This is a genomic window from Chromobacterium sp. HL1, from assembly GCF_057418835.1.
Window position 1 is genome coordinate 1,397,275 of the sequence record NZ_CP162399.1, and the last position, 56,017, is coordinate 1,453,291.

The 56,017-nt window shown below is 66.4% G+C and carries 50 protein-coding genes and 2 tRNA genes (1 of these 52 cut by a window edge); 25 read left to right on the forward strand and 27 right to left on the reverse strand.

Going from position 1 to position 56,017, the window contains the following annotated elements:
- The 11 genes from AB1Z25_RS06555 to AB1Z25_RS06605 form a co-directional block, all read right to left on the reverse strand.
- Nucleotides 1-2,544, reverse strand: partial view of a nitrate reductase gene (locus AB1Z25_RS06555; RefSeq protein WP_486636855.1) — the 5' portion only. Its footprint begins 153 nt before the window's first position; 2,544 of the gene's 2,697 nt are visible here — the first part of the coding sequence; it begins with the start codon at nucleotides 2,542-2,544; its stop codon lies off the left edge, out of view.
- Between the two features lie 16 nt (nucleotides 2,545-2,560).
- On the reverse strand, nucleotides 2,561-2,890 hold the full coding sequence (nirD, locus tag AB1Z25_RS06560; protein ID WP_048409167.1) for a nitrite reductase small subunit NirD: 330 nt from the start codon (nucleotides 2,888-2,890) through the stop codon (nucleotides 2,561-2,563).
- Between the two features lie 7 nt (nucleotides 2,891-2,897).
- Entirely contained in the window at nucleotides 2,898-5,330 is a 2,433-nt protein-coding gene (gene nirB / locus AB1Z25_RS06565) for a nitrite reductase large subunit NirB (protein ID WP_486636856.1), read from the reverse strand.
- A 19-nt stretch (nucleotides 5,331-5,349) separates the two neighbouring features.
- Nucleotides 5,350-6,552, reverse strand: coding sequence for an MFS transporter (locus AB1Z25_RS06570; protein ID WP_048409169.1), 1,203 nt, complete (start codon nucleotides 6,550-6,552; stop codon nucleotides 5,350-5,352).
- Between the two features lie 302 nt (nucleotides 6,553-6,854).
- Nucleotides 6,855-7,952 carry a CmpA/NrtA family ABC transporter substrate-binding protein gene (locus tag AB1Z25_RS06575; protein ID WP_486636857.1) on the reverse strand — a complete coding sequence of 366 codons (1,098 nt, stop codon included), beginning with the start codon at nucleotides 7,950-7,952 and terminating at the stop codon, nucleotides 6,855-6,857.
- Nucleotides 7,953-7,968: 16 nt separating this feature from the next.
- Nucleotides 7,969-8,559: an ANTAR domain-containing response regulator gene (locus AB1Z25_RS06580; RefSeq protein ID WP_107800268.1), complete on the reverse strand. Its 591-nt coding sequence runs from the start codon at nucleotides 8,557-8,559 to the stop codon at nucleotides 7,969-7,971.
- Nucleotides 8,560-8,889: 330 nt separating this feature from the next.
- On the reverse strand, nucleotides 8,890-10,212 hold the full coding sequence (locus tag AB1Z25_RS06585; RefSeq protein ID WP_486636858.1) for a glycoside hydrolase family 19 protein: 1,323 nt from the start codon (nucleotides 10,210-10,212) through the stop codon (nucleotides 8,890-8,892).
- Nucleotides 10,213-10,651: 439 nt separating this feature from the next.
- Entirely contained in the window at nucleotides 10,652-10,837 is a 186-nt protein-coding gene (locus tag AB1Z25_RS06590; RefSeq protein ID WP_156187881.1) for a hypothetical protein, read from the reverse strand.
- Nucleotides 10,838-10,882: 45 nt separating this feature from the next.
- Complete coding sequence (gene infA, locus AB1Z25_RS06595; protein ID WP_019104365.1) at nucleotides 10,883-11,152, reverse strand: translation initiation factor IF-1; 270 nt, start codon at nucleotides 11,150-11,152, stop codon at nucleotides 10,883-10,885.
- A 413-nt stretch (nucleotides 11,153-11,565) separates the two neighbouring features.
- Nucleotides 11,566-14,844 (reverse strand): sensor domain-containing protein, encoded by a 3,279-nt coding sequence (locus AB1Z25_RS06600; protein ID WP_486636859.1) that lies wholly within the window; start codon nucleotides 14,842-14,844, stop codon nucleotides 11,566-11,568.
- A 202-nt stretch (nucleotides 14,845-15,046) separates the two neighbouring features.
- Nucleotides 15,047-16,495, reverse strand: a complete 1,449-nt coding sequence (locus tag AB1Z25_RS06605) for an aminotransferase-like domain-containing protein (protein WP_107800265.1) — start codon at nucleotides 16,493-16,495, stop codon at nucleotides 15,047-15,049.
- Nucleotides 16,496-16,725: 230 nt separating this feature from the next.
- Here AB1Z25_RS06605 and AB1Z25_RS06610 point away from each other — a divergent pair, with 230 nt between their 5' ends.
- The 7 genes from AB1Z25_RS06610 to AB1Z25_RS06640 all read left to right on the forward strand — a co-directional run bounded on the left by AB1Z25_RS06610 (nucleotide 16,726) and on the right by AB1Z25_RS06640 (nucleotide 22,206).
- Complete coding sequence (locus AB1Z25_RS06610; protein ID WP_486636860.1) at nucleotides 16,726-17,433, forward strand: LysE family translocator; 708 nt, start codon at nucleotides 16,726-16,728, stop codon at nucleotides 17,431-17,433.
- A 70-nt stretch (nucleotides 17,434-17,503) separates the two neighbouring features.
- Complete coding sequence (locus AB1Z25_RS06615; RefSeq protein WP_253314116.1) at nucleotides 17,504-18,055, forward strand: isochorismatase family protein; 552 nt, start codon at nucleotides 17,504-17,506, stop codon at nucleotides 18,053-18,055.
- A gap of 108 nt (nucleotides 18,056-18,163) precedes the next feature.
- The gene (locus tag AB1Z25_RS06620) at nucleotides 18,164-18,382 is read left to right on the forward strand and encodes a DUF1737 domain-containing protein (protein WP_449727709.1); all 219 of its coding nucleotides are present in this window, start codon (nucleotides 18,164-18,166) and stop codon (nucleotides 18,380-18,382) included.
- Nucleotides 18,369-19,277: an EamA family transporter gene (locus AB1Z25_RS06625; RefSeq protein WP_107800261.1), complete on the forward strand. Its 909-nt coding sequence runs from the start codon at nucleotides 18,369-18,371 to the stop codon at nucleotides 19,275-19,277. The genes AB1Z25_RS06620 and AB1Z25_RS06625 overlap by 14 nt, the downstream gene beginning before the upstream one ends.
- Nucleotides 19,267-20,184, forward strand: a complete 918-nt coding sequence (locus AB1Z25_RS06630; RefSeq protein ID WP_474456067.1) for a GlxA family transcriptional regulator — start codon at nucleotides 19,267-19,269, stop codon at nucleotides 20,182-20,184. The genes AB1Z25_RS06625 and AB1Z25_RS06630 overlap by 11 nt, the downstream gene beginning before the upstream one ends.
- 109 nt (nucleotides 20,185-20,293) lie before the next feature.
- Entirely contained in the window at nucleotides 20,294-20,935 is a 642-nt protein-coding gene (locus AB1Z25_RS06635) for an LPP20 family lipoprotein (protein WP_227107597.1), read from the forward strand.
- Nucleotides 20,932-22,206, forward strand: coding sequence for a flagellar assembly protein T N-terminal domain-containing protein (locus AB1Z25_RS06640; RefSeq protein WP_227107598.1), 1,275 nt, complete (start codon nucleotides 20,932-20,934; stop codon nucleotides 22,204-22,206). The genes AB1Z25_RS06635 and AB1Z25_RS06640 overlap by 4 nt, the downstream gene beginning before the upstream one ends.
- 69 nt (nucleotides 22,207-22,275) lie before the next feature.
- Here the strand turns inward: AB1Z25_RS06640 and AB1Z25_RS06645 are convergent, their stop codons facing one another.
- From AB1Z25_RS06645 to sgrR, 4 genes are all read right to left on the reverse strand, one after another.
- Nucleotides 22,276-22,692: a RidA family protein gene (locus tag AB1Z25_RS06645; protein WP_253314118.1), complete on the reverse strand. Its 417-nt coding sequence runs from the start codon at nucleotides 22,690-22,692 to the stop codon at nucleotides 22,276-22,278.
- Nucleotides 22,693-22,726: 34 nt separating this feature from the next.
- Nucleotides 22,727-23,938 carry a cyanate transporter gene (locus AB1Z25_RS06650; RefSeq protein WP_486636861.1) on the reverse strand — a complete coding sequence of 404 codons (1,212 nt, stop codon included), beginning with the start codon at nucleotides 23,936-23,938 and terminating at the stop codon, nucleotides 22,727-22,729.
- The gene (locus AB1Z25_RS06655; protein WP_107800256.1) at nucleotides 23,935-24,480 is read right to left on the reverse strand and encodes a MarR family winged helix-turn-helix transcriptional regulator; all 546 of its coding nucleotides are present in this window, start codon (nucleotides 24,478-24,480) and stop codon (nucleotides 23,935-23,937) included. Before AB1Z25_RS06655 ends, AB1Z25_RS06650 begins: the two co-directional genes overlap by 4 nt.
- Nucleotides 24,481-24,588: 108 nt before the next feature.
- Complete coding sequence (gene sgrR, locus AB1Z25_RS06660; RefSeq protein ID WP_253314120.1) at nucleotides 24,589-26,271, reverse strand: HTH-type transcriptional regulator SgrR; 1,683 nt, start codon at nucleotides 26,269-26,271, stop codon at nucleotides 24,589-24,591.
- 17 nt (nucleotides 26,272-26,288) lie between these two features.
- Here sgrR and AB1Z25_RS06665 point away from each other — a divergent pair, with 17 nt between their 5' ends.
- Nucleotides 26,289-26,594: a hypothetical protein gene (locus AB1Z25_RS06665; protein ID WP_146176695.1), complete on the forward strand. Its 306-nt coding sequence runs from the start codon at nucleotides 26,289-26,291 to the stop codon at nucleotides 26,592-26,594.
- Nucleotides 26,595-26,602: 8 nt separating this feature from the next.
- Here the strand turns inward: AB1Z25_RS06665 and AB1Z25_RS06670 are convergent, their stop codons facing one another.
- The 8 genes from AB1Z25_RS06670 to tgt form a co-directional block, all read right to left on the reverse strand.
- Nucleotides 26,603-28,984, reverse strand: coding sequence for a chitinase C-terminal domain-containing protein (locus AB1Z25_RS06670; RefSeq protein WP_319792928.1), 2,382 nt, complete (start codon nucleotides 28,982-28,984; stop codon nucleotides 26,603-26,605).
- Nucleotides 28,985-29,349: 365 nt separating this feature from the next.
- Complete coding sequence (locus tag AB1Z25_RS06675) at nucleotides 29,350-30,171, reverse strand: MBL fold metallo-hydrolase (RefSeq protein ID WP_235089427.1); 822 nt, start codon at nucleotides 30,169-30,171, stop codon at nucleotides 29,350-29,352.
- Nucleotides 30,172-30,174: 3 nt separating this feature from the next.
- Nucleotides 30,175-32,070: a DNA mismatch repair endonuclease MutL gene (gene mutL / locus AB1Z25_RS06680; RefSeq protein WP_486636862.1), complete on the reverse strand. Its 1,896-nt coding sequence runs from the start codon at nucleotides 32,068-32,070 to the stop codon at nucleotides 30,175-30,177.
- A gap of 69 nt (nucleotides 32,071-32,139) precedes the next feature.
- Nucleotides 32,140-32,784, reverse strand: a complete 645-nt coding sequence (locus AB1Z25_RS06685) for a DedA family protein (protein WP_107800251.1) — start codon at nucleotides 32,782-32,784, stop codon at nucleotides 32,140-32,142.
- Nucleotides 32,785-32,891: 107 nt separating this feature from the next.
- Nucleotides 32,892-33,827: a protein translocase subunit SecF gene (secF, locus tag AB1Z25_RS06690; protein WP_107800250.1), complete on the reverse strand. Its 936-nt coding sequence runs from the start codon at nucleotides 33,825-33,827 to the stop codon at nucleotides 32,892-32,894.
- Nucleotides 33,828-33,836: 9 nt separating this feature from the next.
- A complete protein-coding gene (gene secD / locus AB1Z25_RS06695; protein WP_107800249.1) occupies nucleotides 33,837-35,684 on the reverse strand; it encodes a protein translocase subunit SecD in 1,848 nt (615 codons plus the stop codon).
- 68 nt (nucleotides 35,685-35,752) lie between these two features.
- Nucleotides 35,753-36,079, reverse strand: coding sequence for a preprotein translocase subunit YajC (gene yajC, locus AB1Z25_RS06700; RefSeq protein ID WP_043633815.1), 327 nt, complete (start codon nucleotides 36,077-36,079; stop codon nucleotides 35,753-35,755).
- Between the two features lie 131 nt (nucleotides 36,080-36,210).
- Nucleotides 36,211-37,326 (reverse strand): tRNA guanosine(34) transglycosylase Tgt, encoded by a 1,116-nt coding sequence (gene tgt, locus AB1Z25_RS06705; RefSeq protein WP_486636863.1) that lies wholly within the window; start codon nucleotides 37,324-37,326, stop codon nucleotides 36,211-36,213.
- Nucleotides 37,327-37,486: 160 nt separating this feature from the next.
- On the opposite strand from tgt, the gene AB1Z25_RS06710 reads away from it, so the two are divergent.
- From AB1Z25_RS06710 to AB1Z25_RS06760, 11 genes are all read left to right on the forward strand, one after another.
- Nucleotides 37,487-37,563: transfer RNA gene (locus tag AB1Z25_RS06710), tRNA-Val, on the forward strand.
- A 175-nt stretch (nucleotides 37,564-37,738) separates the two neighbouring features.
- Complete coding sequence (gene thrS / locus AB1Z25_RS06715; protein WP_486636864.1) at nucleotides 37,739-39,640, forward strand: threonine--tRNA ligase; 1,902 nt, start codon at nucleotides 37,739-37,741, stop codon at nucleotides 39,638-39,640.
- Nucleotides 39,641-39,681: 41 nt separating this feature from the next.
- On the forward strand, nucleotides 39,682-40,206 hold the full coding sequence (gene infC / locus AB1Z25_RS06720; RefSeq protein ID WP_081556240.1) for a translation initiation factor IF-3: 525 nt from the start codon (nucleotides 39,682-39,684) through the stop codon (nucleotides 40,204-40,206).
- A 167-nt stretch (nucleotides 40,207-40,373) separates the two neighbouring features.
- On the forward strand, nucleotides 40,374-40,571 hold the full coding sequence (rpmI, locus tag AB1Z25_RS06725; protein ID WP_019103239.1) for a 50S ribosomal protein L35: 198 nt from the start codon (nucleotides 40,374-40,376) through the stop codon (nucleotides 40,569-40,571).
- Between the two features lie 12 nt (nucleotides 40,572-40,583).
- Entirely contained in the window at nucleotides 40,584-40,943 is a 360-nt protein-coding gene (gene rplT / locus AB1Z25_RS06730) for a 50S ribosomal protein L20 (protein ID WP_019103240.1), read from the forward strand.
- A 155-nt stretch (nucleotides 40,944-41,098) separates the two neighbouring features.
- A complete protein-coding gene (gene pheS, locus AB1Z25_RS06735) occupies nucleotides 41,099-42,082 on the forward strand; it encodes a phenylalanine--tRNA ligase subunit alpha (RefSeq protein ID WP_107800246.1) in 984 nt (327 codons plus the stop codon).
- Between the two features lie 21 nt (nucleotides 42,083-42,103).
- Entirely contained in the window at nucleotides 42,104-44,461 is a 2,358-nt protein-coding gene (pheT, locus tag AB1Z25_RS06740) for a phenylalanine--tRNA ligase subunit beta (protein ID WP_486636865.1), read from the forward strand.
- A 75-nt stretch (nucleotides 44,462-44,536) separates the two neighbouring features.
- Complete coding sequence (locus tag AB1Z25_RS06745; RefSeq protein WP_019103243.1) at nucleotides 44,537-44,839, forward strand: integration host factor subunit alpha; 303 nt, start codon at nucleotides 44,537-44,539, stop codon at nucleotides 44,837-44,839.
- Entirely contained in the window at nucleotides 44,820-45,185 is a 366-nt protein-coding gene (locus AB1Z25_RS06750) for a MerR family transcriptional regulator (protein WP_107800244.1), read from the forward strand. The genes AB1Z25_RS06745 and AB1Z25_RS06750 overlap by 20 nt, the downstream gene beginning before the upstream one ends.
- Nucleotides 45,186-45,203: 18 nt before the next feature.
- A tRNA-Pro gene (locus AB1Z25_RS06755) sits at nucleotides 45,204-45,280 on the forward strand.
- Nucleotides 45,281-45,515: 235 nt separating this feature from the next.
- Entirely contained in the window at nucleotides 45,516-45,815 is a 300-nt protein-coding gene (locus tag AB1Z25_RS06760) for a putative quinol monooxygenase (RefSeq protein ID WP_227107613.1), read from the forward strand.
- A gap of 175 nt (nucleotides 45,816-45,990) precedes the next feature.
- Here the strand turns inward: AB1Z25_RS06760 and AB1Z25_RS06765 are convergent, their stop codons facing one another.
- Nucleotides 45,991-47,580 (reverse strand): hypothetical protein, encoded by a 1,590-nt coding sequence (locus AB1Z25_RS06765; RefSeq protein WP_486636866.1) that lies wholly within the window; start codon nucleotides 47,578-47,580, stop codon nucleotides 45,991-45,993.
- Between the two features lie 79 nt (nucleotides 47,581-47,659).
- Entirely contained in the window at nucleotides 47,660-48,226 is a 567-nt protein-coding gene (locus tag AB1Z25_RS06770; protein WP_486636867.1) for a GNAT family N-acetyltransferase, read from the reverse strand.
- A 79-nt stretch (nucleotides 48,227-48,305) separates the two neighbouring features.
- On the opposite strand from AB1Z25_RS06770, the gene AB1Z25_RS06775 reads away from it, so the two are divergent.
- From AB1Z25_RS06775 to AB1Z25_RS06785, 3 genes are all read left to right on the forward strand, one after another.
- Complete coding sequence (locus tag AB1Z25_RS06775) at nucleotides 48,306-49,082, forward strand: helix-turn-helix domain-containing protein (RefSeq protein WP_107800240.1); 777 nt, start codon at nucleotides 48,306-48,308, stop codon at nucleotides 49,080-49,082.
- A gap of 86 nt (nucleotides 49,083-49,168) precedes the next feature.
- Nucleotides 49,169-50,572 (forward strand): NAD(P)/FAD-dependent oxidoreductase, encoded by a 1,404-nt coding sequence (locus AB1Z25_RS06780; RefSeq protein WP_486636868.1) that lies wholly within the window; start codon nucleotides 49,169-49,171, stop codon nucleotides 50,570-50,572.
- Between the two features lie 30 nt (nucleotides 50,573-50,602).
- On the forward strand, nucleotides 50,603-51,700 hold the full coding sequence (locus AB1Z25_RS06785) for a polyamine ABC transporter substrate-binding protein (RefSeq protein WP_227107621.1): 1,098 nt from the start codon (nucleotides 50,603-50,605) through the stop codon (nucleotides 51,698-51,700).
- Here AB1Z25_RS06785 and AB1Z25_RS06790 read toward each other — a convergent pair.
- Nucleotides 51,678-52,433 carry an AraC family transcriptional regulator gene (locus tag AB1Z25_RS06790; RefSeq protein WP_486636869.1) on the reverse strand — a complete coding sequence of 252 codons (756 nt, stop codon included), beginning with the start codon at nucleotides 52,431-52,433 and terminating at the stop codon, nucleotides 51,678-51,680. The two genes, AB1Z25_RS06785 and AB1Z25_RS06790, sit on opposite strands and share 23 nt — an antisense overlap.
- A 141-nt stretch (nucleotides 52,434-52,574) precedes the next feature.
- Between AB1Z25_RS06790 and AB1Z25_RS06795 the strand changes: the two genes are divergently transcribed.
- Nucleotides 52,575-52,970 carry a nuclear transport factor 2 family protein gene (locus tag AB1Z25_RS06795; protein WP_107800236.1) on the forward strand — a complete coding sequence of 132 codons (396 nt, stop codon included), beginning with the start codon at nucleotides 52,575-52,577 and terminating at the stop codon, nucleotides 52,968-52,970.
- A gap of 208 nt (nucleotides 52,971-53,178) precedes the next feature.
- On the opposite strand, the gene fabI is transcribed toward AB1Z25_RS06795, so the two are convergent.
- Nucleotides 53,179-53,967: an enoyl-ACP reductase FabI gene (gene fabI / locus AB1Z25_RS06800; RefSeq protein ID WP_043591772.1), complete on the reverse strand. Its 789-nt coding sequence runs from the start codon at nucleotides 53,965-53,967 to the stop codon at nucleotides 53,179-53,181.
- Nucleotides 53,968-54,192: 225 nt separating this feature from the next.
- Between fabI and trxA the strand changes: the two genes are divergently transcribed.
- On the forward strand, nucleotides 54,193-54,519 hold the full coding sequence (gene trxA / locus AB1Z25_RS06805) for a thioredoxin TrxA (protein WP_039755088.1): 327 nt from the start codon (nucleotides 54,193-54,195) through the stop codon (nucleotides 54,517-54,519).
- A 123-nt stretch (nucleotides 54,520-54,642) separates the two neighbouring features.
- A complete protein-coding gene (rho, locus tag AB1Z25_RS06810; protein WP_043591613.1) occupies nucleotides 54,643-55,899 on the forward strand; it encodes a transcription termination factor Rho in 1,257 nt (418 codons plus the stop codon).
- Nucleotides 55,900-56,017 lie beyond the last annotated feature (118 nt).

Sequence of the window (56,017 nt, forward strand, 5' to 3'; positions counted from 1 at the left end):
GCAGTTGCAGACGATGCGCGCGGCGGCGGCGGGCGCGGCCGCGGCGCCGGGAACCAGCGCGCTGAGCCGGCTGCCGGGCCAGGGCCGGCCGCTTTGCATCGCGGCCAGCAGCCGCGCGCCGTCGTCCTGGCCGCCGGCGAAGACGTAGGCCCAGGGCGCGTCGTCGCGCCAGGCGATGCGTTGTTCCAGGCCGCGGCGCGCGTCGCTGAAGGTTTGCAGCTGCGGGCCGCCGTCCAGGTCCAGCAGCCAAGTCAGCTCGGCCAGCCAGTCCGGCCGCGGCTGGGCGTGGGCGGCGTTCAGCACCAGGATGTCCGGCGGGCGCAGGCTGAGCGCGGCGTAGCCGCAGCCGGCCAGCAAGGGCTGCAGCCGCGCGCGCAGCGCCGGCAGGTCCGGGTGGCGGCTGGCGGCGCGCACCCGCCACGGCAGTTCGGCGCGTTCCACCCGCACCGCGGCGTGCTTGAGTTCGGGCTGGAACGATTGCGGGTCCACCGCCGGCGAGCAGGCCTGGTTGACGCCGCCGCTGTCCAGATGCTGGCCGCTCCAGTGCATGGCGGCGAACACGCTGCCGCCCGGCAGTTCCTCGCAAAGCGCCAGCGGCAGCACCAGGCCGCCGCGCCGGCTTTCCACCCTGACCAGTTCGCCGGCCTGTAGGCCGCGGCGGGCGGCGTCGGCCGGGTGCATGTCCAGCGTCGGTTCCGGCGCGTGGGAGAACAGCCGCGCCACCCGGCCGCTGCGGCTCATGCCGTGCCATTGGTCGCGCAGCCGGCCGGTGAGCAGGCGGAAGGGGTAATGGGCGTTGACCGCGTCCGCCGGCGGCCGGTAGGGCGTGGCGTGGAACAGCGCGCGGCCGTTGGCGGTGGCAAAGCGGCCGTCCTCGTAACGCCGAGCCTGGCCGGCGGCCGCGCCGGCCGGGAACGGCCATTGCTGCGGGCCGTCCCGCTCCAGCCGCGCGTGGCTGAGGCCGCTGAGATCCAGATCGCAGCCGGCGGTCAGCGCCGCGTGTTCGGCGAACACCGCCGCCGGTTCGCTGTGTTCGAACAGGCTGGGCGCGTCCGGGTAGAGCAGCCGTTCCAGCCGGCGGCCCACTTCGGCGGCGATCCAGCCGTCGGCGCGCGCCTCGCCCGGCGGCGGCACGGCGGCGCGCACCCGGCTGATGCGGCGTTCGGAGTTGGTGACCGTGCCTTCTTTTTCGCCCCAGCTGGCGGCGGGCAGCAGCGCGTCGGCGCAGGCGGCGGTGTCGGTGTCGGCGTAGGCGTCCTGGACGATGACGAATTCGGCCTGGGCCAGCGCCTGGCGCGCTTGCTCCAGGTCCGGCAAGGAGTGGGCGGGATTGGTGCAGACTATCCACACCGCCTTGACCCGGCCGGCCTTGAGCGCGTCGAACAGCGCGATGGCCGGCAGGCCGGGGCGGTCGGAGAGCCGCTCCGGCGGCACGCCCCAGTGGGCGGCCACTTCGGCGCGGTGTTGCGGGTTGGCGATATCGCGGTGGGCGGCCAGCATGGTGGCCATGCCGCCCACTTCGCGGCCGCCCATGGCGTTGGGCTGGCCGGTCAGCGAGAAGGGGCCGGCGCCGGGGCGGCCGATCTGGCCGGCGGCCAGATGCAGATTGATCAGCGCCAGGTTTTTGGCGGTGCCATGGCTGGACTGGTTCAAGCCCATGCAGTACAGCGACAGGCTGGCCGGGCTGCGGCCGAACCATTCGGCGGCGGTGGTCAGGTCGGCTTCGGCGATGCCGCACAGGCCGGCGGCCTGGCGCGGCGAATAGTCGCGCAGCAGGCGCTTGAGCGCGTCGAAGCCCTCGGTGTGGGCGGCGATGTAGCTCTCGTCTATCAGCCCTTCCCAGATCAGGTGGTGCAGCATGCCGTTGAACAGCGCCACGTCGCTGCCGGGCTGGATCTGCAAATGCAGGTCCGCCAGCGCCGCGGTGTCGGTGCGGCGCGGGTCCACCACGATCCACTTGCGGTCCGGCCGCGCCGCCTTGGCCGCCTCCAGCCGGCGGAACAGCACCGGGTGGGCGTAGGCCGTATTGCTGCCGGCCAGCAGCACGCAATCGGCCAGGTCCAGGTCCTGGTAGCAGGTGGGCGGGCCGTCGGCGCCCAGCGCCAGCTTGTAGCCGCTGACGGCGCTGGACATGCACAGCCGGGAGTTGGTGTCGATATTGTTGCTGCCGATCAGGCCCTTGGTCAGCTTGTTGAACAGATAGTAGTCCTCGGTCAGCAGCTGGCCGGAGGCGTAGACCGCCACCGCGTCCGGCCCGTGGCGGCGGATGACGCCGGCCAGCCGCTCGGCCACGGTGTCCAGCGCGCTGTCCCAGTCCACGCGCCGGCGCGCGGCGTCGCGGGTCAGCCGCAGTTCGGGGTGCAGCGCGCGGCCGGACAGGCTGGCGCAGCTGTCCGCCAGCGCCAGGCCCTTGGTGCACAGCCGGCCGTGGTTGGCCGGGTGGGCCGGATCGCCTTCCACGCCGGTGACGCGCGCGCCGTCGCTGTGGATCAGCACGCCGCAGCCGACGCCGCAGTAACAGCAGGTGGAGGGGGTGGTGGTCATGGCGCGGTCCCCGGGTTCACAGTTGCAGGTAGACGTCGCCGTCCCGCAGGCTGACCGGGAAGCGTCGCGCGCAGCCGCGGTCAGGCGCCTGGGCTTCGCCGTCGTCCAGATTGAGGGTCCAGCCGTGCAGCGGGCAGGTGACCGCCGCGCCGTGCACCAGGCCCTGGCTCAGCGGGCCGCCCTTGTGCGGGCAGCGGTCCAAGAGCGCGAACACTTGCTGCGGCTGCGGCCGGAACAGGGCGATGTCGCCGTCGTCGCGCGCCAGCACGCGGCTGCCCAGCAGCGGGATGTCGTCCAGCGCGCAGATGCGCAGCCAGCGGGAGGAGGGGGGCGGGGTGGGTTCCATGGCGGCCTCAGGCGATGACTTTCAAGGGGATGTATTCCTGGCGCTGCGCGCCGGCGATGCGGGCGGCCCAGGGGTCGGGCAGGCCTTCCAGCGCGAACAGCAGCCGCTGGTACAAGGCCTGGCGGTTGGCGGCGTCGTCCACCACCCGCGCCTTGACGTAATCCAGGCCGACGCGGGCGATGTAGCGGACGGTGCGGTCCAGGTAATAGCCCTCCTCGCGGTAGAGCTGCAGGAAGGCGCCGCTGTATTCCTTCACTTCCTCGGCGGTCTTCAGCTTGCACAGGAATTGCGCCACCTCGGTCTTGATGCCGCCGTTGCCGCCCACGTACAGCTCCCAGCCGGAGTCCACCGCGATCACGCCCACGTCCTTGATGCCGGCTTCGGCGCAGTTGCGCGGGCAGCCGGACACCGCCAGCTTGACCTTGTGCGGCGCCCACATATTGGCCAGCATGGTTTCCAGGTCTATGCCCATCTGGGTGCTGTTCTGGGTGCCGAAGCGGCAGAATTCGCTGCCGACGCAGGTTTTCACGGTGCGGATGGATTTGCCGTAGGCGTGGCCGGATTGCATGCCCAGGTCTTTCCAGACATCGATCAGGTCTTCCTTGCGGATGCCCAGCAGGTCGATGCGCTGGCCGCCGGTGACCTTGAGCATGGGCACCCGGTATTTGTCGGCCACGTCGGCGATGCGGCGCAGCTCGGCGGCGTTGGTGACGCCGCCCTTCATCTGCGGGATCACCGAGAAGGTGCCATCCTTCTGGATATTGGCGTGCACCCGCTCGTTGACGAAGCGGCTTTGCGGATCGTCCACCGCCTCGCGCGGCCAGGTGGACAGTAGGTAGTAGTTGATCGCCGGGCGGCAGCTGGCGCAGCCGTTGGGGGTGCGCCATTCCAGGAAGTGGTAGACCGCGGCGTGGTCCAGCAGGCGGTGGTCGCGGATGGCCTTGCGCACCTCGGCGTGGCTGTGATCGGTGCAGCCGCAGACGGCCTTGGTCTTGGGCGCTTCCTGGAAGCTGGAGCCCACGGTGTTCATCAGGATCTGTTCCACCAGGCCGCTGCAGGAGCCGCAGGAGCTGCCGGCCTTGGTGCATTGCTTGACCTCGTCCAGGGTGAACAGGCCGTTTTCCTTGATCGCCTTGACGATGGCGCCCTTGCTGACGCCGTTGCAGCCGCAGACTTCGTCGCCGTCCCGCATGCCGGCGGCGCGGCTCTGGCCTTGGACGCCGACGTCGCCGATGGCGGTTTCGCCGAAGATCAGCCGCTCGCGCAGATCGCCTATCGCGCGCTGTTCGCGCAGCAGCTTGAAGTACCAGGCGCCGTCGGCGGTGTCGCCGTACAGGCAGACGCCGATCAGCTTGTCCTCGCGCAGCACCAGTTTCTTGTACAAGCCGCCGGCCGGGTCGGACAGCACGATCTCTTCGCAATCGCCGCCGCCGATGAAGTCGCCGGCGGAGAACAGATCGATGCCGGTGACCTTGAGCTTGGTGGCCATCACCGAGCCCTGGTAGCGGCTGCTGCCCAGCTGGGCCAGATGGTTGGCGCAGACCTTGGCCTGTTCGAACAGCGGCGCCACCAGTCCGTAGCAGACGCCGCGGTGGCTGACGCATTCGCCCACCGCGTAGATGCGCGGGTCGAAGGTCTGCAGCGCGTCGCTGACCACCACGCCGCGCTCGCAGTGCAGGCCGGCGCCGGCGGCCAGCGCGATATTGGGGCGGATGCCCACCGCCATCACCACCAGCTTGGCTTCCAGGGTTTCGCCGTCGGCGAGCCGCGCCGCCGCCACCGCGCCATGGCCGTCGTCCAGCAGCGCGGCGGTCTGGCGGCCCAGCAGGAAGCGCAGGCCGCGCGCTTCCAGCGAGGCCTGCAGCAACTGGGCGGCCGCGGGGTCCAGTTGTCTTTCCAGCAGCCAGTCCGCCAGGTGGACCACGGTGACGTCCATGCCGCGCTGCTTCAGGCCGTAGGCGGCTTCCAGGCCGAGCAGGCCGCCGCCTATCACCACCGCCCGGCCGCCGCCGGCGCTGGCCGCCAGCATGGCTTCGGTGTCGCGGATGTCGCGGTAGCCGATGACGCCGGTGAGATCGCGGCCCGGCAGCGGCAGCATCACCGGCAGCGAGCCGGTGGCGAGCAGCAGCCTGTCGTAAGGGGCGACGCTGCCGTCGTCGGCGCGCACCAGGCGGCGCGCGCGGTCCAGCTCCACCACGGTCTTGCCGGTGTAAAGGCTGATGCCGCGTTCGGCGTACCAGGCGCGCGGATTGAGCACGATGTCGTCGAAGGTCTGTTCGCCGGCCAGCACCGGCGACAGCTGGATGCGGTTGTAATTGGGGTGCGGCTCGGCGCCGAACACGGTGATGTCGTACAGGTCCGGTGCCAGCGTCAGCAGCTCTTCCACGGTGCGGATGCCGGCCATGCCGTTGCCGACCACCACGAGTTTGGGTTTGGTCATGATGGATGTCCTCGCGGGTTCAGAGCCGGGCGCTGGCGAGAGACCAGCCGGCGCGCCAGCGCTGGCGCAGCCCGGCCAGGCCGGCCCAGCCGGCCAAGGCCAGCGCGGCGTACAGCCACAGTCCGATGGCGTAGCCGCCGCTGGCCTGCTTGATCACGCCCAGGCCGGCCGCCAGCAGGAAGCCGCCGACGCCGCCGGCCATGCCGATCAGGCCGGTGACCGCGCCGATCTCGCCGCCGAAGCGCTGCGGCACCAGCTGGAACACCGCGCCGTTGCCGGCGCCGAGGCAGAGCATGGCCAGCACGAACAGCAGCAGCGCGCCGCCGGCGCCGCCCGCTTCCAGGCCGGCGGCGAACAGCAGCGCCGCCACCGCCAGGTAGACGGCCAGCAGCGAGCGGGTGCCGCCGACGCGGTCCGCCAGCACGCCGCCCAGCGGCCGCATCATCGAGCCGGCGAACACGCAGGCGGCGGTATAGAGCCCGGCGGTCTTGGCGTCGAAGCCGAACTGGTCGTGGAAATAGCCGGGCAGCGCGCTGGCGAAGCCGGCGAAACCGCCGAAGGTGATGGCGTAGAACAGCATCAGCCACCAGGCGTCGCGCTGAGCCAGCACCGCCAGATAATCGGCCCAGCGCTTGGGCGGCGGCGCGCCCGGCGCGTCCTTGGCCAGCCGGGCGAACAGCAGCAGCGCCAGCAGCAGCGGCAGACAGGCGAGGCCGAACACGTTCTGCCAGCCGAACTGCAGCGCCAGCGCCGGCGCGAACAGCGCCGCCAGCACGGTGCCGGAGTTGCCGGCGCCGGCGATGCCCAGCGCCGTGCCCTGATGCGCCGGCGGATACCAGCGCGAGGCCAGCGGCAGCGCCACGGCGAAGGAGGCACCGGCCACGCCGAGGAACAGGCCCAGCAGCAGCGCGCCGCCCAGGCTGGAGAGGCCGACGCGCCAGGCGGCGAGCAAGGCGGCGATGACGACGATCTGGGCGATCAGCCCGGTGCGCTTGGCGCCGATGCGGTCCGCCAGCATGCCGACGGCCAGCCGCAGCAGCGCGCCGGCCAGGATGGGAGTGGCCACCATCAGCGCGCGTTCTTGGGTGTCCAGGTCCAGCGCGGCGGCGATGGGCACCTGCAGCGGGCCCAGCAGATACCAGACCATGAAGCTGAGGTCGAAGTAGAGAAAGGCGGACAGCAAGGTGGGCTTGTGCCCGGTGTGCCAGAAAGAACGGTCCATGCGAAACTCCTGTGCCGCGAGCGGCCGGGGGCCGGCCAAAATAAAAACGGCGTTCGCTCCTCGGTGATAGCAGGAGCGGACGCCGTTGTCCGTTGCCGTCCCGGCCGCCATTGGCCGGACAAGCATTTGGGGTGGGCGGGGCACGTCTTTGTGCCAGGCCCGGCTTGACTTATGCAAACGCCGTGCCAGCCTCCGCGCGCCGGAAATCCGGGTTTCGCGTGGATTCGCGGCGGGAAGCCGCACCGCGCTGGTGCGAAAATAGCCGGCCGCGCACTGAGTTTGTGCGTTGCAACATGCGAGGCTTAATCAAGCAGACGCTCCGTCGCCGGGTAGCGCGGCCGTCCGTCCCACTCCACGCCGTCGCACAGCCGGCTGCGGCGCTGCGGCCGGGCCGGCGCGGGCAGGCCCAGCGCGTCCGCCGCCTGCCGGTAAAGCCGGCTCTGGCTCACCGCGGCGGCCACGGCCTGCGCGTCCTCGTCGCCGCGCAGCCAGCCCCAGCGCCGGAACTGGTCGATGAACCAGACGCCGTCGGACGGATAGGGATAGTTGACCCGGCCCTGGTCGAAGAAGCGCAGCGCCGACGCGCCGGCGGCGGCCGAGGGCAGGGTGGCGGCGATCAGCGTTTCCGGCAGGGCGATATGCTCCGGCCGCGCCAGCCAGCGCGCCGCCTGGCGGCGGTTTTCGCCGTGCTCCAGCCAGCGGCAGGCCTCCAGCAGCGCCATGATCAGCGCGGCGGCGGCGGCCGGTTCTTCTTGCGCGAAACCACGGCGGCAGAGCAGGGCTTTTTCCGGGTGGCCGGGCCAGATCTCGCCGCTGGCGACGGCGATGCGGCCGGCCTGGCGCGCCGCCGCCTGCTGGTGCCAGGGCTCGCCGGCGCAAAAACCGTCCAGCTGGCCGGCTTCCAGCGCCGCGCCCATCTGCTGCGGCGGAATCACCACCAGGCGCGCGTCGCGCAGCGGGTCCAGGCCTTGCGCCGCCAGCCAGTAATTGAGCCATAGCGCGTGGGTGCCGGCGGGAAAGGTGTGGGCCAGCGTCAGCGGCGCGCCGCCCTGGCGGACGCGGCGCGGCAAGGCCTGCTGCGGCGCCGCGGCCAGAGCGTCGGCCAACGGGTGGCTGAGGGTGATGGCCTGGCCGTTCTGGTTCAGCGTCATCAGCAGCGCCATGTCCGCTTGCGGGCCGGCCAGGCCCAGCTGCATGCCGTAGGCCAGACCGTACAGCGCCGCGGCGGCGTGCAGGCGGCCGTCCAGCAGCTTGTCGCGCACCGCGCTCCACGAAGGCTGGCGCAGCAATTCCAGTTCCAGGCCGTGGCGGCGGTCCAGGCCGAGCTGGCGCGCGACGATCAGCGGCGCGCTGTCGGTCAGCGGCAAATAGCCCAGGCGCAGGCGGTGGGGGACGGTCATGGGATTTCCTCGCGGCTCAGCCTAGCAGTTCGGCGGCCTGGATCAGTTGTCGGGCGAGATCGGCGACGCGCAGGCCCTCGCGCATCGCCTGCCGGCGCAGCGCCTGGTAGGCGTCGTTTTCGCTGAGCCGGCGCTTGTCCATCAGAATGCCCTTGGCGCGCTCGATCAGCTTGCGTTCGGCCAGCTGCTGTTCCGCCGCCGCCAGCCGCTGTCGCAGCCGGGCGTCCTCGGCGAAGCGGGCGCGGGCCAGGTCGATGATGGGCGCCAGCCGCGCCGCGTCGGCCTGGTCCACCACATAGGCCGCCACGCCGGCGTGGACGGCGGCTTCTATGGTGGGCAGGTCGCCCTGGTCGGCGAACATCACCACCGGGTGCGGCGCGATCTCGCCCAGCAGCGCCAGTTGTTCCAGGGTGTCGCGCGACGGGGATTCGGTGTCCACGATCACCACGTCCGGCCGCAGCCGCTCCACCGCCTGCAGCAGCGCGGCGGCGCCGTCCACCTCGGCGACGACGGCGTAGCCGGCGCGCGCCAGCGCCTGGCGCAGCGAGGCGATGGTTTTGGCGTGGTCGTTGACCAGCAGCAGGCGCAGCGGCGGAGGCGTGGACATTGCGGCACCGGGGAGAAGGGACGGCTTGGCTGAAGCAAGCGCCGTGCCCAAGGGAACTCTTGACGCGATTTTTAGCGAGGATGCGGCCGGATTGACGCGGCGTTTAGCCGCGATGTCTTAGAGTGGCTAACAAAAATCAGTTTTACGGCTGAGGCAAGGCGTGCCGACGCAGGCAGTACTTGAGTACGACAAGTCGGCGCAACGCAGCATCAGGGGTTTGTTAGCCGCTCTTATCGTGGAGCGGAGACAAGGCCAATGGACAGGAGGTGAAACACGGGTGAACAACAGTCGTTGGCGAGGCCGGCCCCGCGCGAGCGGAGCCGGCCGATTTCATTTGAGTTTGACGTTCCAGTTGTCCTCGACGCAGCGCTGGTAGTTGCCGGCTTGCAGCGCGCTGTACGGGGTCTGGTAGTTCACCAGCTGGCATTTGTAGTCATTGCCCCATTTCCAGTCCTTTTCCCAATAGATGTTGTAGGCGGCGGAGCTGGCGGCGCTGAAGCGCTGCATATTGGCGCAGGACAGCTGCTCGTTGCCGTAGTCCCAGCCCAGGTCCTTGGCGAACTGGCGGTAGTAATCGATGCGGTTCTGCGCCGCCTGGCGCTCGGTGCCGCCGCCGCACTCGGCGTTGATGATCTGGATGGTGGTGGCGAAGTTGTTGCCGGCGCCGGCGGCCTTGTCCGCGGCGTTGGGCACCCAAGTGCCGTCCAGCACATGCAGCATCGACGGCTTGGGCGGCTGCGGGAAGACGAAGAAGAAGGTGGCCGAGCTCAGGTTGAGCCAGGTGGAGGCCACCAGGTCCGGGTTCTTCAGCAGCACGGATTGGTCGCCGTCGTGCATGGCTTGGGAGAAGGGGCCGTAGTTGTAGTTGTAGGACAGCTGCTTGGCGCCGCGGCCGAAGTACTTTTTCCAGCTGCCGTCGGCGTTCTTGCCGCAGGTCCACACCTTGTTGAACACCGGATCGGCGCATTCGGTGTTGTAGCCGCAGCCGGGGCCGGTTTCGGCGCAGCCCATTTCGCGCAGGTATTTCAGGCCTTGCCGCCATTCCGGCACCGTGTCGCTGCGGTTGTGGTCGCCGGTTTCCTGAGCGAAGTGGGCGAACATGGTGGCCAGGCTGTGGCGGCAGATGGCGTCGCCGTCGCGGCCGTCGCCGTAGTCGTCGCAGATGGCGGGGAACTTGGCGATGGCCTGCAAGAAGCGCTGGTAGCTGTAGCTGGCGTCGCGGCGCGAGAAGTAATACTCCCACTTGCTCGCCGGCAGCAGGCGCTCCACCCGGCGCACGTTCAGCGGGTTGGCGGCGCGGCCGGGGGTCACCTGTTCCACCTGAGCGTTGGGCAGGGTGCGGATCGAGGCTTTGACGTTGCGGAAGAAGGGGGTGTCGGTCAGGGTGGCCTCGTATTGCAGCGCTTGCTGCAGCGTGGGCGGCTGAGGCTGGCCCGGTTCGGCCAAAGCCGTGGCCTGGGCCGCCGCCGGCGTCCAGCTGCCTCTGGGATTGGCGGCCGGCGTTTCAGCGCGGGTGCGCCATTTGGCCTGCCAATCCTGACCTTGCCATTGGACTTGCTGTCCGGCCTGATAGACGGCGCCGGCGTTCCAGGGCGCGGCCAAAACGGACTGGCAGGCCAGGCTCAGCAGCAGGGCGGTGAAGGGTTTGCGCATGTTGGCTCCTGTTGTCGGGCTGCCGGCGCGGGGGACGCCGCGCGAAATCATCGCAGCCGTTTATGGGGGCCTCGACACACCCGCTGCGCGGTCCGATGGCCTCGCTCAGTCACAGGCTTCTGGCTTTGCCTTGCGCGCGGTCTCGGTGCTTGTGTTCTGATGTCAGAGGACGCGTCTTGCTCTTGAACGGATCGCGGCGGTTTTCGAGGTTGCCCTAGATGGTTTTCTGCCGCGCGCGACGCACGGCATAGATACCACTATGGAACCAATTTTTGATATGTCAAACGACTTTTTGAAGGGGAATGGGATTGACGCGGCCATGCGGCCGGCGCGCGGCTAAGCCGGAAGGGGCGAAGAAGGCGGAAGCGGCCGCGGCGGGCGCCGGGGTGAGATCCCGGACGGGTGCGGCGTTGAGCGTCAATCGGACCGTGCGGCCGTCTCAGGGGCGAGAGGCGTTGATCCAGGCGTCGTGCGGGTAGCTGGCGGAATCCAGGCCCAGTTCCGACGAAAAAGTGACGTGACAGTGACGTCCTACTGCATTGACCGCAATCACGGTAAATGTGATTGCGGCGCTATCGTGTTGTTCGGCGATGTAGTCGCCGGGTTTGAGTTCATTGACTCGCAAATGTTGCTCCAGGGCATGACCGCGATAGCGGGTCATGCCGGCAGATCAACGGCGTCGGTTGTGATGGGGGCGAGGCGTGCCGCCGCCGGCCGGCGCCGTCGGATGACGGAAATTGATGCGGCCCTTGGTCAAGTCGTAGGGCGACATCTCTACAGTGACGCGGTCGCCTACCAGAACGCGAATACGGTGCATCTTCATCTTGCCCGAGCCATAGGCCAGGATTTCGACGTTGTTGTCCAGACGCACGCGGAAGCGGGACTCGGGCAACATTTCAATGACAACACCTTCCAGTTCGATCATGTCTTCTTTGGACATTACGATTCCTTTCTAATACGGTAGGCCAACAGCCACAGCGGCAGTCACATGGACTGCCGCGAGCGGGTGCTATTGGCGCGTCTATTCGGTAACCAAGCTAGGGAGGGGCTGGCTTCACAGGCAGCCCTCAGGCAAGGCGGAGCGTCCGACAGGCAGCTGCCGGAACGATCAGAAAATCTGAGGCGAACGGTATTATATATCTAACGCACTGATTTGTCAGAAAAATACAAGAATTTATCCGGCAATGGCCGAATCAGGCGCGGCGATGAGGCGGTTTTCACAAAAAAATCAGGGAGATGGATTTATCCGCCGCCGTCGCCGTTGTGTTGAAAATCGCATTGGCAAGCGGGTTTCAGCGCCCTTGTCCCGCTATCCCGCCTAAGCGCGGCGGATCGTAAACCGGTTCATTTAGTTTAGAGGCGGAGCGGGGCCGCGCCGCCTTTCTTGACCAGTTCGGCGAATTCGTTTTCCGGCATCGGCCGGGCGTAGAGAAAACCTTGGCCGTGCTCGCAACCGGCGTCCAGCAGGAAGCGGCGCTGGGCTTCGTTTTCCACGCCTTCGGCCACCAGGCCCAGGTGCAGGGTTTTGGCCAGCGAGATGATGGCCAGGCTGATGCTGGTTTCGTGTTCGCGGTCCGGCAGGCCGCGCACCAGCGATTGGTCGATTTTCAGCGTTTGCACCGGCAATTGGCGCAGATAGCTGAGCGAGGAATAGCCGGTGCCGAAATCGTCGATGGACAGGCCGACGCCCAGTTGGCGCAGCTCGCGCAGCACCGACAGATGCGCGTCCGGATTGCTCATTACGAAGCGCTCGGTGATTTCCAGTTCGATCTGCTGCGGCGGAACCCGGCAGTCGCGCAGCGCCTGCTTCAGGGTTTGCAGAATGGGCGCGCGCTGGATTTGCGCGCCGGCGATATTGAGGCTGAGCACGCCCGGCGACAGGCCGGCGTCCTTCCAGCGGCGCAGAATGCCGCAGGCGTGGCGGATCAGCCAGCTGCCGATCGGGATGATCAGGCCGGTTTCCTCGGCCAGCGGAATGAAGGTGTCCGGCCCGATCAGGCCCCGGCTCGGGTGCTGCCAGCGCAGCAAGGCCTCGGCGCCGATCAGGGCGCCGCTTTGCAGATGATATTTGGGCTGGAACACCAGGAATAGCTCGCGCCGCTCCAGCGCCAGGCGCAGCTCGCGTTCCTGTTCCACCCGCAGCCGCGCGCGCTGGGTCAGCTCCTCGGTGTAAAAGCGGAAGGCGCCCTTGCCGTCGTTCTTGGCCTGGTACATGGCGGCGTCGGCGTTGCGCATCAGCGTTTCCGCGTCCTGGCCGTCGCGCGGGTAGATGCTGATGCCCACGCTACAGCCCACTTCCACCTCCTGTTCTTCCAGGCGGAACGGCCGGGCGCAGGCTTTGACGATCTTGTTGGCGATGTCGATCACCGGATTGTCGGCTTTCTGGTTCTCCAGCAGGATCAGGAATTCGTCGCCGCCGATGCGGGCCACGGTGTCGTTGGCGCGCAGGCAGTCCTTGAGCCGGGCGGCCACTTCCACCAAGAGGCGGTCGCCGGCGCCGTGGCCGCGGGTGTCGTTGATCTGCTTGAAATTGTCCAGATCGATGAACAAGACCGCCACGCGGCGGCGTTCGCGTTTGGCGGTCTGGATCGCGTGTTCCAGCCGCGACAGGAACAGTAGCCGGTTGGGCAGGGTGGTCAGCGAGTCGTAATGCGCCAGCTGCGCCATTTCGGCGGCGGATTTCTTGATCTGGGCGATGTCGGAGAACACGCCGACGTAGTTGCGCACCGCGCCGTCGGCGTCGCGCACCGCGGTGACGGTGAGCCAGGCCGGCGCCACGCTGCCGTCCTTGTGCCGGTTCCAGATTTCGCCTTGCCAGCGGCCGTGTTCCGCCACGGTCTGCCACAGCCGGCGGTAGAAGCCGGCGTCGTGGCGCCCGGAATGCAATAGGCGCGGGCTCTGGCCCAAGAGGTCGGCGCGGGCGTAGCCGGTGAGCGCGCTGAAGGCCGGGTTGACGTCGAGGATGCGCAGATCGGCGTCGGCGATCATCACCCCTTCCAAAGTGTGTTCGTAAACGGCGGCGGCCTGCTGCAGGGTCTGTTCGCGGCGCTTGAATTCGCTGATGTCCTGCAAAGTGCCGCTCAGGCGGACGACGCGGCCGCGGCCGTCCTGTTCCAGCGAGATGTGATGGCGCACGTGGCGGTCGCCGCCGTCCGGCAGCAGGATGCGGTGGTCAAGCTGCGCGGTTTCGCGCCGGCGCAGCACTTGGCGCAGGCAGCGGCGCAGCGGCGGCCAGTCGGCGGGCGGCAGCAAGGCGGGTAAGCGCGCCAGCGGCGGCGGGGGCCGGGCCGGGTCCAGCCGCCACAATTGGTACAGCTCTTCCGACCAATGCGGGGCGGCGTCGCCGCGCCGCCATTCCCAATGGCCTATCCGCGCCTGGGCCAGCGCCTCGCTCTGACGGCGTTGAGCGTCGCTGTGGTATTGGCTGCGCTCCAGGAAGTTGGACAGCATGTCCGCCACCGATTGCAGCATGTGTTGCTCTATCCACAGCCAGCTATGCGGCGTCGGCGCGCTGACCGCCAGCACGCCGCGCCAGCATTGGCGAGGCCGCAGCGTGGCCAGCAGCGCGCTCTGGCCGTTGTCGCCCAGCAATTGGCGCAGCGCGGCGGCGGCTTCCGGCGCGTCGGCGCTGTCGTTCAGTTGCAAGGTGCGTTGCTGGCCCAGCTGTTGTTCCAGCCAGCAGAGTTTGGAGCGGGGGATGGCCGGGGCCTCGGCCGGCGGTCCGGCCGCCCGCGCCTCGTTTCGCCATTCTCGGGCGATGCGCACGTGCTTGCCTTCGGCGTCGAGCAGGGCCAGCAGGCAGCGGTCGGCGCCCAGGAATCGTCCCACGCGCTCCAGCAGGCCGCTCATGCGCGCCCACAGCGGTTCGGCCGGTTGGCTGGCCAGTTCGGCGGACAGGCCGGCCAGTTGCGCGAGGATGTCCAGATGGCGGGTCAGCAGTTGCTCGGAGGTGAGCCGGTCGGTGGCGTCGTGGAAGGTCAGCAGCAGGCAGTCCTGGCCTTCGGCCCGCAGCGGCCGCGCGCGGATGTCGGCATGGCCGGCGTCGCCGTCCGGCCGGCGCAGCGGGGTGGCGGCGATCTGGCTGGGTTTGTCCTTGGGCAGGGCCAGCAGCGGCCGCAGCGCTTCGGCCAGCCCGCTGTCGGGCGCCAGCGCCGAGAGCGCGAGGGGATAGGCGGGCGGCTCGGCGAGGCCCAGCAATTCCATCAGCGCGGCGTTGGCGTACAGCACTTGCTGGCCGCTGGGCTCCAGCAGCAGCACGCCGTCGTCCAATTGCTCCAGCATGGCCTGGGCCGGCGGCGGCTGGGGTTTGGCGGCGGCGCTCAGCGCCGGTTGCAGCAGCTGCCGCCCCAGGCTGTGGGTCATGTCGGTGAGCATCTGCCGCGCCTGTCGTCCGGCGGCGCTGTCCTGCGGCAGCGCGGGCTGGGCGGCCAGCGCGGACAGCATCTGCGCTTCGCCTATGGCGTGGCGCAGCGCGTAATCACGCACTTGCTCCAGCTGGCGCAACAGGCTGTCCAGCGACGCGCCGGCGGCGAAGGCGGCGTCGTAGCGGTTCAGCAAGTCGCGCAGACGGCGTTGGTGTTTGCCGGCGGCGGGCCCGCTATCGGCGGCGGCTGGTTTCTTGATCGTCGGCATGAAGTCTCTTTCTGCGCTCGCGCCCGCTGCGGACGCGGTCAGGTCTTGCTTCATTGTTAGGCATGGATTTCAAAAAGGCCAACCACTTAATAGCTATATGAGTGGTTCATAAAAACGCCGGCGCGTCTTGAACATGTCTTTGCGCGCGGCGGGGCGCGGACTTGCGCGGGATCCGCCGCCGGCGGGCGTTGCCGGCGGGGGTTTATGAACGCCGGAGCAGGCCGGCCAGTTCGCCGACGCGCGCCAGCGCCGCCAGATAGCGGTCGTCCAGCGGATAGCAGCAGGACAGCCGCAGCGCGTTGGGATAGCGGCCGCTGGGGGAGTACAGCGGGCCGGGCATGATGCTGATCTTTTCCGCGATGGCGGCGTGGAACAGCGCCACCGCGTCGATGTCCTCGGGCAGTTCCACCCAGATCAGGAAACCGCCGGAAGGCGCGGTGGCGTGGGTGCCGGCCGGGAAGTGGCGCGCGATCATGCCGCGGACTTTTTCCACGTGGGCGGCGTAGCGCCGCTTTAGCGCGCGCAGATGATGGTCGTAGCCGCCGGACTCCAGAAAGGCGCCCAGGGTTTCCGCCAGCACCGCCGGCTCCGCCACGGAGGAGGCGAATTTGAGCTGGCGCAGCGCGTGGCCGAAGCGTCCGCCCTCCATCCAGCCGATGCGGAAATCGGGCGCCAGGGTCTTGGTGTAGCTGGAGCAGACGATGACCCAGCCTTCGTCGTCGAAGGCCTTGACCGCAGGCGACAAGGTGTCGCCGAACTGCAGCTCGGCGTACAGCGCGTCCTCGATCAGCGGCACTTGGTGGCGGGTGATCAGCCGCGCCAGCCGTTTCTTGGCCTCCAGCGGCATGGTCGCGCCCAGCGGATTGTGCACATTGGGCATCGCCACCAGCGCGTTGATGCGCTTTTCCGCCAGCAAGAGCTCCACCGCGTCGATGGACAGGCCGGTTTGCGGGTCGGTGGGGATCTCCACCGTTTTCAGGCCCAGGCTGGCGATCAAGGGCAGCAGGTTGAAATAGGTGGGCGATTCCAGGCCCACGGTGTCGCCGGGCCGGGTCACCGCGCGCAGCGCCAATTGCAGCGCTTCCATGCAGCCGTGGGTGAGCACGATGTCCTGCGCCTGCAAGGTCATGCCCAGTTCCAGGCCGCGGCGCGCGATCTGGGTGCGCAGCCGCAAGGAGCCCGGCGGCAGCGCGTAGCGGCTGATCATGCCGGGCTGGCGGCGCAGTATCTGTCCCATCAGCCGGCCCAGCTTGCCGCCGGGGTAGAAGTCGCCGCCGTGCGGACAGGCCAGCGCCAGGTCGATGTAGTCCTCGTTCTGCTGCGCTTCCAGCACGGTGTCGATCAGGCCCAGCACCTGCGGGCGGGTGGGCGCCGCCGGGCTGCTGAGGGTGGCGGCCGGCCGCGCCGGCGACGGCAGCCGCGCCCGCACGTAGTAGCCGGATTGCGGCCGGGCCTCGATCAGGCCGCGGTCTTCCAGCACCCGGTAAGCGGCCACCACGGTGTTCAGGCTGAGCTGGCGGCTTTGCGAGGTGCGCCGCACCGACGGCAATTTGGCGCCGGGCGGCAGCGTGCCGCGCTTGATGGCCAGCGACAGATCGTCGGCCAGTTGCTGATACAGCGTGGGGGCTTGGGGGGCGACAATGGGTTCCATGAGCACAGCTTGCCGCGCTTGGGCGGTGGTAGACAGACACAGTGCCCATGATAGGCGATGGTGACAGTTTGAGGAAACGCCGCGCTGTCACCACCGCGAAAGGTGACAGCTGCGGCTGTCGGCGCGGCGAGGCGCTGCGTAGCATGGATTGGGAAAGCGGGGCCGCGTCGGCCCCATGCATCGTCATACCGCGCCGCCGGCCGGCGCGGAGCAAGAAAGTGAAGCCCGTCATGCCCGAATTCGCCCTACTGTCCTACGTGGCGGTGATGTCCATCACCCCCGGCCCCAATAACCTGATGCTGACCGCGTCCGGCGTCAATTTCGGCTTTCGCCGCACCATCCCGCACATGCTGGGCATCAGCCTGGGCTGCGCTTTCCAGGTGTTCCTGGTGGGCAGCCTGCTGTCGCTGCTGCTGGACGGCATCCAGGCCGCGCGGTTGCCGCTGGCCCTGCTGGGCTGCGCTTATCTATTGTGGCTGTCCTGGAAGATCGCCCGCGCCGGCCAGCCGGAGGCGGGCGCGGCGGCGCGCCCGCTGGGCTTTGTCGGCGCGGCGCTGTTTCAATGGCTGAATCCCAAGGCCTGGGTGATGGTGATCAACGCCGCCATCCTGTTCATGCCGGCGGCGGACGGTCAGCGCTGGCTGGGCGCGGCCATGCTGGCGGCGGTGTTCGCCGTGGTCAATCTGCCCTGCATCGGCGTCTGGGCCTGGGCCGGCGAGCGCTTGCGCGCCTGGCTCGCCAGCCCGCGCGCCTTGCTGGGTTTCAATCTGAGCATGGGCGTGTTGATGGCGGCCACCGCGCTGTGGCTGTTGTACGACGAATTCCAGCCGCAGGGCCCGGCGCGGGCGGCCGAGGCCACGGCCGCGCCGGCGGCGCCGCGAGCGGTGGGCACGATGTCCGTTTTTGACAGCGGCTTGTCCGTAATCAGCGTTAAATAAAGGCGGGAGAGTCCGTAGCATTCGGGCTGTGTTCAACAGCGTCCGGCCCGGACGCAAGGGAGAAACCGCCATGAAGAAAACCGCCTTGCTGGTGATTGACGCGCAAGAGTCGTTCCGCCACCGTCCGTATTGGAAGGAAGACGAGATTCCGGCCTTTCAGGACAAGCTGCAGCAATTGATCGCCGGCGCCGAGAGACTGGGCGCGCCGGTGATCAACATCCTGCACGAAGACGGCGACGCCGCCTTTTCCGCCGAGTCCGGCCTGGTGCGGCCGCTGGAGTGGCTGCGCCACCGGCCGGCCGCCACCTTCGTCAAGCACGTGCACAACGCCCTGACCGATTCCGGCTTGCAGCCCTGGCTTATTCGCCACGGCGTCCAGCGCTTGATCGTGTCCGGCATCCGCACCGAGCAATGCTGCGAAACCACCACCCGGGTGGCCTCGGACTTGGGCTACGAGGTGGATTTCGTCACCGAGGCCACGCTGACTTTCGACATGAGCCATCCGCATAGCGGTCAGGTGTTCAGCGCGGCGGAGATTCGCGCCAAGACCGAGCTGGTGCTGGCCGGCCGTTTCGCCGACGTCGTCAGCGTGGAGCAGGCGCTGGCCAAGCTGGCGCGCTGAACGGCGGGTATTTGACCATCGCCATCTCGACTATCTGATGTTACCGTAAAGCGATATCCAAAATGAATGCGGCGGGCGCGGCCCGCCGCGCAGCCATGGGAGAATTGCATGCAGCCCACCCTTCCGCCCGACGACATGCCGGTCTACCGTCTGCTGACCGGCCCGGACGACGCCGGCTTCTGCCGCCGCGTCAGCGAGGCGCTGGCCCTGGGCTACCGGCTGTACGGCTCGCCGGCGGCCACCTTCAACGGCGAGCGCGTCATCGTCGCCCAGGCGGTGCTGTGGCCGGGCGCGCAAGCCCAGGGAGGCGGCGATGCCGTGGAGTGATCTCTTGCAGGCGCTGGCCATCGTGCTGGTGTGGGGCGTCAACTTTGTGGTGATCAAATGGGGCGTGTCCGATGTGCCGCCCTTGCTGCTGGGCGGCCTGCGCTTCTGTCTGGCCGCGGTGCCGGCCTTGTTCTTCATCCGCCGGCCGGCTCTGCCGTGGCGCTATCTGCTGGCCTACGGCCTCAGCGTGGGCGTCGGCCAGTTCGCCTGCCTGTTCACCGCGATCAAGCTGGGCATGCCGGCCGGCCTCGCCTCGGTGGTGCTGCAATCGCAGGCTTTCTTCACCCTGATCCTGGCCGGGCTGTGGCTGCGCGAGCGCTGGCAGGCCAGCCAGATGGCCGGCCTGCTGCTGGCCCTGGGCGGCCTGGCGCTGATAGGCCTGAGCAAGGGCGGCAGCATGACGGCGGTGGGCCTGGGTTTGACCATCGCCGCCGCCTTCAGCTGGGCATTGTCCAATGTGGTGGTGAGGCAGATGGGCCGCGCCGGCTACAGCGTGCAGCCGCTGGGCCTGGTGGTGTGGTCCAGCCTGGTGCCGCCGATTCCGTTCTTCCTGCTGTCCTGGTGGCTGGAAGGGGGCGAGCGCATCGCCGCCGCCTTGGAGCATTTCACGCCGCAGGCGCTGTTCGCGGTGGCCTACCTGGCTTTTGTCGCCACTCTGTTTGGCTATGGCTTGTGGAGCCGGCTGCTGTCGCGCCATCCGGCCGGCAAGGTGGCGCCGTTTTCCCTGTTGGTGCCGGTGGTGGGCGTGCTGGCCTCGGGCCTGCTGCTGGGCGAGCGCCTGAACGCGCTGCAGGCGGCCGGCAGCCTGTTGTTGCTGGCCGGGCTGGCGGTGAACGTGTTCGGCGCGCGCTGGCTGGCGCGCCGGCGCGCGGGAGCGGCGACGCGTGGCGCTTGATATCTTTTTCGTACTGCCGCCCAATCTGCTGCTGGTGGATCTGGCCGGTCCGGCCGACGCTTTTCGCATCGCCGCGCAACTGGGCGCGCCGTTCCGGCCGCATTACATCGCGCCGGCGGCCGGCGTGCCCACCTCGCTGGGCCTGAGCCTTGAAGGCGCGGCGCCCTTGCCGGAAGCGCTGCCGGACGAGGCGCTGGTGGTGATCAGCGGCGCCGCGCATTCGATCGAGGCCTATGCGCGGCCGGAGGCGCGCGAGATCGTGCGCTGGCTGCGCCGCCGGGTGGACCCCGGCCGCCAGCGCGTGGCCAGCATTTGCTCAGGCAGCCTGCTGGCGGCGGAAGCCGGCCTGCTGGACGGCCGCCAGTGCACCACTCACCACACCCTGCTGCAGCGTTTGCAGCAACTGGCGCCGCAGGCCAGGGTGCAGCAGAACCGCGTCTTCGTGCAGGACGGGCCCATCAGCAGCAGCGCTGGCATCACCGCCGGGGTGGACTTGGCGCTGCAATTGATCGCGCAGCTGGCCGGCCCGGCGCTGGCGCGGGACGTGGCGCGCCACATGGTGGTGTATTTCCGCCGTTCCGCCGGGGATCCGGAGTTGTCGCCGTGGCTGACGCACCGCAACCATTTGCACCCGGCGGTGCACAAGGCGCAGGACCTGATCGCCGCCGATCCGGCGCGCGGCTGGCGGGTGGAGGACTTGGCCGGCCAGGTGCACGTCAGCGCCAGGCATTTGTCGCGCTTGTTCCGCGAGCACGCCGGCGTGTCGGTGCACGACTATCACACCGGGCTGCGCCTGGCGCTGGCCAGCCAGTGGCGCGGTGCTGGCCTGTCCAAGGAGAAGGCCGCGCTGGCGGCCGGATTTTCCTCGGCGCGGCAATTGAACCGGGCCGACGCCGGCGGCCATTGATGCGGGCGGGATTTTGTTTTTATTCAAGTTTTGCATAGGAATGCCGATGTTGCGGTTGACGTTCGCTTAGATCGCTTCATAATTCGAGCAATATCCAACGGTATTTGCCATGAAAACGATTCCCAGTGTTGCCTGCTTCCTGTCCGTCTTGCTGGGCTTGTCCGCCTGCGCCACCGCCGAGCGTCCGCCGCTGGCAGCCGAGGCGCCGCGCGCCGCCGCGGGGATGACGCCGAGCGGCGTCGGTTTCGTCGGTCCTGGCATTGAAACCGAAGCGCCCAAGGTGGTGGTCAAGGAAGTGAATCCCTATCAGCCCATCGTGGTGCGGGTGGTGGGCAGCGGCGCGGCGCCGTACACCTCCAGCCTGACGCCGTCGCAGCGCAAGCTGCTGGCCTTGCGCGCCGCCCGGCTGGACGCTTTCCGCGCCATCGCGGAACAGGTGCAGGGCATGAAGCTGGTGGGCAACAGCTCGGTGTCGAACATGATCGCCAACAGCGATAGCTTCCGCACCTATGTGGACGCCTATCTGCGCGGGGTCAACATCGTGTCCAACAGCATGAAGCCGGACGGCACCAGCGAGGCGGTGGCCGAGATCACGCTGGATCAGGACTTCTACAAGCAGTTCCGCCAGGCGCTGGACAAGACCGGCAGCGTGATGAAGGCTTCGCAGGAAAACGCCACGTCCGGCCTGCAGTGCGCCGAGGGCAATTGCGGCGCGGCGCGTTACAACAGCAACTACTACATGGCTCAATGATGCGGTTTCGTTTCCGTACCCTGCTGGCCGCCGCGTTTGCGGCGGCTTTTGTTTGTCCGGCCGGCGCCGAGATCATGCGCGCCGAGGGCGTGGCCTCGTTGGACAACGGCGTCGCCGCCGCGCGCGAGCAGGCGCTGCAGGACGCGCTCAAGATGGTGGCGCTGCGCCAGGGCGCGCGGGTGGAGGCTTCGCAGGGGCTGGATTACGGCAGGAGCAGCGAGTCCGGCACGCTGACGCCGCTGGCGCCGGCGCAGGGCGCGGTCAAGGTGGTGAAGGAGTTCCAGCAGGGCAAGCTCTACCATGTGCTGGTGGAGGTGGACACCGCCAAGCCGTCCGGCGCCGCGCGCGGCAAGGAGGCCGCCTGCGCGATGCCGCCGGGCCGCAGCCTGCGCCGCAAGATCGTCACCACGTATTTCCAGGTGGACCGCCCGGCGGAGGCGTCCGACATGCCGGAGCTGGCCACCGGCCTGCCCACCGAGCTGTCGCGGAGGCTGGGCGCCAACCGCATGTACAGCCTGCTGGACGCCAACACGGTGTCGGTGCTGGCGGATGCGCGCGTGGCCGAACCGGCCGCCGGCGCGGAGATCGCCCGCCGCATCGGCCAATCCGAGGACGCCCAGTTCGTGGTGGCCGGGCGGGTGCTGGCCACCGGCGCCACCGCCAAGGGGCTGCGCAAATCGCTGTACGAGTCCAACAACACCAGTCAGCAGGGGACGTTCTACAACGGGCCGTTCGCCGGCCTGTTCGGCGGCGGAGTCAAATACGTGCCCACCGAGCGCCAGTTCGACGCCGAAGTCTGGGTGTACGACGCGCTGACCGGCGCCTTGCTGGCCCGCGAGCGGGTGTCGGAGCTGGCCAAGGGCGAAGTGACGCCGAATCCGCCGCGGCCCTTCGCCTCGGCGGCGTTCTGGCAGAGCGATTACGGCCAGGCGGTGAACCGGGCGCTGGATCAGGCGGTGAGCAGGATAGGCGAGGTGATTTCCTGCATTCCGTTCTCCGCCCGCATCGTCAAACTGGCCGGCCCGCGCCAGGTCTACATCAACGCCGGCTCGCTGGACGGCGTCGCCGTCGGCGATAAATTCCTGGTCTATCAGCGCAAGAGCGCGCAGCCGGTGCGCGATCTGATCTCCGGGCGCGAGCTGGGCGTGCCGGAAACCCTGGCCGGCGACGTCGTCATCAGCCAGGTACAGCCCAATTTCGCCGTCGGCGCGGTGCAGGCGCCGGGCAAGGTGGAAGAAGGCGATTACGTGCGCTTCATGCCGCGGCGCTGAGCGCGGCCGCCAATGAAAAAAAGCCCGCCTTCACGGCGGGCTTTTTTGCGTCGGATTTGCGTCGGAGAGTCAAGCGGGCAGGAAGGCGGTGGCCTCGATTTCGAACAGCATGCCGTCCAGCGCCAGCCGCGGCACCGGGATCAGCGTGCAGGCCGGCGCGGGCAGCGCGCCCCAGGCGGCGGCCAGTTCCGCGCCGAAGGCGCGCAGCCGCGTTTCGCTGTGATCGACGATCAGCACCGTCAGCTTGGCGACATGGGCGAGATCGGCGCCGCCGGAGGCCAAGGCGGTGCGCAGATTGGCCAAGGCCTGGCGCACTTGCGCCTCGAAACCGTCGGCCAGTTCGCCGGCGGCGTTTTCACCGCCCTGACCGGCCACCAGCAGCATGCGGCTGCCGGCGTCGACGATGGCCAGATGGGAATAGCCGTTGGGCGCCGGGTCGTACAGGCCGGCGGGATTGCTCAGGCGGAAGGGAACGGTTGTGCTCATCGACTTTCTCCTGTGGTGTGCCGCCGTCCCGGGATCAACGGGGCTGCGCGGCGACGACGGCCGGGTTTTGCATCGCTTCGGCGTAGCCCTGGGGCGCGAAGCGGCGGGTCAGCACCAGCAGGCTGGCGATCAGCAGCGCCAGGCACAGCCAGGCCAGATTGAAGCTGGAAGTGGCGTCGCGGATCCAGCCGGCGGCGAAGGGCGCCACCGCGGCGATCAGATAGCCTATGCCCTGCACGAAGGCCGACAACTGGCCGGCGTTGCGCGCGTCCTCGTAGTGGTGCAGCGTCAGAATCATGGTCAGCGGGAACAGGCCGCCCACGCCCAGGCCCAGCAGCGCCACCCACAGCAGCAGGCCGCCGTGCGGCGCCAGCACCATGCCCAGCAAGCCGGCCAGCACCGCCAGCAACACCAGGGTCAGCCAGCCGCGCATATCATGACTGCGCGCCGACAACAGCGGGATGGTCAGGCCGGACACCACTTCCATGCCGGTCATGAAGCTGAGCATCAGGCCGCCTTGCTGCTGGCTCCAGCCCAGTTGCACGAACAAGGCCGGCAGCCAGGCCAGCGAACTGGCGTAGACCGCGGTGCCGATGCCGAAATAAAAGGCCAGCAGCCAGGCGCGCGGGATCCGGCTGAATTGCGGAGCGCGCGCGGCGGAGCCGCCGCCGGGTGCGCGGCGCGGCGCGCTCAGCAGCCAGCAGGGCAGCGCCAGCGCCGCCAGAGCGGCCCAGGCGGCCAGGCCGTTTTGCCAATGCGCGCTATGTGCGGCCAGCCACGGCGCGCCGGCGGCGGCCAGGGAGGCGCCGCCCATGATGGCGGTGATGTAGAAGCCCATCAGCGCCGAGACCTTGTGCGGGAAATACTGCTTGATGAAGCCGGGAATCAGGGCCTGGGCCAGCGCGATGCCGATGCCGGCCATCAGCGCGGTGGCCAGCAGCGCGCCGAAGCTCGCCGGCAGCCAGCGCAGCGCGCTGGACAAGAAAATCAGCAGCAGGGCGATGACCACGCCCTGGCGCGCGCCGGCGCGGCGTTCCAGCCAGCTGCCCAGAAAGGCGCCGGCGCCCATGGTGGCCACCGGCAGCGTGGTCAACAGCGAGGCGTCGCTAAAGCTCATGCCGGTGGCGTGGCGCAGCTGGTCCAGCAGCGGGCCGATGGCGGCGAGGGCGGGGCGCAGGTTCAGGCCCACCAGGATGATGGACAGCGCCAGCCACAGCGGGCGCTGAACGGAGGTGTCTTGCTTCATGAAGTTTTGCTTTCGGTGGGGAGGGGGCGAGCTTGGGGCGTCGCTTCGGCTTGCGCTTCTCCGGGGAAGCTTTGCAGCCACTGGCTCAGCAGCGCGGCCAGTTGTTCGCGTTGCGGCGCGGCCAGCGCGGCCAGCGCGGTGTCCTGGGTGGCGATGTGGGCGCTCATCGCGCGCTCAATCAGCTCCAGTCCGGCCGGACTCAGACGGATCAGCATGCCGCGGCGGTCCTTGGGGTCGGGCAGGCGCTCCACCCAGCCGGCGCTCTCCAGCCGGTCCAGGCGCTTGCTGACCGCGCCCGAGGTCAGCAGCAGCGTGGTGTAGAGCATGGTGGGCGATAGCTGGTAGGGCGCGCCGGCGCGGCGCAGCGTGGCCAGCACGTCGAACTCGCCGTCCTTGAGTCCGAAGCGGGCGAAGTTGTCGGCCAGCGCGCGCTCCACATGGGTGACCAGCCGCGCCAGCCGGCCGATGACGCCGATGCTGGCGCTGTCCAGATCGGGCCGCTCGCGCCGCCACTGGGAGATGATGGTGTCTATCTTGTCCATGGGGGGCGATTATGTCATGGATATGTATTCCTGGGAAGATATTTTATTTAAAGTATCTTTATGTGAAATTATTCGCGCGGCATCAGGCGACCCCGCGTTTGAACCGCTTCAGCCGTCCGCTTGCAGCCAGGCGGACTTGAAATCAAACCAGCCCAGGCTGTTGAGGCGCACGCCCTGCATCTGGGCTGGCCCTTGCAGCCGCAGCCAGTTGTGAAACAGCGGCAGCATCCAGCGTTGCTGGACCACGGCGGCGGACAGATCCTGGGCGCGGAACAGGCCCTGGCGCCAGCTCTGATGCCACTGCGCCAGCGGCAGCGCCGGCTCCAGGCAGCGGCGCAGCAGCGGGGTGCCCAGCACCCAGGCGGCCACCGAGTATTCCGGCCGGGTGGCGAAGTTGACCGAGCCCAGCCACACATCGGCGTCGGCCCGGCCCTGCTCCCAGTCGGCGTAGGGCAGAGCGAGGCATTCCAGCGTCACGCCGTGGGGCCGCAGGCAGCGCGCCATCGCGGCGGCGATCAATTGGTACTCCGGATGCTGCTCGTAATACGCCAGACGCAGCGCGCTCAGACCGTCCGGCGGCTTCAGGTTCAAGGCCGGCTGGGCGTGGTGCCAATTGGGCAGCAGGCCGGCGGCCGGCGCCCAGTACTGACGCACCGCCGGCGCGGTTTCATGGATCACGGCCAGCGGCGCCAGGGCCTGGGCCAGCCAGTCGCGCAGCGCGGCGTCGTGCAGACGCGGGGAGCGGCCGTCGGCGAGCAGGAAGTAGACGCCGGACTCCAGCGCCATTTCGGTCTGCACGCTGGGCTCGCGCGGATTGATGCGCACTTCCAGGCCGCAGACCTGGCCGTTGCCGTGTTCCAGTTGTTCGCCCAGTTCCGGCATCATCCAGATGTCCACCTGGTCCAGCAGCGCGCGGTAGCCGAAGTAATCGTCGAAGGCCTGCAAGCACAGCCGGTGGCGGGTGTTGGCGGCGACGCGGTAAGGGCCGGTGCCCACCGGGCGCGAGGCGAAGTCGGCGCGGGCGGCGTGGTCGGCCGGCAGGATCAGCGCGGCGCTGTCGGCCAGCAGCCAGGGCAGCCATTGGTCGGGCTCGCTCAATTCCAGCGCCAGGCTGCGCGGCGACAAGGGCCGCACGGCTTGCAGATGGGAGAACAGCGGCTGCGCGCGCAAGCGCAGCAGCGAGGCCTGGACATCGGCGACGCTCAGCTCGCGGCCGTCGTGCCAGCGCACCGCCGGTCGCAGGTGGAAGTGCCATTCCAGCGGTCCCTGCTGGCTCCAGTGATGGGCGAGATCGCCTTCTACTTCCCCTTTTTCCTCATTTATCCGGCTCAGTCCGTTGAAGATCTGGCCGACCAGATGCCGCTCGGAACGGCGCAAGGGCGTGCCGGGGTAGAGGTTGGGCAAGGGCCGGTAATAAGGCACGCCCAATACCTGGCGGTCCTGGCTCCAGCGTTTGCCCAGCCGCGCCAACAGCAAGGGCGCCAGCTCGCCGCGGTCGTCGCCCAGCAAGTCCACCGCCTGCTCCACCCGGCCCTGTTCCAGCAATTGCGCGGCGCGCTCCCGCTGTAATTGCTCCGGGGCTTGCAGAAAGCGCAGTTGCGAGCGCATGCCGCGCCCGGCTTGCGCCTGCCACGCTATCCAGCCTTGCGCCTGCATCTGTTGCAGCAGGCTGCGCATGTGGCGACGCGTGCAAAACAGCAGGTCGGCCAGCTGTTGCAGCGAGACGGCCTCGGTCTGGCCGGCGAAGTGATGATGGAGCTTCTGGTATTGCTGGGCGAGCCGCGCGGACATAAGAGGAAGTTTCCTGATTGAAAGTCAGCAATTTTTATTGCCTCATATTGCGCCGACAATACTCGCATCCACAGCGGGAGTCCACAGCGATGAAAACCGATCCGACCTTCTTGTTTTACCAGCGTTTTCTCGACGGCAAAAAGCCGGTGTTCGGCTTGACGCCGCAGGCGGCGCTGGAGCGTTTGAATGAGTTGATGCAATGGCGTCCGCCGGCGGACGGCGGCGCAGAAAAAAAGCCGGGCGAACCCGGCTTGGAAGGTACTGAGGAGAACGAGGGAATTCAGAACCCGTTCAAAGTCTGGCGAGCCAGCGCCAGACATTGAAGCGGATCTCAGCGTAGGTAAGGCAGGTAGGGCGCCTCCTCGCGGATGGCGTAAGTCTTGCCGCCCAAAGTCACGCTGAAGTTGCGCGGGCCGGAGATCGGCAGATAGTAGACCACGGCCAGGCTGACGCTCTGGCCCGGCGCCAGCGACTGCCACGACGGCAGCTTGACCGAGACGCGATGGGCGTCGCCCTTCAGGCCGCCGATATTGTTGCCGCTATGGCCGACGCTGATCACCTTGAGTCCGAAGCCGGACTGGTCGGCGAAGTTGGACGGCGCCGAGGTGGGCACGTCGAACTGGAACTCGGTGCCGCCGGGCAGGGTGCTGCCGGAACGGTTGGTGATGGTCAGCTTGGGGTTGATCGGATAATTGCTGTCGCCCAGCGCGTAGCCGTCCAGCGAGAAGCCGACGTCGATGGCGGCGGTGGCGGCCGGTGCTGCGGCGGCGGGCTTGACGCTGACGGCGGCCGGTTTGCTGAAAGCGTTGTACAGCAGGCTGGTCAGCGTGGTGCCGATGAAGTACTCGCCCTTGCCGCCGTTGCGCTCCTGTTTCCAGTCGTAATCGCCGGCCAGTTCCCAGAACATCACGCCGCCGACGTTGTTGGCGTCGACCCAGGCGGCTTTCTTGGCGATGGACTGCTCATCCTCGGTGGACAGGAACACTTTCTTGCCGGCGTTCCACAGCCACGGCGCGCTCAGGGTGTCGTTGTAGAAACGCTGATAGCTGCCGCTGAGCTGGTTTTCCGGCTTGCTCGGGTCCAGGTAGGCGGACAGATAGCTGCCGCCCTGGTTTTTCTCCAGGTTCTTGGCGTGCCACATCGGGTTGGAGCCGGCGCCCACTTCACGGCCTTGTTCGTCCAGGTCGTGCCACAGATTGTCTATGCCCACCGCGCCGTCGCCGCAGGTTTTCAGGCCGGTCGGGCAGTTGCCGCCCACCGAAGTGCCCCACAGGCCGTTGCTGCCGCCGTTGACGTTTTTCCAGCCGCGGGTGTAGTAGGGCACGCCGATATTGACGCGCGCCGCCGGCAGGCCGCCGCGGTAGTAGTGGTAGGACCAGTCGGTGTTCAGATAGCCGATGCCGCCGTATTGCGCGGTGGTGTACACGCTCCAGCGCGCCAGTTCGGCGTCCTTGCCGTCGTCGTAGAGCGCGGCGTTGGGGCCGACGAACTCGTTCCAGGCGCCGTGCAGGTCATAGGACATCACGTTGACGAAGTCGAAGTTGCGCAGGCTCTGGAAGGCTTCCATGCCGCGCAGCAGATAGCCGGAGGCCGGCACCGCGGCGGTGAGCTGGTAGTAGCGGCCGTCTTGGGAGGCGGCGCGGTCCAGCCGTTCGCGCAATGTCCGCGTCAGCGCGTTGAAACCCTTGTTCAGCGAACCGCGGCGGGCGTTGGCGACGCTCCAGTCCAGCGGATTGCCGGCGTCGTTCATCGAGGTCGGGTATTCGAAGTCGATGTCCACGCCGTCGAAGCCGTATTTGCGCAGGAAGGCGACGGCGGAGTCGGCGAAGGCGTCGATGCCGGCCTGGTTGACGCTGCCGTCGGCGTTGATGGTCATGCTGTAGAAGCCGCCGCTGTTGACGCGCTTGCCGTCCGCGCCGAAATAGCCGCCGGTCTCGGCCCAGCCGCCCACCGAGACCAGGGTTTTGACGCCCGGGTATTTGCGCTTGTACTGGGTCAGCAGGTTGAAGTGGCCCTTATAGGGCAGGCTGGCGTCCATTTCCGCGCCGGGCACGCCCGGCCAGCTCATGTCGGTGGCCGGGTTGCCGGGATTGTTTTCGCCCACCGACAGCCGGTTGTTGCCGTCCACGTGGGCGAAGGCGTAGTTGATGTGGGTGAGCTTGCCCCAGGGGATGTCGCTGGCGAGGTAGGCCGGCTGGCCGTTCTTGCCGGTGCGCCAGCTGGTGAAGTAGCCGATCAGCCGCTTGCGGCTGCCGTTGGCCAACTGCTCGGCGCCGCCTTTCTGGTAGGCCGCGCAATACGGCACGTCCACGCCGTCGGTGCGCGCCAGCCCTTCCGGCCGGCACAGCGCGTTGCCGGTGGGCGGAGGCACTTGCACCAGCGGCGGTTCGGTCGGGTTGCCGCCGCCGCCGTCGCACTGGCCGATCAATTTCCATGGACTGGCGTCGCTGGCGGAGGGCGTATTGCCCTGGGTCCACCATTTGGCCTCCCAGGTCTGGCCCTGGTAGCTGACGCGCTGGCCGCCGGTGTAGATCGAGCCGGCGCTCCAGGCCGGGTCGGCGCAGCTGGCGGCCGCGGTTTTGATCAGGCCGTCGCGGGCGGCGGATGCCGGCGCCTTGGCGGCGGTGGGGGCGTGCTGGGCGGCCAGCAGCGCGGCGCCGGCCACGGCGGTGCCGGCCAGGCCGGTTTTCAGCAGCAGTAAGGCTTTGCTCACAGTCCATCTCCTTCTTGGAAAAAGGTGGGGCGAAAGGCCGGCGCGGCGCGCCGACTTGTATTTAAGTTGTATTAAAGTTGTATGTAAGTGGTATTGGACCTAAGCATGTGCAGGGAAGGACTAAGCACACACCTGTTCTTTTTTTCAGGTGTATTCGCGCCATTTTTTGCTAGCGCCCGGACGAAGACGGACGCGCTGAGCGCGGCGGGACGGCCAAAGCCCGCAGCGGCGGCGTTTATGCGGTTTGGAGGCGGGAGAAGGAGACGGAGCGGCGGTCGGAATGCTGCAATGCGGCACGCCGACCGTGAATAATGGCGGAAAGAGCGAACTGTCGTTTTTCCGCGGCAGGAACTGTCGAAACCGGTTTAGTCGAAGCTCAGTTGACTGCCGGCGGCGATGGCGTGCTGGCGCGCCAGCGCGTGACGGGCGTAGCCGGTGCAGTGACAGGCGTACAGGCCCTCCGGCGCCAGTTGCTGGAAGTAGCGGCGGGTCCGCCAGACGCGCCACGGCGCCGCGCTGCGCAGGTGGAAACCGCCTATCACCGCGTGGACGCGCGGCTCGGCGCAGACTTCGCGCGCGTAGTCGACGATGTGGCGGATGCCGGAATGGGCACAGCCGCTGAAGACGATCAGGCCTTGCTCGCCGCGGTAGACCAGGGCCGAATCGTCGGCCACCGGGTCAGGCCGGTGGCCGCTCGCGTCGACGAGGCGGCCCAGGGTGCCGCGGCCTTCGGCGTGGCGCCGCCGTGGAATCTGGCCGAGGAAGACGTAGCGGTCGGCGAAGGCGTGGGGCCGGGCGTGCAATTGCAGCTCGAAGCTGGCTTGCAGATCGGCTTCGGCGAGCGGCGAGCCCAGCTTGCGCAGCGTGATCGGCCCCAGCCGCGCTTCGCGCGCACGGAAGGCCTCGGGATGGGCCAGCAGCGGCAGCGGCGCCGCCGCGCGCTGGCGCAAGAGCCGGCTGAGCGCCGGCAGGCCGCCGCTGTGATCGTAATGGCCGTGCGACAACACCACCTGGCTGAGCGCGGCGAGATCGACGCCCAGCTGACTGGCGTTGCGCAGCAGCGCGTCGCTGCGGCCGGTGTCGAACAGGATGCGGTGCGGGCCGTCCTCGATCAGCAGCGCGAGGCCGGGCTCGGCGATCAAGTCCGGCCGCAGGCTGTGGTTTTCCGCCAGTACAGTGACGCGCATCGCTTATTGACCGCGCATGAACAGCTTGTCCAGCTCGCGCATGGACAACCGGGTCCAGGTGGGGCGGCCGTGGTTGCACTGGCCGGAGCGTTCGGTGGCTTCCATATCGCGCAGCAAGGCGTTCATTTCCGGCAGCGTCAGCTGGCGGTTGGCGCGCACCGCGCCGTGGCAGGCCATGGTGGCCAGGAGCTCGTTGCGGCGCTCGGTGAGCACCTGGCTGAGGCCGAACTCGCGCACATCCTTCAGCACCGCGCGCGCCAGGTCCACCGGATTGCCATCCTTCAGCCACACCGGCACGCCGCGCACGGCGATCTGGGTGGGGGACAGCGGCGCCAGTTCCATGCCCAGCCGCTTCATCTCCTCGCCGTGTTCGTGGGCGGTGGCCACCTCCATGCGATCGGCGGCGAAGGACACCGGCAGCAGCAAGGGCTGCATCGGGATGGTGTCGGCCTCCAGCGCGGTTTTCAGCTGTTCGTAGACGATGCGTTCGTGGGCGGCGTGCATGTCCACCAGGATCAGCCCGTCTTCGCACTGGCTGAGGATGTAGACGCCGTGCAGCTGCGCCAGCGCGAAGCCCAGCGGCGGAACGCCGTCCGCGCTTTGCGGCAGCGCGGCCACGCGCTGCGGCGGCAGGCTGTACTCCACCGGCGCCGACGCGGCGGGCTGGGCGCGTTCTTCCTCGCGCAGGCCGCCGAACAGCTTGTCGTAGATGCCGGTGGCTTCCCTGGCCACGTGCAGCGGCATCGCCTGCTGCTGGTAGCGGAAGGCGGGTTGTCCCCCGGCCGGGCCGGAGGAGGGCGCGGCGGGCCGGTTGAACGGTTTGTCGAACAAGGGCGCGGATTCGCCCTGGGCCAGCGCGGGTTCGGCCGCCGAGTCGGCGCCGGCGATCTGAACGGTAGGCGCGGCGCCGGCGGTGGTGCTGGCCAAGGCCTTGTGCACGCTGTGGAACAGGAATTGGTGGATGGCCTGCGATTCGCGGAAGCGCACTTCGATCTTGGTCGGGTGCACATTGACGTCGACGCCGGACGGCTCCATGGTCAGGAACAGCGCGTAGGCCGGATGGCGATCGTGGTGCAGCACGTCGCGGTAGGCCTGGCGCAGCGCGTGCAGCGCGGTCTTGTCGCGGACGAAGCGGCCGTTGACGTAGAAGTACTGGGCGTCGCGGCTGGCCTTGGAGTAAGTGGGGGAGGCGACGAAGCCGCTGAGCGTCAGCGGGCCGGCGGCGGTGTCGATCTCGATGGCGGCGGCGACGAAATCCTTGCCCAGCATCGCGGCCACGCGTTCGGCCAGGCTTTGCGCCGGCAGGCGCCAGATCACCTTGCCATTGTGGCGCAGCATGAACTCCACATGGGGGTGGGCCAGGGCGATGCGCTCGAAAACGGCCTCGCAGTGCGCGTATTCGGTGTTCTCGCTTTTCAGGAATTTGCGCCGCGCCGGGGTGTTGAAATAGATGTCCACCACCTCGACGCTGGTGCCGGGCGCGTGGGCGGCCGGCTCCACCGGGTGCAGCGCGCCGTCGATGGCGATGAGCTGATGGGCGTGTTCGGCGTCCGGCGGCCGGCTGACCAGGGTCAGCCGCGACACCGAGGCGATGCTGGCGAGGCCCTCGCCGCGGAAACCCAGGGTGGCGACGTTTTCCAGATCGTCCAGCGAGGCGATTTTGCTGGTGGCGTGGCGATCCAGCGCCAGCGCCAGGTCTTCCGCCGCGATGCCGCCGCCGTTGTCGGTGACGCGCAGCAGCTTGATGCCGCCCTGGGCCAGGTCCACCGTGATCTTGGACGCGCCGGCGTCCAGGCTGTTTTCCAGTATTTCCTTGAGCGCGGAGGCGGGGCGTTCCACCACTTCGCCGGCGGCGATCTGGTTGACGAGGTGGTCGGGCAGGCGTTGGATGCGTTTCATGGGCGGCATTGGGGCGTGATGTCAAAGCAAAAGGCCGCGCTACGGCGGCCTTGTCGATTCTACTACGGATCAGCCGCGGGCGGCCGCGCGCTTGTGGCGCCAGATTTCAATCAGCCCCGGCAGGAAGGAGACCAGGATGATGCCGAAGATCAGCAATTCCAGGTTCTTGCGCACGAAGGGCAGGTTGCCGAAGAAGTAGCCGGCGTAAGTGAAGCCGACCACCCAGGCGATGGCGCCCACCACGTTGTAGCGCAGGAACTGCGGGTAGTGCATCTTGCCGATGCCGGCGACGAAGGGCGCGAAGGTGCGCACGATGGGCACGAAGCGGGCGAAGATGATGGTTTTGCCGCCATGGCGTTCGTAGAAGGCGTGGGTCCGGTCCAGGTATTGCGGCTTCAGGATGCGCGGAAACTTGTCGAACAGCTTCATGCCGACGTTGCGGCCGATGGCGTAATTGGTCGCGTCGCCGAGGATGGCGGCGACGATCAGGAGCAGCACCAGCAAGTGCGGGTTCATCTGGCCCATGGCCGCCAGCGCGCCGGCGACGAAGAGCAGCGAGTCGCCGGGCAGGAAGGGGGTGACCACCAGTCCGGTTTCGCAGAACACGATCAGAAACAGAATGGCGTAGATCCAGGGGCCGTAGGCGGCCACCAGCTGGGACAGATGAGTGTCGATGTGCAGGATGAAGTCGATCAGAAAAGTGATGGCTTCCATGATGTCGTTGCGCTCGGTAAGGGTGCTGCTCGGGTTGAAAGTAAAACTGGCCGGACAAGCCGGCCAGCAATCAGAACCTTTTTAAATGAGGCTCATGAGGGAAGTGATCAGACGACCGCTTCTTCTTTTGGTTTCACCGGCTTGATCATATGTTCGCGCTTCACGCCCAGCCACAGGGCGATCGGGCTGGCGACCAGCACCGAGGAGTAAATGCCGAACACGATGCCGATGGTCAGCGCCATCGCGAAGCCGTGCAGCGCCGGGCCGCCGAACAGCAGCATGGACACCACCATCATCTCGGTGGAGAAGTGGGTGATGATGGTGCGGCTCATCGTGGCGGTGATGGCGTTGTCGATGACTTCGGCCACGCTGTGGCCCTTCATGCCCGGCTTGCGGAAGTTCTCGCGAATCCGGTCGAACACCACCACCGATTCGTTCACCGAGTAGCCCAGCACCGCCAGGATGCCGGCCAGCACGGTCAGCGAAAACTCCCAGCGGAAGAAGGCGAAGCAGCCCAGGATGATCACCACGTCGTGCATGTTGGCGATGATGGCCGCGATGGCGAAACGCCATTCAAAGCGGATGGCCAGGTAGATCATGATGCCCACGCACACCAGGATGGTGGCGGTCAGACCGTGGGTCACCAGTTCCTCGCCCACGCTGGGGCCGACGAAGTCCACTTTGCGCAGTTGCACTTGAGGATCGCCGGCCTTGAGCATGGCCATCACTTTTTCCGACAGCTGGGCGGAGGTGACGCCCGGCTTGTTGGGCAGGCGTATCATCACGTCGCGGCTGCTGCCCAGGCTCTGCACCGTGGATTCGCCCAGCTTGAGCTCGTCCACCTTGTCGCGGATGGCGCCCAGGTCGGCGGACTGCTGGTACTGCACTTCCAGCACGGTGCCGCCGGTGAATTCCACGCTGTAGTTCAGGCCGCGGGTGGCCAGGAAGAAGATGGCCAGGATGAAGGTCACCAGCGAGATGGTCGTGGTGAGCCGGCCGTAGCTCATGAACGGGATGTCCCGTTTGATGCGGAAAAGCTCCATATCCGGTCCTTATCCTTTGTTTTCCGGTTTCCACACCTGGCCGATGGCCAGCGTGGTCAGTTTGCGGCGGCGGCCGTACCACAGGTTGACCAGGCCGCGGGAAATCACCACCGCGGAGAACATCGAGGTCAGGATGCCCAGGCTGTGCACCACGGCGAAGCCGCGCACCGCGCCGGAGCCGAAGATCAGCAGCGCGAGGCCGGCGATCAGCGTGGTGACGTTGGAGTCCAGAATGGTGTGCCAGGCGTGGGTGTAACCGGCCTGGATCGCCGAATGCGGCGGCACGCCGTTGCGCAGCTCCTCGCGGATGCGCTCGTTGATCAGTACGTTGGCGTCGATGGCCATGCCCAGCGCCAGCGCGATGGCGGCGATGCCGGGCAGGGTCAGCGTGGCCTGGATCATGGACAAGAGCGCCAGCAGCAGGAAGACGTTGATCGCCAGCGACAGCGCGGAGAACACGCCGAACATGCCGTAGTACAGGACCATGAAGGTGGCGATGGCGGCAAAGCCCCACAGCGTGGCGTGGAAGCCTTTCTCGATGTTTTCCTGACCCAGGCTCGGGCCTACGGTGCGTTCTTCGACGATGTTCATCGGCGCGGCCAGCGAACCGGCGCGCAAGAGCAGGGCGGTGTCGTTGGCTTCGGCCGGGTTCATGCTGCCGGAGATCTGCACGCGGCCGCCGCCGATTTCGGAGCGGATCACCGGAGCGGTCACCACTTCGGCGCGGCCTTTTTCCACCAGCACCATCGCCATGCGGCGGCCGATGTTCTCGGCGGTCACCTGACGGAAGATGGAGGCGCCGGCGGAGTCCAGATTGATGTGGACGGCGGGCGCGCCGTTTTCGTCGAAGCCGGCCTGGGCGTCGTTGATATTGTCGCCGGTCAGTTCAACGTCCTTGCGCACCAGAATCTTCTGCACGCCGCGGGAAGAGGCTTCGTCCAGCAGCTCGTAGCCGGCCGGCACATTGCCGGCCATCGCGTCGGCCATCTTGCTCGGGTCGTCTTCCACCATGCGCACTTCCAGCGTGGCGGTGCGGCCGATGATGTCCTTGGCGCGGGCGGTGTCCTGGATGCCGGGCAGCTGCACCACGATGCGGTTGGGGCCGTTCTGCTGAATGATGGGCTCGGAGGTGCCCAGCTCATTGACGCGGTTATGCAGCGTGGTGATGTTCTGTTTGACCGCGTCGCCCTGGATCTTGGTGATCTCTTCCGGCTTCAGGGTCAGCGTCAGCCGGTAGTTGCCGTCGTCGCTCTTGACGGTGAGCGAGGGCAGGCTGCGGTAGACCACGTCCTGAGTGGCCTTGAGCGTGTCGGCGTCGCGCAGCTGCACTTCCAGCGTATTGCCGTTGCGTTTGATCGCGCCGTAGCGGACTTTCTTGTTCTTCAGCTCGCGGCGCAAGTCGCCGGCGTAGCGTTCCATCGTCTTGTCGATGGCGGCCTTCATGTCCACTTCCAGCAGGAAGTGCACGCCGCCGCGCAGGTCGAGGCCGAGGAACATCGGGTGCGCCTTCAGGCTGGTCAGCCAGGCGGGGGAGGCGGACAGCAGATTAAGCGCGATGATGTAGTTGTCGCCCAGCGCGTGCTGGATGGCGTCGCGCGCCTTGAGCTGGGTGTCGGCGTCCTTGAAGCGGACTCGCAGGCTGGTTCCGTCGAGGAACAGGCCGTCGGGAGAGATGTTCTGCGCTTTCAGCGCCTCTTCCACGCGCGTCATCACGGCGGTGTCCACCGGAATGGATTGGCGCGAGCTGGAGACCTGGACCGCGGGAGTCTCGCCGTAGAAATTGGGCAGCGTGTAGATCGCGGAAAGGATCAGGGCCACCGCAATGACGAGGTATTTCCAAAGAGGGTAGCGGTTCATGTTTTAGTTCGGGAAAAGAAAATGAACCGGCCACCGGCAGCGTGCTGCGGTGGCCGTCGGCTGAATCCTTACAGCGACTTCAGCGTGCCTTTTTCCAGCTTGGCGGAAACCGAGCCGCGCTGAACGGTGATTTCCACGCCGTTGGCGATTTCCAGAGTCAGGAACTGTTCGCCGATCTTGGCCACGCGGCCGACGATGCCGCCCTGGGTGGCGACTTCATCGCCCTTCTGGATTTCCGACAGCATCTTCTGATGCTCTTTCATGCGCTTCTGCTGCGGGCGCACCATCAGGAACCAGAACAGCACGAAGATGGCGATCATGGGCAGGAAGCCCATCAGGTCGAAACCTCCTACTGCGGCGCCGGTGTTGGCGAAGGCGGGGCTGATAAAGGACATCAAACTACTCCCTTAGATTATGTATTGTTATGGCTGGTCGAAATAAACGGACCATTGTAGCCATGCTGGTCCGCTTTTTCCAATGCTTGCGACGGTCAGGCCTGTGACAGGCCGACCGCGCAGGTGGTTCCTCAGTTGACGCCGCGGGCGCGCTTGGCGGCGAACTCCAGGCGGAAGTCCTCGAAACGGTCTTCCTCGATGGCGCGGCGCATCTGGCGCATCAGCTCCTGGTAATAATGCAGATTGTGTATGGTGTTGAGGCGGGCGCCCAGAATCTCGCCGACGCGGTGCAGGTGGTGCAGATAGGCGCGGCTGAAGTTGCGGCAGGCGTAGCACTCGCATTCCTCGTCCAGCGGCTTCTTGTCGTCCTTGTAGCGCGCGTTCTTGATCTTGACGTCGCCCCACTGGGTGAAGATCCAGCCGTTGCGCGCGTTGCGCGTCGGCATCACGCAATCGAACATGTCCACGCCGTTGGCCACGCCGTGCACCAAATCCTCCGGCGTGCCCACGCCCATCAGATAATGCGGCTTCTCAGCCGGCAGCATGTCCTTCAACTCGGTCAGCATCCGGTACATCTCAGGCTTGGGCTCGCCCACCGACAGGCCGCCGATGGCGATGCCGTCGAAGCCGACCTGCATCAGGCCTTCCAGCGATTCCTGGCGCAAATCGGTATAAAGGTTGCCCTGGACGATGCCGAACAGCGCATTGGGGTTTTTCAGATCGTCGAAGGCGCGGCGCGAGCGCTCGGCCCAGCGCAAACTCATCTGCAGCGACTTCTGCGCGGTGGCGTGATCCACCTGGCCCGGCGTGCACTCGTCCAGCTGCATCGCGATGTCGGAGTTGAGCACGGTCTGGATCTTCATCGAGATTTCCGGGCTCAGGAACAGCTTGTCGCCGTTGATCGGGCTTTGGAAGGTGCAGCCTTCCTCGGTCAGCTTGCGCATATCGGACAGGCTGAACACCTGGAAGCCGCCGGAATCGGTGAGGATGGGTTTGTCCCAGCCGATGAACTCGTGCAGGCCGCCGAACTGTTCGACGATCTCCAGGCCCGGGCGCAGCCACAGGTGGAAAGTGTTGCCCAGAATGATCTGGGCGCCGATGTCGTTCAGCTCGACCGGGCTCATCGCCTTGACCGAGCCGTAAGTGCCCACCGGCTGGAACACCGGCGTCTCCACGGTGCCGTGGTTCAGCTCCAGCGTGCCGCGCCGCGCGCCGCCGGAGGTTTTATGTACGGTAAACTTCAGCATGATTCGGGGATTGCTCTGGTATGTTTGTTTAGCAAAATCAGCCGGCTAGTATACCGTAAGCCGCGCCCGCTGGGGCTTTGTCGCGGTTTCTTCCTCGCGGCGGATGAAAAAAACGCTTGCCAAGCGTAGCGGGCTTGTTTAGTATTCGCAGCTCGACGACAGGCACGTAGCTCAGCTGGTTAGAGCACCACCTTGACATGGTGGGGGTCGTTGGTTCGAGTCCAATCGTGCCTACCAAAATTCAAACGCATGGAGCGTTACAAGTGTCCAACTTGCGAACTACCACAACCCGACATACTCACGCTAGCTGAGCCTTGCGGGTTGTTCCATGCAAAAAAAGTGCGGCTCAGGCCGCACTTTTTTTTTATCCTAAGCTTTCTAAAAATTTCTCTCTCGCCTTGTTGGAGTTGACATGCCAGACATTCGCTTGCCGGACGGCTCGATCCGTTCGTTCGATAAACCGGTAACGGTTCATGAAGTGGCCGCATCCATCGGCGCAGGCTTGGCTCGCGCGGCGCTCGCCGGCCGCGTGGACGGCGCGCTGGTGGACACCTCTTACGCCATCGACCGCAATGCCGACCTGGCCATCATCACCGACAAGGACGCGGACGGCCTGTCCATCATCCGCCACTCCACCGCCCACTTGCTGGCCTATGCGGTGAAGGAGCTGTTCCCGGAAGCCCAGGTCACCATCGGGCCGGAGATCGAAAACGGCTTCTACTACGATTTCGCCTACAAGCGCCCGTTCACGCCGGAAGACCTGGCCGCCATTGAAAAGAAAATGGCCGAGCTGGCGAAGAAAGACATCCCGGTGGAGCGTTACGAGCTGCCGCGCGACGAAGCCATCGCCTACTTCAAGAGCATAGGCGAGGCCTATAAGGCCGAGATCATCGAATCCATCCCGCAGGGCGAAGTGCTGAGCCTGTACCGCGAGGGCGAATTCACCGACCTGTGCCGCGGCCCCCACGTGCCGTCCACCGGCAAGCTCAAGGTGTTCAAGCTGATGAAGGTGGCCGGCGCCTACTGGCGCGGCGACAGCAAGAATGAAATGCTGCAGCGCGTTTACGGCACCGCCTGGGCCAAGAAAGAAGACCTGGACGCCTATCTCTATATGTTGGAAGAGGCGGAAAAGCGCGACCATCGCAAGCTGGGCGTGCAACTGGACCTGTTCCACCTGCAGGACGAGGCGCCGGGCATGGTGTTCTGGCATCCCAAGGGCTGGCAGCTGTGGCAGAGCGTCGAGCAATACATGCGCGAGAAGCTGAACCGCGAAGGCTATAAGGAAATCCGCACCCCGATGATGATGGACGCCCATCTGTGGGAGCGTTCCGGCCACGCCGCCAACTACCGCGAGAACATGTTCATCACCGAATCGGAAAAGCGCGACTACGCGGTCAAGCCGATGAACTGCCCGGGCCACGTGCAGGTGTTCAATAGCGGTCTGCGTTCTTATCGCGATCTGCCGCTGCGCTACGCCGAGTTCGGCTCCTGCCACCGCAACGAGCCGTCCGGCGCGCTGCACGGCATCATGCGCGTGCGCGGCTTCGTGCAGGACGACGGCCACATCTTCTGTACCGAAGACCAGATCAACCAGGAGGCCAAGGATTTCCATCGCCTGGTGATGGAAGTGTACGAGCGCTTCGGCTTCGACAAGGTGGCGATCAAGCTGGCGTTGCGTCCGGAAAAACGCATCGGCGAAGAATCCACCTGGGACAAGGCGGAAGAAGGCATGCGCGAAGCGCTGCGCGCCTGCGGCGTGGAGTGGGAAGAGCTGCCGGGCGAGGGCGCGTTCTACGGCCCCAAGATCGAATACCACATCAAGGACGCGCTGGGCCGTTCCTGGCAGTGCGGCACCCTGCAGCTGGACTTCATGCTGCCGGAGCGTCTGGACGCCGAATACGTGGCCGACGACAACAGCCGCAAGCGCCCGGTGATGCTGCACCGCGCGGCGCTGGGTTCGCTGGAGCGCTTCCTCGGCATCCTGATCGAAAACCACGCTGGCGCCTTCCCCTTGTGGCTGGCTCCGGTGCAGATGGTGGTGATGAATATCACCGAAGCGCAGGCCGAATACGCGGCCAATGTGGCCGCCGAACTGCGCGAACATGGCTTCCGCGTTGATCTTGACTTGAGAAACGAGAAGATCGGCTATAAAATTCGCGAGCACAGTCTGCAAAAGTTGCCGTATCAGATCATCGTCGGCGACAAGGAGAAGGCTGGCGAGTTGGTTGCCGTACGCTCCCGCGGGGAAGACCTGGGGCAGCTTACGCTGGATGCGCTGATTGCGCGCCTCAAGGCTGAGATGCCTGGGGCCTGATTCCGGCGACGGCAGGCATTGAGTTTAGATTAATAGGAGATTTGGCTATAGCTCAGGAACGCGAAGCACGGATCAACGGCGAGATTACCGCCCGTGAAATTCGTCTGGTAGGTAAAGAAGGTGAGCAGATTGGTGTTGTCAGTCTGCGTGAGGCAATGGCGCTGGCGGAGGAGGGCGATGTGGATCTGGTGGAGATTTCCCCGACCGCGCAGCCTCCGGTATGCAAGCTGATGGACTACGGCAAGTACAAGTACGAGCAGTCCAAGAAGCGTCACGAAGCCAAGCAGAAGCAGAAACAGGTTCAGATCAAGGAAATCAAGTTCCGTCCGGGCACCGATGACGGCGACTACAACGTCAAGTTGCGCAACTTGACCCGATTCCTGGCTGACGGCGACAAAGCCAAGGTCACCCTGCGCTTCCGCGGTCGTGAGATGGCCCACCAGAACATCGGTTTGGAGTTGCTTAAGCGTGTCGAAGCCGATTTGTCCGAAATTGCGGTGGTTGAGCAGTTTCCCAAGCTGGAAGGCCGCCAGATGGTCATGATGATTGCGCCGAAGAAGAAATAATCGGTATAATCATCAAACTGACACGGCAGGGTTCGCTCTGCCGTGTTGATTTTGTAGGTCGGCAACGATCTGCCCAAAAGCGTGACACGATGGTTTTTCAAGCGTTTCCGGATTCGTCCGGGAGCCACCTCGCGTCTAATCTAATCAAAATTCAGCAGGAGCAGTCCATGCCGAAAATGAAAACCAAGTCGAGCGCGAAAAAGCGTCTCAAAGTACTGGGCAATGGTGGTGTAAAGCGCTCTTACGCGTTCAAGCGTCACATCCTGACCAAGAAAACCACCAAGAACAAGCGCCAACTGCGTGGTACTACCATGGTAGATAGCACCAATATGGCCTCTGTTCGCGCAATGATGCCCTACGCTTAAGGAGACTAAGATATGCCACGCGTAAAACGCGGTGTAACCGCTCGTGCTCGTCACAAGAAAATCCTCGCACTGGCGAAAGGCTATCGCGGCCGCCGGAAGAACGTCTATCGCATCGCCAAACAGGCGGTGATGAAAGCCGGTCAGTACGCCTACCGTGACCGTCGTCAGAAAAAGCGTCAGTTCCGTCAACTGTGGATTGCTCGTATCAACGCAGCTGCTCGTGAAAACGGCCTGCCGTACAGCAAATTCATGAACGGCCTGAAAAAAGCCTCTATCGAAATCGACCGCAAGGTCCTGGCCGACCTGGCCGTGTTCGACAAGCCGGCTTTTGCACAGATCGTCGAAAAGGCGAAAGCAAGCCTCGCTGCTTAATCGCCCGGACGGATCAAAAGGGAGGCAATCTTGCCTCCCTTTTTTTTGATGCGGCCCGGCCGCAGGCATGATTCAAGATCAAGACGGTTGGCCAGACTCGCCCGAGTGCTGGGGCGCGTGTGGCCAGCTTTCTTTCGCATACGGTGTGGAACACGATGAACAACGTTGACGCGATTCTCCAATCCGGTCTGGCCGCGGTAGCCGCGGCGGCCGATCTTCTTGAACTGGAGCAGGTCAAGGCCCGCTATCTGGGCAAGAGCGGCGAGTTGACCGAACTCCTGAAACAGCTGGGCAAGCTGCCCGCAGAAGAGCGCAAGGCCGCCGGCGCCACCATCAATGTGGCCAAGCAGGCTTTTGAGGCCGCGCACAAGCAGCGCCTCGATCAATTGAACGCCGCCAAGCTGGAGGCGCAACTGGCCGCCGAGGCGCTGGACGTGACCCTGCCGGGGCGCGGCAGCAACGGCGGCGGCCTGCACCCGGTGGCGCTGACGCTGGAGCGCATCGCCGGCCTGTTCCGCACCATGGGTTTTGAAGTGGCGGACGGCCCGGAGATCGAAACCGATTTCTACAATTTCCAGGCGCTGAACATCCCGGAAAACCATCCCGCGCGCGCGATGGCCGACACCTTCTACGTGGAAGGCGGCGACGTGCTGCGCACGCATACCAGCCCGATTCAGGCGCGCTTCATGATGAACAATCAGCCGCCTATCAAGATCGTGGCCCCGGGCCGCGTATACCGCGTGGACTCCGACGCCACTCATTCGCCGATGTTCCACCAGATGGAAGGCCTGTGGGTGGAAGAGGGCGTGTCCTTCGCCGACCTCAAGGCGGTGGTGACCGACTTCCTGCGCCGTTTCTTCGAGCGCGACGATCTGCAAGTGCGCTTCCGTCCGTCCTTCTTCCCCTTCACCGAGCCCTCGGCGGAAATCGACGTGCTGGGCGAGCGCGGCTGGCTGGAAGTGGGCGGCTGCGGCATGGTGCACCCCAATGTGTTGCGCAATGTCAACATCGACCCGGAGCGTTACACCGGCTTCGCCTTCGGCATCGGTCTCGATCGTTTCGCCATGCTGCGCTATGGCGTCAACGACCTGCGGCTGTTCTTCGAGAACGACCTCAACTTCCTGAGACAGTTCAACTGATCGCGTACGGAGCCGAATACTATGCAATTTTCCGAACAATGGCTGAGAAGCTGGGTTAATCCGTCGCTGAGCACCGACGAGCTGTCCTACCTGCTGACCATGGCGGGTCTGGAGGTGGAAGAGGTCAACGCCGCCGCGCCGGCCTTCAGCGGTGTGGTGGTGGCCGAAGTCAAGGAAGTGGCCAAGCACGAAAACGCCGACCGCCTGCGCGTGACCAAGGTGGACGTGGGCACGGGCGAACTGGTGCAGATCGTCTGCGGCGCGCCCAATGTCGCCGTCGGCCTGAAAGTGCCGTGCGCCTTGCCCGGCGCCGCGCTGCCCGGCGATTTCAAGATCAAGCCGACCAAGATGCGCGGCGTCGAATCCAACGGCATGCTGTGCTCCGGCAAGGAGCTGGGCGTGCCGGACGAGGCCGACGGCCTGCTGGTGCTGCCGGCCGACGCGCCGGCGGGGCAGAGCATACGCGACTACCTGGGCCTGGACGACCAGCTGTTCACGCTGAAAATCACTCCCAACCGCGCCGACTGCCTGTCCATCCGCGGCATCGCGCGTGAAGTGGCGGCGCTGACCGGCGCAGAACTGGCGCCGGTGGCCATTCCCGCGGTGGCCCCGGTCATCGACGACGCGCTGTCGGTGAGCATAGACGCCGCCGCTGGCTGCGGCCGCTACCTGGGCCGCGCGCTCAAGGGCGTCAACGCCGCCGCCGCCACGCCGGAATGGATGCGCCGCCGCCTGGAGCGCGCCGGCCTGCGTTCGATTTCCGCCGTGGTCGACATCACCAACTACGTATTGTTGGAACAAGGCCAGCCGATGCACGCCTTCGACCTGGCCAAGCTGGACGGCGGCATCGTCGTGCGCATGGCCAAGGACGGCGAAGAACTGCTGTGCCTGAACGAGAAAACCGTCAAGCTCAAGTCCGATTACATGGTGATCGCGGACCAGACCAAGGCGCTGGCCATCGCCGGCATCATGGGCGGCGAGCACAGCGGCGTCACCGTCACCAGCACGGATATTTTCCTGGAAAGCGCCTTCTTCGCGCCGGAAGCGATCGCCGGCAAGGCGCGCGAGCTGGGCTTCGGTTCCGATTCTTCTTTCCGTTACGAGCGCGGCGTGGACTTCCAGCTGCAGCGCGAAGCGATGGAACGCGCCACCCGCCTGGTGCTGGACATCTGCGGCGGTCAGCCGGGTCCGGTGGTGGAGGCCGTGGCCGAACTGCCGCGGCGCGGCGAGGTCACGCTGCGCGTGCCGCGTTGCGCCAAGTTGTTGGGCGTGAGCTTGAGCAGCGCGCAGATCGGTGAAATTCTGGGCCGGCTGGGCCTGGCGCACCGTCTGGACAGCGAAGTCTTCACCGTGGAGGCGCCATCCTTCCGCTTCGACATCGCGATCGAGGAAGATCTGATCGAGGAAGTGGCGCGGGTATACGGCTACGACGCGATCCCCGCCGATGCGCCGCGTTCCGGCATGCGCATGCTGGCGCAGCGGGAAGAGCTGCGGCCGCGCGATCAGATCCGCCATCTGCTGGCGGCGCGCGACTATCAGGAAATCGTCAGCTACGCCTTCGTCGACGAGGCCTGGGAGCGCGATTTCGCCGCCAACGAGCAGCCGGTGCGCCTGATCAACCCGATCGCTTCGCAGATGAGCGTGATGCGCTCCACGCTGATCGGCGGCCTGGTGGACGTGCTGGTGGGCAACCTCAACCGCAAGCAGCCGCGCGTGCGCGTGTTCGAAGTGGCGCGCGTGTTCAAGAAATCCGCAGACTGGTTCGATCAGCCGGAAAAAGTGGCCGGCCTCGCCTGGGGTCCGCGCTTGCCGGAGCAATGGGGCGTCAAGGCCGAACGCGTCGATTTCTTCGACGTCAAAGCCGATGTCGAAGCCCTGTTGCACCCGCGGCGCGCGGATTTCTGCAAGGCCGCGCATCCGGCCTTCCATCCGGGCCGTTGCGCCGAAGTACTGGTGGATGGCGTGGTAGTCGGCGTGATCGGCGAACTGCATCCCAAGTGGGCGCAGCAATACGATCTGCCCAGCGCGCCGGTGCTGTTCGAACTTGACCTGGCGGCGGCGGAAGCGCGGCAGCCCATCAAGGCGCAGCCGGTGAGCAAGTTCCAGGCGGTGCGCCGCGATCTGGCGCTGGTGGTGGACGAGGCGGTGGAAACGGCCCAATTGCTGGCCTGCTTCGCCAAGCACGGCGCCGCCATCGTCAGCGAAGTGGCTTTGTTCGACGTTTATCGCGGCAAAGGCGTGGAAGAGGGCAAGAAGAGTCTGGCCTTCCGCGTGATGTTGCAGGACAATAGCCGCACGCTGACCGACGAAGACGTGGAGCCGGCGCTCAAGGCCCTGCTGGACGGCGTTGCCGCCGAGCTGGGCGCTCAGTTGCGCTGAGCCCAAGGCGTGGAGCCCGCCGCGGAGTCGGCGGGCTTTTGAATGATTAGAAATATTGATGTGTGAGAGGGTGACATGACTTTGACCAAGGCTGAGCTGGCCGACATGCTGTTCGATCAAGTGGGTTTGAACAAGCGTGAAGCCAAGGACATGGTTGAATCGTTCTTTGAGGAAATTCGCCAGGCCCTGGAGTCCGGCGATTCCGTCAAATTGTCCGGTTTCGGCAATTTCCAATTGCGCGACAAGCCGCAGCGTCCGGGTCGCAACCCCAAGACCGGGGAAGAGATTCCCATCACCGCGCGACGTGTGGTAACGTTCCACGCTAGTCAGAAACTCAAGGGAATGGTCGAGCAATTCCATGCCAACAAGCAAGGCTGATCTGCCGCCGATACCGTCCAAGCGCTACTTCACCATTAGCGAGGTGAGCGAGCTCACCGGCGTCAAACCGCATGTGCTGCGCTATTGGGAGCAGGAATTTTCCCAATTGCGCCAGGTGAAGCGCCGCGGCAACCGCCGTTATTACCAACATCACGAAGTGTTATTGGTCAGGCGCATTCGCGGTCTGTTATATGACGACGGGTTTACCATCCACGGCGCCCGCCAGCGTCTGGGCGCGGACGGCCAAGAAGTGCGCCCGGCAACGGCCCAGGAGGTCAGGACCGAGTTGGAGGCGATTTTGGAATGGCTTGATTCAGGGCTTGGCAAAAATCAAAAAGCAGTTTAGAATACGTTTCTCTCGAGTCGGGGCGTAGCGCAGCCTGGTAGCGCACCTGCATGGGGTGCAGGGGGTCGGAAGTTCGAATCTTCTCGCCCCGACCAAAGAATTCCAAAAGTATCAAATATTTAAAAGCTCTGCGTTTGCAGAGCTTTTTTTATTTTCCCCTCCAAATATTAGAAATCCTTCTAATTCAATCCCCTTCAATGAGTCGAATTCGGCGGGCGATTTTTATTGCCCGATAGACGGCGGCGAACCATTTGTTTCTGCGCCTGCCGTATTCCTGTGGCCGCCGCGGAGATGCGCGGCGGCGTATCGCCGACTTTTGTGAGGATTGCCATGTTGCATGTAGTAGCCGTGATTACCGCCAAGCCGGGCCAGCGCGCCGTGATTTTGCGCGAGTTGAATGCGATCGTGCCCCTGGTGCGAGAGGAAGAGGGCTGCATCGAGTACGGCCCGGCGCTGGACCACGCGGATTCGCCGCAGCCGTATGGCGCGGACAGCCTGGTGGTGATAGAGAAGTGGACCAGCAAGGCGGCCTTGGACCGCCACCTGGACGCGCCGCCGCTGCGCGCCTTCGTCGCCGCGACCGAGGGCGCGGTGGCCGGCCTGGCCGTGCATGTGCTGAACCCGGCCTAAGAACCTGTTTACGACCTGCTACGCGTCGGCGATGCGGCGTTGAAAACCGCCTAGAAATGCTCATGCACCACGAGTGCATTCCGCTTTCTCAGCGGTTTTCGCCTTGTCTCGCCCTCGCTCGCGAGACTTTGAACAGACCCAAACGCTGCTTAGCGTTCCCCGCCGGCCTTGCCGGCTATTTTTCTGGGCGGATGTCGGTCAGAGGCGCTTCGATGGGCAGCCGTTGCAGCTCGCTGTTGAAAAAGCTGCGCTCGCCGCGCCGCAGCGACGGCAGCAAGGCCTGGAGGCGGGACAGCGCGTCCGCGGCCTCCCGGCCGGCGCCCTGCTCATGCAGCAGGAACCAGGCGGCTTCCAGCAATAGATTGGCTTGTTGCAGAGGAGGGAAGGCGGCGTTGCCGGCGAGTTGCTCGTCCAGCGCCAGGACCGCCGCCGAGGACCAGCGGCTGAAGCCCTTGGCCGGAGACAAGGAGGCGTGCAAGGGCTGCAAGGCCGCGATGGCGTCTTCCAGCGCCAGCGGTTGCTGGGCGCGGAAGGCCGAGAGGCTGCGCGAACGCGGCGGCGGGCAGTTGCCGCGGGCGATGCGCAGGATGAAGATCAGATTCCAGGCGGAGCCGCTGCCGTAGCCGAAGCGGTCGCAAATCCATTCGGACAGCCCAAGCCAGCGCATCGCCTGCAACTGCACCGCGCCCACGCGTTGCTCGCGTTCCGGGTCGACCAGCCCCTGCTGCCAGAACAGCCACAAGCACCAGCCGATATTGGCGGCCACATGTTGGGCGGCGTCGATGGAGTCCGCCTCGTAAGCCGCTTCCAGCGCGCCGCTCAACGCTTGCAGCGCCGCGCCGGCCTCGTCCCGCTGGCGCGAGGCGCCGGCGCCGCTGGTGGCGGCGTGCTTGTGCAGCAGGGCCAGCAGGTTCAGGCATTCGAAGCGCACACGCGGGTTGTAGCGGAAAACCGGCTGCAGCTCCGGCGAGGTTTGCAGGTGTTCCAGCGCGGTCCGCGCCGCGTCGGCGTCGCCTTGGGAGTAACGCTCCCAGGCTTTGACGATGCAGGCCATTGCGGCGAAGGTGGGATGGGCGTGATGGACGCTGCCGGCGTCCAGCACTCGGTCCAGCCGCTTCAGCGCGCTGCGGCTGCCGTCCAGTTGGGCGCTGCGGCGCAGGGCCAGGCTTTCTTTCATCAAGGCCAGCGCTTGCTGAAAATCGTCTCCGGCGAATTGACGCGCGACGTGGAAGGATTCCGCCACCTGGCGGCTGGGGCGGCGTCCGAAGCCGTCGTATTCGTCGCGGATGGCCTGCGCCATCTGTTGCCAAAAGCGCATGTCGCGCATCAGATAGGACAGATCGCCGGCCGGGCTTTCCGGTTTTTCCCGGCGAAGACCGAGGAAGTGCTCCAGCCAATCCCGCTCCACCTCGACGCCGGCGGCGCGGAAACGCAGCCGCGAGGCCATGTCGGCCGTCAGCCAGAACGGACCGCGGCTGCGTCCGTTCAGCGGCAGGGTGGCGATGGGCCGGCCGCGCGCGGCGCCCCAGCCGGCCTGCACGCCCCAGCGGGCGAAGTCGGCGAACGCGCGCGAGATCAGCATGCGGATATTGTTCTGGCCGGGAAAGCCTAGCCGCAGGGCGGCGGCGGACACCGCGCCGTCGCCGAACTGCTGAGCGTGCCAGAGCCGGGCCAGCAGCCAGACGGATTGGCCGCGGGCGGCCTCGCCCTTGACGCGGTAGGGAGCGGTCAACTCGATTTCGATGAGGTCGGGAGCTTCTGTCATGGTTGGAATGGGGGCTGAACAGGAGGCCGGCAAGGCGGGGAGCGCTTGCCGGCGAGGAGGCGATGTCGCCGCGGGACGCTTACCACAGCCGGTCGATGTCCCCGGGATGGAGCGCGATCTCGCAATCTTCGAAACGTGACGCCAGCCGCCTGGCCTTGTCGCTGAAAAAGCAGGCCATGGTCGCCTTGTCGAACTGGCTGCTGGGGAAGGGCGCGGCCGGCGTGCCGCCGATCAAGACGGCGCCCGGCAGTTCGCTCCAGCCGCAGCTTTGGTAAAAGCGCCGCAGGGGGCGGTCGCAAGTGAAAATGCCGAGATCGGCGCCGTTGGCCTGCATGGTTTCGCGCGCGGAGGCGGCCAGCAGCCGGCCCAGGCCGCGGCTGCGGTCCTCGGGCTGGGTGACCATGCAGCTGATGCCGCTGGCCTGGAATGTCGTGCCGGCGTGGCGCAAGGATTTGCTGAGGATGTCCAGCGCCGACAGCACTCGGGCGTTTTCCACCAGCAGCAAGGACAGCGGCGCCAGCGCCGGGTCATGGATGGCTTGCAGGCCGGCCGGCGGTTCGCCGGGCCAGGCCAGCTGTTGCAGCGCCAGCACCTGGCGGCGCAGTTCCGCGGGCACTTCCGCTTCGGGGAAGATCAGTATCTCCATCGGCTGGCTCTCCTCGCAATGGACGGGTATGGTCGAGCTATATGATAACAGCCGCCAAGGGCGCGGGAGAGAGACAGTCATGGCGGAAACGACGGCCGGCCCGCGGGCGGCTTGGGATGCCGAGAGCCGGGCCACCTGGGAGGTGGCCCGGCGCTACCACGAATGCTGGCGCGCGCGCGACGCGCGGGCGGCGCTGGCCTTGTTTCATCCGGAGGTCGAATACTGCGATTTCTACCGCAATCTGACGCTGACTTACGCCGATTTGCCGGCCTATCTGGCCGAGAGCATGCCGGACGGCGGCAAGGAGAGTTTGCAGCACACCGACCGCATCCGCGTCGACGGCGACACCGCCTTCATCCAATACCGCTATGTGATCCGGCTGGCCTCCAGCGGCAAGCTGGCCAGTTTTCAAGGCGGCGAGGCGATCCGGGTGCGGGACGGCCTGATCGTCTCCGTGCATGAGTACTGCACGCCGGTGCGTTTGAGCGGGGAGCGGACCGGCGATCGCATCGGCTTGAACCCGCAGCGGCTGGCGCGGCTGCTGGCGGACCTGCAAGCCTATTTCGCCGAACAGCGACCCTATCTGGACTGCGAGCTGAGCCTGGGCCAGGTGGCGCAGGCCACCGGCTACACCCGCAATCAGATCTCCCACGTCTTGAACCAGGCGCTGGGCCTGAGCTTCTACGCCTGGCTCAATCAGCAACGCGTCCGCCATCTGCTGGCGCTGCCGCGGCCGCCGGCCGCTCCGCTGGACATGGCCTTCGCCGTGGGCTTCAAGTCCGCCTCCACGTTCTACAAGGCTTTCCGTCTGGAAACCGGCACCACGCCGCAGCGCTACTTTTCCGCCGATTCCTAGCGGTCCCGCGCGCACGACGCGGCGCGGGCGCCGGCTTAGTCTGTTCGGGTCCGCCCCAGGTTCGGGGCTATCGCCAAGGAGCATTCATGGGGATCGAGTCCCAAGCCTGTCTGTGGCTGGATCAAAGTCCCGCGGCGCGGTCCTGGCCGCCGTTGACGCAGTCGGCCAGCTGCGACGTGGCGGTGATCGGCGGCGGCTACACCGGCCTTTGGACGGCTTACTACCTCAAGCGCATGGCGCCGGAGCTGGACGTGGCGGTGTTGGAGGCGGAAACCTGCGGCTACGGCGCGTCCGGACGCAACGGCGGCTGGCTGATAGGCGGGTTGGCCAATCAGGACGTCCATTTGCTCAGTCTGGACGGCGAGCGGCGCGAACGCGCGCGGCGGCGGCTGTTCGGCATCGTCGACGAAGTGGCCGCGGTGTTGGCGCGCGAAGGCGTCGAATGCGATTTCGCCCATGGCGGGGTGCTGTACGCGGCGGCGCGCTATCCGGAGCAGGAAGCGATGGGGCGGAACTGGCTGCGCGAACTGCGGCGGGCGGGCCACGGCGAGGCCGACTTCCGTTGGCTGGACCGCGAGGAAGCCCGGGCGCAGCTGGGCGCGAGAGACGTGCGCGGCGGGGTGTTCTCCCCGCATTGCGCGGTGGTTCAGCCGGCCCGGCTGGCGCAAGGCCTGGCGCGGGCCGCGGCGCGGCTGGGCGTGCGCATTCACGAGCATAGCCCGGTGCGCCGGCTGGCTCCCGGGGTGGCGGGGCTGGACGGCTGCGACTTGAGCGCGGACGTCATCGTGCCGGCGTTGGAGGGCGCGGCCGGGCAGTTTTCGCGTTTGGGCCGTTGCCTGCTGCCGGTGCAGAGCCTGCTGCTGGCCACCGAACCGCTGTCGGCGGCGCAGTGGGACGAGATCGGACTGGGGCGCCGCCAGGCTTTCGGCGATTTGAGCCGGATGGTGACTTACGGCCAACGCAGCGCGGACGGTCGCCTGGTGTTCGGCGCGCGCGGCGGTTACCGGCTGGGCGGCCGCGCGCAGTGGGACTTCGACCCTAACGGCGCCGAGTTCGCCTGGCGCGAGCGCTTGCTGCGTCGGCTGTTCCCTGCCTTGGGCGCGGCGGCGGCGCCCTACCGCTGGGGCGGCACGCTGGGCGTGGCGCGCGCTTTCACGCCCTACGCCTTGTTCGACCGGCGCGCCGGCATCGCCATGGCCGGCGGCTACGGCGGCGAGGGCGTGGGAGCCGCCAATCTGATGGGGCGCACGCTGGCGGAATTGATTCTGGAGCGCGACGGCGATCTGGCTTCCATGCCCTGGGTCATGCCGGAAGGGCGTATGGAGCGGGTGCGCCGCTGGGCGCCGGAGCCGGTGCCGTGGCTGGGTTACCACCTGGTGCGCAGCGCTTACGGGCTGGAGGAGAAACTGTGCGCCGACGGGAGCGCGCCGGCCTGGGCCCGGCGCGGCGCGGGCAAGCTGGCGGCGGCCCTGGAGGCTTTGCTGGCCTGAGGGCCGGCGCGCGATATCGGGAGAACATTCATGTGGCGACGCATTGGGGTGGGGATCTGGGTCTGCTGCCTGGCCGTTCCGGCGCAGGCGGCCGAAGAGAAGGTGCTGAACGTCTACAACTGGAGTCATTACATCGGCAAACAGACCTTGCGGCGTTTCGAGAGCGAGACCGGCATCAAGGTGCGTTACGACGTATACGACAGCAATGAAATCCTGCAAGGCAAATTGCTGACCGGCCGCAGCGGCTACGATGTGGTGGGACCATCGATGAGCTTCCTGGCCAATCAGTTGGCGGCGGGCGCCTTCCGGCCGCTGGACAAGGGCAAGCTGCCCAATTACCGCCAACTGGACCCGGCGCTGCTGCGGCAACTGGCCGCGGCCGATCCCGGCAACCGTTACGCGCTGCCCTATCTGTGGGGCACCACCTCGGTGGCCATCGACGAAGACCGGGTGCGGCGGGCGCTGGGCGGCGCGCCGCCGCCGGCCGACGCGCTGGCCCTGTTGTTCGACCCGGCTTACGCGTCCAAGCTGCGCGGCTGCGGCGTCTCCATGATGATGTCCCCCAGCCAGGTGGCGGTGCAGGCCTTGATCTACCTGGGCAAGGACCCTGGCCGGAACCGGCCGGAGGATCTGCCCGCCGTCGCCGGCCTGCTGCGCGCGGTCCGGCCCTATGTGCGGGTGTTCACCTCCACGCCCATCAATGATCTGGTCAACGGCGAGCTTTGCGCGGCGATGATCTATTCCGGCGACGCCTACATCGCCGCGCGTCGCGCGGGCGAGGCCAAGAGCCCGCGCAAGATCCGCTACCTGCTGTCGCCCAAGGGCGCGGAGTTGTGGGTGGACACTTTCGCCATCCCCAAGGACGCGCCGCATCCGGACAACGCGCATCGCTTCCTCGATTTCATGATGCGGCCGGAGGTGATGGCGGAAATCAGCAATGAATTGTTCTATCCCAACGCCTTGCCCGCGTCGCGGCCTTTACTGGATGGCGCGCTGACGGCGGACCGCAACCTCTATCCGGACGCGGCCGGCATGAGCAAGCTGCGCGGCCAGGGACGGGTGCCGCCGGCGCTGCAAAGGGAGCGGGTGAGGCTGTTCAATCAGTTCAAGAACAATAGCTATCGCTGAAGCGCTCCGAGGGCCGGCCCAGCAATTGGGCCGGCGTGCGGCCGAAAGTCTGTCGGAAGGCGGCGATGAAGGCGCTGGGGCTGTCGTAGCCGCAGCGCCAGGCGGCGGCGCCGACGGGCTGGCCGGCCGATAGATATTCCAGCGATTTCAACAGCCGCAGCCGACGGCGCCAGGCCTGGAAGCTGAGGCCGGTCTGCTCCGGAAACAGACGGCTCAGGCTGCGTCCGCTGAGGCCGGCCCATTGCGCCCAGTCGTCGCGCGAGCGCGGGTCTTCGGGGGCCTCCGTCAGCGCGTCGGCGACCCGGCGCGCGCGCCGGTCTTGCGGCAAGGGCAAGCTCAGGCGCAAGGGCGGGCAGTGTTCCAATTCATCCAGCAAGACCTCCAGCAGCCGCAGCTCTCTGGGAAGGGGCGGGGCGGAAAAATCCAGCGCGCGCCGCATGATGGCGGGCGGCAGTGCGTCGCAGGAGATGGCTTGCGCGTCGGCCGGCAGCCGCGCGCAGGCCGCGGCGGCGAAGTGCAGGCTGATGCCGTCTATCAGGCCGTGGCGGTGCGAGGCGTGGCGCACGCCGGGAGGAATCCAGGCCAGGTGGCCGGGCGGCAGCCAGAGCCGGCCGCCGTCGGTGGCGATGTTCAGCACGCCGCGGCGCAGCAAGCTGAGCTGGCCGCTGTCATGGCTGTGCCAGGCTTCGGGGTCGGCGTCGTCGTGACGGATGCGGGCGGCGGCGAGCAGCATGGTTTGGCCTGTTTGAAATATTGGATGACATTGTAGCGATAACGCGCCATCGACGCCCGGACGGATACTGGCCATTGTGGCGGGACGGGCTTCGGCCGCGCCGCCCATCGTCGATATCACCCCTCTATAAGGAGTCAAACCATGCAAGACAGCGCTATCGCCGTGGTGCGCGAATTATTCGAATGCGCATTGCTGCGCCCGGAACTGGACGAAAACCGTTTGGCGAAGCTGGTGCATCCCGATTATCGCCAGCAGGCGGACGGCCGCAGCTTGGATTACGCCGATTTCATCAAGCATTTGCGCCATCTGAAGCAGACGTGCAGCCGGGTCGATCTTGAAATCCTGAGCTGGGCGGAGCAGGGCGAGCGCGTGTTCACTCGCCATCGCGTCGCCGCGGACAAGCGGGACGGCGGCCGGGTGAGCATGCTGGTCATCGCCGAATTCCGCGTGCGAGACGGCATGGTGCGCGCCTGCGACGAACTGACGCATATGCTGAGCGGAACGACCGAGGACCGGGATCTGGGGTCCCGCCACTGATGCGGGCTTGACTGGGTTCGCAAGCGCCCGGCGGCCTGCCGGGGCGGATCGTCGTCCTGGAGGCCGTTGAAGTCCGCGGCGCTTCGTGAGACGCGGCGCGGCGAGTGCCGCTTATCGGAGCTTCGTCATCCCGGAGCGGATGGCGGCGCAGCGGCGAGGGCGAAAAAAATGGACCCGGCGGGTCCATTTTCATTTGGAGGCGATCGAATCAGGCTTCCGGCACATTCAGCGAGTTGATGCTGAAGCCGGCGTCGACATAAGTGATTTCGCCGGTGATGCCCGAGGACAGATTGGACAGCAGGAAGGCGGCGGTATTGCCCACTTCCTCGGTGGTGACGTTGCGGCGCAGACAGGACTGTCCGGCGGCCATGGCCAGCAGCTTGGAGAAGCCGGAAATGCCTGCGGCGGCCAGGGTCTTGATCGGGCCGGCGGAAATGCCGTTGACGCGGATGCCGTCCTTGCCCAGGCTGGCGGCCATGAAGCGCACCGAGGCTTCCAGGCTGGCCTTGGCCAGGCCCATCACATTGTAGTTGGGGATTGCGCGCACCGCGCCCAGGTAGGACAGGGTCAGCAAGGCGGCGTTGCGGCCCTGCATCATCGGGCGCGCGGCCTTGGCCAGCGCCGGGAAGCTGTAGGCGGACACATCGTGGGCGGTCTGGAAGGCTTCGCGGCTCAGCGCGTCCAGGAAGTCGCCTTCCAGCGATTCGCGCGGGGCGAAGGCGATGGCGTGGACCAGGCCGTCCAGGCCGTCCCATTCCTTGCCGAGATCGGCGAACAATTTATTGATTTCTTCGTCGTTCTGCACGTCGCAGCGGAAAACCAGCTTGGAGCCGAAATCCGCGGCCATTTCACGCACGCGGTCTTCCAGTTTGTCCACCACATAGGTGAACGCCAGTTCCGCGCCTTCGCGATGACAGGCCTGGGCAATGCCGTAAGCGATGGAGCGGTTGGAGATCATGCCGGTAATCAGAATCTTTTTGCCTTGCAGAAAGCCCATTTGGAGTCCTTCTCGGAATAAACAGCTGCGCATTATACCGAAGCCGGGCCGTTTCAGCAGCGGCATTGTCGGCCAGGTCGGACGCTTTCCGGTGGTATATAAGGAAAGAGCGAAGCGCGGAGCGCGCCGCGCGCGCCGGATTTCCGGTTGCCCCGGCACTCCGCGCTTGCTACCATCACACATCAATTGCAGTAGTTGCGCCACCATATAAATAGCGAGGAAACCATGAGCGATCTGATCCACCACGTAAGCGATGACAGTTTCGATACCGATGTTCTGAAAGCCGACCTGCCGGTGCTGGTCGATTACTGGGCCGAGTGGTGTGGTCCGTGCAAGATGATCGCTCCCATCCTGGACGAAGTGGCCAAGGAATACGAAGGCCGCCTGAAAGTGGTCAAGCTGAACATCGACCAGAACGAGCTGACGCCGCCGAAATTCGGCATCCGCGGCATCCCGACGCTGATGATTTTCAAGGACGGCCAGGTTGCCGCCACCAAGGTGGGCGCGCTGGCCAAGAGCCAGTTGACCGCCTTCATTGACAGCCAACTGTAAAGCGTCTATTCTCCAGCAAAATCTCAAAACGGGTAGCGATTGACGCGTTGCCCGTTCCATTTTTACGCCACCCTCCGAATTCAGCGTTCCGCTAAATCGTTACCGAGTCGACCTACGGCTGCTATGCACTTATCTGATCTAAAACATCTTCATGTTTCCGAACTCGTTGAAATGGCCATTTCCAACGAGATCGACGGGGCCAACCGACTGCGCAAGCAGGACTTGATCTTCGCCTTGCTGAAAAACCAGGCCAAAAAAGGCGAGAGCATTTTCGGTGAAGGTACCCTGGAAGTGCTGCCGGACGGTTTCGGTTTCCTGCGCAGCCCGGACACCTCCTACCTGGCCGGCCCGGACGACATCTATGTCAGCCCGTCGCAGATTCGTCGCTTCAACCTGCATACCGGCGATTCGATCGAAGGCGAGATCCGCACCCCGAAAGACGGCGAGCGTTACTTCGCGCTGGTCAAGGTGGACAAGGTCAACGGCGAAGCGCCGGAGAACTCCAAGCACAAGATTCTGTTCGAGAACCTGACGCCGCTGTTCCCCACCGAGCAGTTCAAGCTGGAACGCGACATCCGCGCCGAAGAGAACATCACCGGCCGCATCATCGACCTGATCTCGCCGATAGGCAAAGGCCAGCGCGGCCTGCTGGTGGCGCCGCCGAAGTCTGGCAAGACCGTGATGCTGCAGCACATCGCCCACGCCATCACCGCCAACCATCCGGAAGCGGTGCTGATCGTGTTGCTGATCGACGAGCGTCCGGAGGAAGTGACCGAGATGCAGCGTTCGGTCAAGGGCGAAGTGGTGTCTTCCACCTTCGACGAGCCGGCCACCCGCCACGTGCAAGTGGCCGAGATGGTGATCGAGAAGGCCAAGCGCCTGGTGGAACACAAAAAGGACGTGGTGATCCTGCTGGACTCCATCACCCGTCTGGCGCGCGCCTACAACACCGTGGTGCCGGCCTCCGGCAAGGTGCTGACCGGCGGCGTGGACGCCAACGCGCTGCAGCGCCCGAAGCGCTTTTTCGGCGCCGCGCGCAATGTGGAAGAGGGCGGCAGCCTGACCATCATCGCCACCGCGCTGATCGATACTGGCAGCCGCATGGACGATGTGATCTACGAAGAATTCAAGGGCACCGGCAACAGCGAAATCCATCTGGAACGCCGCATGGCCGAGAAGCGCATTTTCCCGGCGCTGAACATCAACCGTTCCGGCACCCGTCGCGAAGAGCTGCTGATTCCGCAGGACCAATTGCAGCGCATCTGGGTACTGCGCAAGCTGCTCTACCCGATGGACGATCTGGAGGCGATGGAATTCCTGCAGGACAAGATCAAGGCCACCAAGTCGAACCAGCAGTTCTTCGACTCGATGCGCCGCTGAGCGGAAATGCTCGCAAGAATGCCAGGCTGCCAGCCTGGCATTTTTTTTGCCCGCGTCGGCCGGCGTCGTTCAGGCGCCGGTGCGCGGGTTTTTTGTTAATACCGATGGCGGCGCCGAC

Bases quoted from the DNA above. Each gene is read 5' to 3' on its own strand.
- nirD (WP_048409167.1), bottom strand. From the start codon at position 2,890: ATGGAACCCACCCCGCCCCCCTCCTCCCGCTGGCTGCGCATCTGCGCG.
- nirB (WP_486636856.1), bottom strand. From the start codon at position 5,330: ATGACCAAACCCAAACTCGTGGTGGTCGGCAACGGCATGGCCGGCATC.
- AB1Z25_RS06570 (WP_048409169.1), bottom strand. From the start codon at position 6,552: ATGGACCGTTCTTTCTGGCACACCGGGCACAAGCCCACCTTGCTGTCC.
- AB1Z25_RS06575 (WP_486636857.1), bottom strand. From the start codon at position 7,952: ATGACCGTCCCCCACCGCCTGCGCCTGGGCTATTTGCCGCTGACCGAC.
- AB1Z25_RS06580 (WP_107800268.1), bottom strand. From the start codon at position 8,559: ATGTCCACGCCTCCGCCGCTGCGCCTGCTGCTGGTCAACGACCACGCC.
- AB1Z25_RS06585 (WP_486636858.1), bottom strand. From the start codon at position 10,212: ATGCGCAAACCCTTCACCGCCCTGCTGCTGAGCCTGGCCTGCCAGTCC.
- infA (WP_019104365.1), bottom strand. From the start codon at position 11,152: ATGTCCAAAGAAGACATGATCGAACTGGAAGGTGTTGTCATTGAAATG.
- AB1Z25_RS06600 (WP_486636859.1), bottom strand. From the start codon at position 14,844: ATGCCGACGATCAAGAAACCAGCCGCCGCCGATAGCGGGCCCGCCGCC.
- AB1Z25_RS06605 (WP_107800265.1), bottom strand. From the start codon at position 16,495: ATGGAACCCATTGTCGCCCCCCAAGCCCCCACGCTGTATCAGCAACTG.
- AB1Z25_RS06610 (WP_486636860.1), top strand. From the start codon at position 16,726: ATGCCCGAATTCGCCCTACTGTCCTACGTGGCGGTGATGTCCATCACC.
- AB1Z25_RS06615 (WP_253314116.1), top strand. From the start codon at position 17,504: ATGAAGAAAACCGCCTTGCTGGTGATTGACGCGCAAGAGTCGTTCCGC.
- AB1Z25_RS06620 (WP_449727709.1), top strand. From the start codon at position 18,164: ATGCAGCCCACCCTTCCGCCCGACGACATGCCGGTCTACCGTCTGCTG.
- AB1Z25_RS06625 (WP_107800261.1), top strand. From the start codon at position 18,369: ATGCCGTGGAGTGATCTCTTGCAGGCGCTGGCCATCGTGCTGGTGTGG.
- AB1Z25_RS06635 (WP_227107597.1), top strand. From the start codon at position 20,294: ATGAAAACGATTCCCAGTGTTGCCTGCTTCCTGTCCGTCTTGCTGGGC.
- AB1Z25_RS06640 (WP_227107598.1), top strand. From the start codon at position 20,932: ATGATGCGGTTTCGTTTCCGTACCCTGCTGGCCGCCGCGTTTGCGGCG.
- AB1Z25_RS06645 (WP_253314118.1), bottom strand. From the start codon at position 22,692: ATGAGCACAACCGTTCCCTTCCGCCTGAGCAATCCCGCCGGCCTGTAC.
- AB1Z25_RS06650 (WP_486636861.1), bottom strand. From the start codon at position 23,938: ATGAAGCAAGACACCTCCGTTCAGCGCCCGCTGTGGCTGGCGCTGTCC.
- AB1Z25_RS06655 (WP_107800256.1), bottom strand. From the start codon at position 24,480: ATGGACAAGATAGACACCATCATCTCCCAGTGGCGGCGCGAGCGGCCC.
- sgrR (WP_253314120.1), bottom strand. From the start codon at position 26,271: ATGTCCGCGCGGCTCGCCCAGCAATACCAGAAGCTCCATCATCACTTC.
- AB1Z25_RS06675 (WP_235089427.1), bottom strand. From the start codon at position 30,171: ATGCGCGTCACTGTACTGGCGGAAAACCACAGCCTGCGGCCGGACTTG.
- mutL (WP_486636862.1), bottom strand. From the start codon at position 32,070: ATGAAACGCATCCAACGCCTGCCCGACCACCTCGTCAACCAGATCGCC.
- AB1Z25_RS06685 (WP_107800251.1), bottom strand. From the start codon at position 32,784: ATGGAAGCCATCACTTTTCTGATCGACTTCATCCTGCACATCGACACT.
- secF (WP_107800250.1), bottom strand. From the start codon at position 33,827: ATGGAGCTTTTCCGCATCAAACGGGACATCCCGTTCATGAGCTACGGC.
- secD (WP_107800249.1), bottom strand. From the start codon at position 35,684: ATGAACCGCTACCCTCTTTGGAAATACCTCGTCATTGCGGTGGCCCTG.
- yajC (WP_043633815.1), bottom strand. From the start codon at position 36,079: ATGTCCTTTATCAGCCCCGCCTTCGCCAACACCGGCGCCGCAGTAGGA.
- tgt (WP_486636863.1), bottom strand. From the start codon at position 37,326: ATGCTGAAGTTTACCGTACATAAAACCTCCGGCGGCGCGCGGCGCGGC.
- thrS (WP_486636864.1), top strand. From the start codon at position 37,739: ATGCCAGACATTCGCTTGCCGGACGGCTCGATCCGTTCGTTCGATAAA.
- rpmI (WP_019103239.1), top strand. From the start codon at position 40,374: ATGCCGAAAATGAAAACCAAGTCGAGCGCGAAAAAGCGTCTCAAAGTA.
- rplT (WP_019103240.1), top strand. From the start codon at position 40,584: ATGCCACGCGTAAAACGCGGTGTAACCGCTCGTGCTCGTCACAAGAAA.
- pheS (WP_107800246.1), top strand. From the start codon at position 41,099: ATGAACAACGTTGACGCGATTCTCCAATCCGGTCTGGCCGCGGTAGCC.
- pheT (WP_486636865.1), top strand. From the start codon at position 42,104: ATGCAATTTTCCGAACAATGGCTGAGAAGCTGGGTTAATCCGTCGCTG.
- AB1Z25_RS06745 (WP_019103243.1), top strand. From the start codon at position 44,537: ATGACTTTGACCAAGGCTGAGCTGGCCGACATGCTGTTCGATCAAGTG.
- AB1Z25_RS06750 (WP_107800244.1), top strand. From the start codon at position 44,820: ATGCCAACAAGCAAGGCTGATCTGCCGCCGATACCGTCCAAGCGCTAC.
- AB1Z25_RS06760 (WP_227107613.1), top strand. From the start codon at position 45,516: ATGTTGCATGTAGTAGCCGTGATTACCGCCAAGCCGGGCCAGCGCGCC.
- AB1Z25_RS06765 (WP_486636866.1), bottom strand. From the start codon at position 47,580: ATGACAGAAGCTCCCGACCTCATCGAAATCGAGTTGACCGCTCCCTAC.
- AB1Z25_RS06770 (WP_486636867.1), bottom strand. From the start codon at position 48,226: ATGGAGATACTGATCTTCCCCGAAGCGGAAGTGCCCGCGGAACTGCGC.
- AB1Z25_RS06775 (WP_107800240.1), top strand. From the start codon at position 48,306: ATGGCGGAAACGACGGCCGGCCCGCGGGCGGCTTGGGATGCCGAGAGC.
- AB1Z25_RS06780 (WP_486636868.1), top strand. From the start codon at position 49,169: ATGGGGATCGAGTCCCAAGCCTGTCTGTGGCTGGATCAAAGTCCCGCG.
- AB1Z25_RS06785 (WP_227107621.1), top strand. From the start codon at position 50,603: ATGTGGCGACGCATTGGGGTGGGGATCTGGGTCTGCTGCCTGGCCGTT.
- AB1Z25_RS06790 (WP_486636869.1), bottom strand. From the start codon at position 52,433: ATGCTGCTCGCCGCCGCCCGCATCCGTCACGACGACGCCGACCCCGAA.
- AB1Z25_RS06795 (WP_107800236.1), top strand. From the start codon at position 52,575: ATGCAAGACAGCGCTATCGCCGTGGTGCGCGAATTATTCGAATGCGCA.
- fabI (WP_043591772.1), bottom strand. From the start codon at position 53,967: ATGGGCTTTCTGCAAGGCAAAAAGATTCTGATTACCGGCATGATCTCC.
- trxA (WP_039755088.1), top strand. From the start codon at position 54,193: ATGAGCGATCTGATCCACCACGTAAGCGATGACAGTTTCGATACCGAT.
- rho (WP_043591613.1), top strand. From the start codon at position 54,643: ATGCACTTATCTGATCTAAAACATCTTCATGTTTCCGAACTCGTTGAA.